This is a genomic window from Cystobacter fuscus, assembly GCF_044360685.1.
Lineage (GTDB): Bacteria > Myxococcota > Myxococcia > Myxococcales > Myxococcaceae > Cystobacter > Cystobacter fuscus_C.
In genome coordinates this window covers 11,532,263-11,588,587 of the sequence record NZ_CP043491.1, presented here as the reverse complement: position 1 = coordinate 11,588,587, position 56,325 = coordinate 11,532,263, and the positions used below count along the sequence as shown (strand labels likewise).

Annotated in this window: 50 protein-coding genes, 2 tRNA genes and 3 rRNA genes (2 of these 55 only partly in view); 36 read left to right on the top strand and 19 right to left on the bottom strand. The window is 68.5% G+C overall.

Translation table 11 applies throughout. The annotated features are described in order from the left end of the window. Positions 1-235 carry the end of an NYN domain-containing protein gene (locus tag F0U63_RS47460; RefSeq protein WP_395841890.1) on the top strand. 674 nt of this gene lie to the left of the window's left edge, so the window shows 235 of its 909 coding nt (coding positions 675-909); its start codon lies beyond the left edge, outside the window; its stop codon occupies positions 233-235. Positions 236-256: 21 nt separating this feature from the next. Here the strand turns inward: F0U63_RS47460 and F0U63_RS47455 are convergent, their stop codons facing one another. After that, a complete protein-coding gene (locus F0U63_RS47455) occupies positions 257-766 on the bottom strand; it encodes a nuclear transport factor 2 family protein (protein ID WP_395841888.1) in 510 nt (169 codons plus the stop codon). Between the two features lie 76 nt (positions 767-842). Here F0U63_RS47455 and F0U63_RS47450 point away from each other — a divergent pair, with 76 nt between their 5' ends. Continuing rightward, complete coding sequence (locus F0U63_RS47450) at positions 843-1,460, top strand: hypothetical protein (protein WP_395841886.1); 618 nt, start codon at positions 843-845, stop codon at positions 1,458-1,460. Between the two features lie 6 nt (positions 1,461-1,466). Here F0U63_RS47450 and F0U63_RS47445 read toward each other — a convergent pair whose 3' ends face one another. Beyond that, positions 1,467-3,404: a molecular chaperone DnaJ gene (locus F0U63_RS47445; protein WP_395841884.1), complete on the bottom strand. Its 1,938-nt coding sequence runs from the start codon at positions 3,402-3,404 to the stop codon at positions 1,467-1,469. A gap of 177 nt (positions 3,405-3,581) precedes the next feature. Here F0U63_RS47445 and F0U63_RS47440 point away from each other — a divergent pair, with 177 nt between their 5' ends. Continuing rightward, a complete protein-coding gene (locus F0U63_RS47440; RefSeq protein ID WP_395841883.1) occupies positions 3,582-3,800 on the top strand; it encodes a hypothetical protein in 219 nt (72 codons plus the stop codon). Between the two features lie 3 nt (positions 3,801-3,803). On the opposite strand, the gene F0U63_RS47435 is transcribed toward F0U63_RS47440, so the two are convergent. The 4 genes from F0U63_RS47435 to F0U63_RS47420 form a co-directional block, all read right to left on the bottom strand. Then, positions 3,804-4,619: an MBL fold metallo-hydrolase gene (locus tag F0U63_RS47435; RefSeq protein ID WP_395841881.1), complete on the bottom strand. Its 816-nt coding sequence runs from the start codon at positions 4,617-4,619 to the stop codon at positions 3,804-3,806. A gap of 63 nt (positions 4,620-4,682) precedes the next feature. Further along, positions 4,683-4,994, bottom strand: a complete 312-nt coding sequence (locus F0U63_RS47430; protein WP_395841879.1) for a hypothetical protein — start codon at positions 4,992-4,994, stop codon at positions 4,683-4,685. Positions 4,995-5,083: 89 nt separating this feature from the next. Further along, a complete protein-coding gene (locus tag F0U63_RS47425; RefSeq protein ID WP_395841877.1) occupies positions 5,084-6,358 on the bottom strand; it encodes an AmpG family muropeptide MFS transporter in 1,275 nt (424 codons plus the stop codon). A 141-nt stretch (positions 6,359-6,499) separates the two neighbouring features. Next, positions 6,500-7,087 carry a hypothetical protein gene (locus F0U63_RS47420; RefSeq protein WP_395841875.1) on the bottom strand — a complete coding sequence of 196 codons (588 nt, stop codon included), beginning with the start codon at positions 7,085-7,087 and terminating at the stop codon, positions 6,500-6,502. Positions 7,088-7,303: 216 nt separating this feature from the next. On the opposite strand from F0U63_RS47420, the gene F0U63_RS47415 reads away from it, so the two are divergent. Genes F0U63_RS47415 through F0U63_RS47400 form a run of 4 tightly spaced genes read left to right on the top strand, consistent with a single transcriptional unit; the run spans position 7,304 to position 10,434 of the window. Then, a complete protein-coding gene (locus tag F0U63_RS47415; protein WP_395841873.1) occupies positions 7,304-8,569 on the top strand; it encodes a LamB/YcsF family protein in 1,266 nt (421 codons plus the stop codon). Further along, positions 8,570-9,466 carry a biotin-dependent carboxyltransferase family protein gene (locus tag F0U63_RS47410; RefSeq protein WP_395841871.1) on the top strand — a complete coding sequence of 299 codons (897 nt, stop codon included), beginning with the start codon at positions 8,570-8,572 and terminating at the stop codon, positions 9,464-9,466. It abuts the gene before it with no gap. 35 nt (positions 9,467-9,501) lie between these two features. Next, entirely contained in the window at positions 9,502-10,209 is a 708-nt protein-coding gene (locus F0U63_RS47405) for a YcnI family protein (protein ID WP_395841869.1), read from the top strand. A gap of 12 nt (positions 10,210-10,221) precedes the next feature. Next, a complete protein-coding gene (locus F0U63_RS47400; RefSeq protein WP_395841867.1) occupies positions 10,222-10,434 on the top strand; it encodes a hypothetical protein in 213 nt (70 codons plus the stop codon). Between the two features lie 74 nt (positions 10,435-10,508). Here the strand turns inward: F0U63_RS47400 and F0U63_RS47395 are convergent, their stop codons facing one another. Continuing rightward, positions 10,509-10,904, bottom strand: a complete 396-nt coding sequence (locus tag F0U63_RS47395) for a hypothetical protein (RefSeq protein WP_395841865.1) — start codon at positions 10,902-10,904, stop codon at positions 10,509-10,511. 201 nt (positions 10,905-11,105) lie between these two features. Then, positions 11,106-11,513 carry a plasmid stabilization protein gene (locus F0U63_RS47390; RefSeq protein WP_395841863.1) on the bottom strand — a complete coding sequence of 136 codons (408 nt, stop codon included), beginning with the start codon at positions 11,511-11,513 and terminating at the stop codon, positions 11,106-11,108. A 91-nt stretch (positions 11,514-11,604) separates the two neighbouring features. Here F0U63_RS47390 and F0U63_RS47385 point away from each other — a divergent pair, with 91 nt between their 5' ends. Next, positions 11,605-12,462, top strand: a complete 858-nt coding sequence (locus tag F0U63_RS47385) for an alpha/beta fold hydrolase (protein ID WP_395841861.1) — start codon at positions 11,605-11,607, stop codon at positions 12,460-12,462. Between the two features lie 15 nt (positions 12,463-12,477). Here the strand turns inward: F0U63_RS47385 and F0U63_RS47380 are convergent, their stop codons facing one another. Both F0U63_RS47380 and tkt read right to left on the bottom strand, forming a co-directional pair. After that, positions 12,478-14,046: an ATP-binding protein gene (locus F0U63_RS47380; RefSeq protein ID WP_395841859.1), complete on the bottom strand. Its 1,569-nt coding sequence runs from the start codon at positions 14,044-14,046 to the stop codon at positions 12,478-12,480. A gap of 259 nt (positions 14,047-14,305) precedes the next feature. Beyond that, a complete protein-coding gene (tkt, locus tag F0U63_RS47375) occupies positions 14,306-16,360 on the bottom strand; it encodes a transketolase (protein WP_395841857.1) in 2,055 nt (684 codons plus the stop codon). Positions 16,361-16,513: 153 nt separating this feature from the next. Between tkt and F0U63_RS47370 the strand changes: the two genes are divergently transcribed. Beyond that, a complete protein-coding gene (locus F0U63_RS47370; protein WP_395841855.1) occupies positions 16,514-17,317 on the top strand; it encodes a cell wall protein in 804 nt (267 codons plus the stop codon). 89 nt (positions 17,318-17,406) lie between these two features. Further along, positions 17,407-17,898, top strand: a complete 492-nt coding sequence (locus tag F0U63_RS47365) for a hypothetical protein (RefSeq protein ID WP_395841853.1) — start codon at positions 17,407-17,409, stop codon at positions 17,896-17,898. Here F0U63_RS47365 and F0U63_RS47360 read toward each other — a convergent pair. Next, on the bottom strand, positions 17,856-19,667 hold the full coding sequence (locus F0U63_RS47360) for an MASE1 domain-containing protein (RefSeq protein ID WP_395841851.1): 1,812 nt from the start codon (positions 19,665-19,667) through the stop codon (positions 17,856-17,858). The two genes, F0U63_RS47365 and F0U63_RS47360, sit on opposite strands and share 43 nt — an antisense overlap. 131 nt (positions 19,668-19,798) lie before the next feature. Continuing rightward, positions 19,799-21,610 (bottom strand): sigma 54-interacting transcriptional regulator, encoded by a 1,812-nt coding sequence (locus F0U63_RS47355; RefSeq protein WP_395841849.1) that lies wholly within the window; start codon positions 21,608-21,610, stop codon positions 19,799-19,801. A gap of 330 nt (positions 21,611-21,940) precedes the next feature. On the opposite strand from F0U63_RS47355, the gene F0U63_RS47350 reads away from it, so the two are divergent. The 4 genes from F0U63_RS47350 (at position 21,941) to F0U63_RS47335 (ending at position 25,582) form a co-directional block, all read left to right on the top strand. Beyond that, positions 21,941-22,564: a TIGR02265 family protein gene (locus tag F0U63_RS47350; protein WP_395841848.1), complete on the top strand. Its 624-nt coding sequence runs from the start codon at positions 21,941-21,943 to the stop codon at positions 22,562-22,564. Positions 22,565-22,615: 51 nt separating this feature from the next. Next, positions 22,616-24,109: a bifunctional metallophosphatase/5'-nucleotidase gene (locus F0U63_RS47345; RefSeq protein ID WP_395841846.1), complete on the top strand. Its 1,494-nt coding sequence runs from the start codon at positions 22,616-22,618 to the stop codon at positions 24,107-24,109. Between the two features lie 121 nt (positions 24,110-24,230). Next, a complete protein-coding gene (gene def / locus F0U63_RS47340) occupies positions 24,231-24,746 on the top strand; it encodes a peptide deformylase (RefSeq protein WP_395841844.1) in 516 nt (171 codons plus the stop codon). A 92-nt stretch (positions 24,747-24,838) separates the two neighbouring features. Continuing rightward, positions 24,839-25,582, top strand: a complete 744-nt coding sequence (locus F0U63_RS47335; protein WP_395841842.1) for an SPFH domain-containing protein — start codon at positions 24,839-24,841, stop codon at positions 25,580-25,582. A gap of 30 nt (positions 25,583-25,612) precedes the next feature. On the opposite strand, the gene F0U63_RS47330 is transcribed toward F0U63_RS47335, so the two are convergent. After that, the gene (locus F0U63_RS47330) at positions 25,613-27,160 is read right to left on the bottom strand and encodes a sigma-54 interaction domain-containing protein (RefSeq protein ID WP_395841840.1); all 1,548 of its coding nucleotides are present in this window, start codon (positions 27,158-27,160) and stop codon (positions 25,613-25,615) included. 529 nt (positions 27,161-27,689) lie between these two features. Here F0U63_RS47330 and glnII point away from each other — a divergent pair. The 10 genes from glnII (at position 27,690) to recF (ending at position 41,565) form a co-directional block, all read left to right on the top strand. Further along, the gene (gene glnII / locus F0U63_RS47325; protein ID WP_395841838.1) at positions 27,690-28,706 is read left to right on the top strand and encodes a glutamine synthetase GlnII; all 1,017 of its coding nucleotides are present in this window, start codon (positions 27,690-27,692) and stop codon (positions 28,704-28,706) included. A gap of 205 nt (positions 28,707-28,911) precedes the next feature. Continuing rightward, positions 28,912-29,100, top strand: coding sequence for a CsbD family protein (locus tag F0U63_RS47320; RefSeq protein ID WP_002632216.1), 189 nt, complete (start codon positions 28,912-28,914; stop codon positions 29,098-29,100). Positions 29,101-29,336: 236 nt separating this feature from the next. After that, positions 29,337-32,390, top strand: coding sequence for an alpha-amylase family glycosyl hydrolase (locus F0U63_RS47315; protein WP_395841836.1), 3,054 nt, complete (start codon positions 29,337-29,339; stop codon positions 32,388-32,390). 1,128 nt (positions 32,391-33,518) lie between these two features. Further along, positions 33,519-35,054, top strand: a 16S ribosomal RNA gene (locus F0U63_RS47310). A 177-nt stretch (positions 35,055-35,231) separates the two neighbouring features. Then, positions 35,232-35,308, top strand: a tRNA-Ile gene (locus F0U63_RS47305). A 65-nt stretch (positions 35,309-35,373) separates the two neighbouring features. Beyond that, a tRNA-Ala gene (locus F0U63_RS47300) sits at positions 35,374-35,446 on the top strand. A 250-nt stretch (positions 35,447-35,696) separates the two neighbouring features. Then, positions 35,697-38,662 (top strand): 23S ribosomal RNA (locus tag F0U63_RS47295). 162 nt (positions 38,663-38,824) lie between these two features. Further along, positions 38,825-38,941 (top strand): 5S ribosomal RNA (gene rrf / locus F0U63_RS47290). The 16S, 23S and 5S rRNA genes sit together here with 2 tRNA genes alongside, the layout of an rRNA operon. A 187-nt stretch (positions 38,942-39,128) precedes the next feature. Further along, positions 39,129-40,349 (top strand): hypothetical protein, encoded by a 1,221-nt coding sequence (locus F0U63_RS47285; protein ID WP_395841834.1) that lies wholly within the window; start codon positions 39,129-39,131, stop codon positions 40,347-40,349. A gap of 46 nt (positions 40,350-40,395) precedes the next feature. Then, positions 40,396-41,565 carry a DNA replication/repair protein RecF gene (gene recF, locus F0U63_RS47280; protein ID WP_395841832.1) on the top strand — a complete coding sequence of 390 codons (1,170 nt, stop codon included), beginning with the start codon at positions 40,396-40,398 and terminating at the stop codon, positions 41,563-41,565. A gap of 12 nt (positions 41,566-41,577) precedes the next feature. Here the strand turns inward: recF and F0U63_RS47275 are convergent, their stop codons facing one another. Both F0U63_RS47275 and F0U63_RS47270 read right to left on the bottom strand, forming a co-directional pair. After that, on the bottom strand, positions 41,578-42,102 hold the full coding sequence (locus F0U63_RS47275; RefSeq protein WP_395841830.1) for a hypothetical protein: 525 nt from the start codon (positions 42,100-42,102) through the stop codon (positions 41,578-41,580). Between the two features lie 33 nt (positions 42,103-42,135). After that, positions 42,136-42,429 carry a YiaA/YiaB family inner membrane protein gene (locus F0U63_RS47270; RefSeq protein WP_395841828.1) on the bottom strand — a complete coding sequence of 98 codons (294 nt, stop codon included), beginning with the start codon at positions 42,427-42,429 and terminating at the stop codon, positions 42,136-42,138. Between the two features lie 118 nt (positions 42,430-42,547). Here F0U63_RS47270 and F0U63_RS47265 point away from each other — a divergent pair, with 118 nt between their 5' ends. Then, positions 42,548-43,426, top strand: a complete 879-nt coding sequence (locus F0U63_RS47265; RefSeq protein WP_395841826.1) for a LysR family transcriptional regulator — start codon at positions 42,548-42,550, stop codon at positions 43,424-43,426. Positions 43,427-43,526: 100 nt separating this feature from the next. Further along, the gene (locus tag F0U63_RS47260) at positions 43,527-43,889 is read left to right on the top strand and encodes a hypothetical protein (RefSeq protein ID WP_395841824.1); all 363 of its coding nucleotides are present in this window, start codon (positions 43,527-43,529) and stop codon (positions 43,887-43,889) included. Positions 43,890-43,898: 9 nt separating this feature from the next. On the opposite strand, the gene F0U63_RS47255 is transcribed toward F0U63_RS47260, so the two are convergent. Further along, on the bottom strand, positions 43,899-44,270 hold the full coding sequence (locus tag F0U63_RS47255) for a hypothetical protein (RefSeq protein ID WP_395841822.1): 372 nt from the start codon (positions 44,268-44,270) through the stop codon (positions 43,899-43,901). Positions 44,271-44,458: 188 nt separating this feature from the next. On the opposite strand from F0U63_RS47255, the gene F0U63_RS47250 reads away from it, so the two are divergent. From F0U63_RS47250 to F0U63_RS47215, 8 genes are all read left to right on the top strand, one after another. Continuing rightward, the gene (locus F0U63_RS47250; RefSeq protein WP_395841820.1) at positions 44,459-44,965 is read left to right on the top strand and encodes a hypothetical protein; all 507 of its coding nucleotides are present in this window, start codon (positions 44,459-44,461) and stop codon (positions 44,963-44,965) included. Then, positions 44,962-45,789 carry an MlaE family ABC transporter permease gene (locus F0U63_RS47245; RefSeq protein ID WP_395841818.1) on the top strand — a complete coding sequence of 276 codons (828 nt, stop codon included), beginning with the start codon at positions 44,962-44,964 and terminating at the stop codon, positions 45,787-45,789. The genes F0U63_RS47250 and F0U63_RS47245 overlap by 4 nt, the downstream gene beginning before the upstream one ends. A 15-nt stretch (positions 45,790-45,804) precedes the next feature. Continuing rightward, entirely contained in the window at positions 45,805-46,614 is an 810-nt protein-coding gene (locus tag F0U63_RS47240; RefSeq protein ID WP_395841816.1) for an ABC transporter ATP-binding protein, read from the top strand. Next, positions 46,611-47,852 carry an MlaD family protein gene (locus tag F0U63_RS47235; RefSeq protein ID WP_395841814.1) on the top strand — a complete coding sequence of 414 codons (1,242 nt, stop codon included), beginning with the start codon at positions 46,611-46,613 and terminating at the stop codon, positions 47,850-47,852. The genes F0U63_RS47240 and F0U63_RS47235 overlap by 4 nt, the downstream gene beginning before the upstream one ends. A gap of 79 nt (positions 47,853-47,931) precedes the next feature. After that, positions 47,932-48,546: a peptidylprolyl isomerase gene (locus tag F0U63_RS47230; protein ID WP_395841812.1), complete on the top strand. Its 615-nt coding sequence runs from the start codon at positions 47,932-47,934 to the stop codon at positions 48,544-48,546. Positions 48,547-48,588: 42 nt separating this feature from the next. Next, positions 48,589-49,359: an SDR family NAD(P)-dependent oxidoreductase gene (locus F0U63_RS47225; RefSeq protein WP_395841810.1), complete on the top strand. Its 771-nt coding sequence runs from the start codon at positions 48,589-48,591 to the stop codon at positions 49,357-49,359. A gap of 20 nt (positions 49,360-49,379) precedes the next feature. Continuing rightward, positions 49,380-49,829, top strand: coding sequence for a DUF6640 family protein (locus tag F0U63_RS47220; protein ID WP_395841808.1), 450 nt, complete (start codon positions 49,380-49,382; stop codon positions 49,827-49,829). Between the two features lie 9 nt (positions 49,830-49,838). Beyond that, positions 49,839-50,369 carry a hypothetical protein gene (locus F0U63_RS47215; protein ID WP_395841806.1) on the top strand — a complete coding sequence of 177 codons (531 nt, stop codon included), beginning with the start codon at positions 49,839-49,841 and terminating at the stop codon, positions 50,367-50,369. Positions 50,370-50,378: 9 nt separating this feature from the next. Here F0U63_RS47215 and F0U63_RS47210 read toward each other — a convergent pair whose 3' ends face one another. Further along, entirely contained in the window at positions 50,379-52,214 is a 1,836-nt protein-coding gene (locus tag F0U63_RS47210; RefSeq protein WP_395841804.1) for a glycoside hydrolase family 15 protein, read from the bottom strand. A 175-nt stretch (positions 52,215-52,389) separates the two neighbouring features. Between F0U63_RS47210 and gnd the strand changes: the two genes are divergently transcribed. Both gnd and zwf read left to right on the top strand, forming a co-directional pair. Then, entirely contained in the window at positions 52,390-53,409 is a 1,020-nt protein-coding gene (gene gnd / locus F0U63_RS47205; RefSeq protein WP_395841802.1) for a phosphogluconate dehydrogenase (NAD(+)-dependent, decarboxylating), read from the top strand. A gap of 3 nt (positions 53,410-53,412) precedes the next feature. Beyond that, positions 53,413-54,888 (top strand): glucose-6-phosphate dehydrogenase, encoded by a 1,476-nt coding sequence (gene zwf, locus F0U63_RS47200; RefSeq protein ID WP_395841800.1) that lies wholly within the window; start codon positions 53,413-53,415, stop codon positions 54,886-54,888. Positions 54,889-54,895: 7 nt separating this feature from the next. On the opposite strand, the gene F0U63_RS47195 is transcribed toward zwf, so the two are convergent. Both F0U63_RS47195 and F0U63_RS47190 read right to left on the bottom strand, forming a co-directional pair. Further along, complete coding sequence (locus tag F0U63_RS47195; RefSeq protein WP_395841798.1) at positions 54,896-55,354, bottom strand: SitI3 family protein; 459 nt, start codon at positions 55,352-55,354, stop codon at positions 54,896-54,898. 32 nt (positions 55,355-55,386) lie between these two features. Further along, on the bottom strand, positions 55,387-56,325 hold the 3' portion of the coding sequence (locus tag F0U63_RS47190; protein ID WP_395841796.1) for a hypothetical protein. Its footprint extends 414 nt past the window's final position; only the last 939 of its 1,353 coding nucleotides appear in the window; its start codon lies beyond the right edge, outside the window; its stop codon occupies positions 55,387-55,389.

Below are 56,325 nucleotides of genomic sequence, written 5' to 3'. Positions count from 1 at the left end.
CGTGCGCAAGGAGCCGGACTTCGACGAGCGCGACCACGGCTTCTCCACCTTCGCCAAGCTGCTCGCGTCCATGGAGCACGACGGCCTGCTCAAGCGCGTGCAGCAGGGCCGGCAGTGGTACGTGGTGGCGCCCGACTCGGCCCCCGAGTCTCCCGCGCCCGCTCATCGTGGTGGCAAGCACGCGCGCCACGAGGAGGACGAGGAAGAGGTCTACCCGGATCCCGTCGACGACTGAGCGGGCCGGGCCGGGGCGAGGCTACTTGCCCGGCTTCGCCTTGTTCTTCTCGTGCGCCTCGATGCGCGCCTTGACGTCATCGAGCACGTCGTTGGGGATGGGGATGGAGAGGTTGTACTGGGCGATCTTCCACGTCCCGCCCTCCTTCACCAGCACCCCCGAGCCGCGCGAGGGCCCCAGGTTGGGCGTCGCGAGCACCTCGTCGAACCACGCCACCGTGCCGTCCTTGGACAGGCTCACGTGCCGCGACGAGGGCGTGAAGTCCCACGCCTTGCCCTTGGCGAAGTAGGGGTGGGCCCAGGCGCGGAACTCGTCCCGGGTCCAGCGCTCGGTGGCGTCCGTGCCCAGGTAGACCGCGTCCTGGGTGAAGTGGGCGAAGTAGCGCGCCTCGTCCGCCTGGGCCGCCGCCCGGTGCCAGTCGTCCAGCACCGCGTTCACCGCGGCCGTGGCAGGGGGCGCCGCCGAGGGCTTTGCTCCCGTGTTCGGGGGGGCGCTCAATAGCGTGAGGCACAACAGTGTCAGGGTGGGCATGGTGGGGTCGGACTCCTTGCTCAGGTACGCTATAGAGGGGTTCCATGTGTTTGGACCCTCAGGGGGGCATTACCATATGAACACCGCGCTTCAGACCCGTCCGAGCAGTGAGCTGGCCGCGGGCCGCTTCAGCCAGAGCCGCTACGTCATCCGCCGCAAGTTCTTCAAGCTCTTCGGCGACGCCTTCCACATCTACGATGAGGCGGGCCAGGTCCTCTTCTACTCGAAGCTCAAGGCCTTCAAGTTGAAGGAGGACATCCGCGTCTTCACCGGCGAGGACATGAACGAGGAGGTGCTCACCATCAAGGCGCGCAGCATCCTCGACATCGGCGCCACGTACGACGTCACCGACGCGAAGACGGGCGAGAAGCTGGGCGCGCTGCGCCGCAAGGGGCTCAAGTCCATCCTGCGCGACGAGTGGGTCATCCTCGACGCGCAGGAGCAGGAGGTGGGCCTCATCCAGGAGGACAGCATGCTGCTGGCCCTGGTGCGCCGCTTCCTCTCCAACCTCGTGCCGCAGACCTTCACGGCCACGGTGAGCAACGAGCCCGTGTTCTCCTTCCGCCAGCACTTCAACCCCTTCATCCAGCGCATCTCGCTCGACTTCGGGGTGGATCGCTCGGGGCGGTTGGATCGCCGCCTGGGCATCGCGACGGCCGTGCTCCTGTGCGCCATCGAGGGCCGGCAGCAGTAGCGCGCGCTACCGCGCCGTGTCGGGCCGGAAGCGCCGCTCGATGCGCGAGCGCAACAGCTCCAACAGTTGCGCCTCGCCCTGGCCCGCCTCGGGAGCGAGCTTCAGGGTGACGGCGCCCCGGTCCACGCGCGCCTCGCCCTCGAGCACCTGCCCCGCCTGCACCAGCCGCACGTGCTCGGGGGCCAGCTCCACGCCGTAGGGTTGCAGGTACAGGTCCACGAAGCGCTGGCGCAACTGGGCCGCCGTGAGCGCCTCGCGCTCCTCGGGCAGCATCTGGAAGCTCACGCTCGTGCGCGCCAGCCGCACCGCCTGCTCCACCACCGTGCCCAGCCTCAGCGCGTGCGGCAGCAGGGCCTCCTGGCCCTCGGTGCGGCTGTAGAGCCAGTAGCTCTTCTGCGGATGGGCGCACAGCGGGCAGAGCTGGCCATGGCGCTCGTCGAGCCCGCGCGTGCGCATCAGGTGCTGCAAGAGCACCTCCTCGCCACAGCGCTTGCACTGCTCCTGCGGGCCGATCACCGCCAGCACCGAGCGGCCCCGCTCGGCCACGTCCGCGCGCTGGAGCGCGAGCGGCACGGCGGCGAGCAGCTCGGACTCGCGCAGTTGCAGGCCGAAGTGCACCTCTTTCTTCTTCTTCATCACCCGAAGCCCTGGCTCCAGGTGGCGCGGCAGCCGCGTGAGGGCCTCGTCGTACGGGGGCGCCTCCGGCATGTCGAGCTCGCGCAGGAGTTCGTAGCGCTCGGCCCAGGCATCGCTGGTGTCGAGTCCCGGAGGGGCGCGGCCCGCCGACTCGGCGAAGAAGGCCATGAGGGTGAGGGCCACTTGCCAGGGCTCCTGGGTGACGGCGTCCTCCAGCCAGCGGGCGAGCTCCCTCGCGGCGGGGGTGGCCCGCTGCCGCTCCAGGCGCAGCACACCCTGGCGGACCAGGGGGCTCTCCAGCACCGGATCGAAGACGCGCAGCTTGCGGCCCTTGCCGCTCTTGATGAGCGTGGTCATGCGCTTGTTCCTCAGGGAGGTCAGGGCGCGCGCGGCGCGCTCGAGCTGACGCATTCGGGCGCGGGCATCCCGCGCGAGCTCCTGGACTTCCTCCTCCATCTCGGCGCGCGTCTCCGCGAGGTAGTCCCGGCCCTCGGCCTCGCGGCGCAGGGCCTCCTCGTACAGGCGCGCGGTAGCGGTGGAGCGCAGGCGCTCGCGCTGCTCGCGCAGGGACTGCGCCGCCGTGGAGAGCACCTGGATGCGCCGCTCGAGGTGCGCCAGCCGCGCGTCCTCGGTGAGCGTGTCCTCGGGCTCGCCCGCTCCCACGCGCGCGGCGATCATCTCCAGCGTGGTGCGATCTCCCTCCGAGTACGCCGCGTTGACGCGCGCCATGAGCCCGTCCAGCCGCGCGCGCTCCTCGTCCGTCTGCGCGAGGTCCGGGTGCAGCAGCCGCGCTAGGCGCCGCCGCAGCCGCTTGAGATCCACCGCCTCTTCCTCGGCCTCTCCGTCCGAGCCGGCGGAGCGCTCACCCTCGGGGAGGGCGTCGTCCTCGTCCTCGTCGTCGAAGTCCTCGGTGTCCTCGTCCTCGTCCTCGAGTGGGGGAGGGGTGGACACGCGCGGAGAGGTGGGCGCGGGGGCGTGCCGCGCGTCCGCGGAGGTGGGAGGTTGTGGGGGCTGCTCCAGCAGGCGGATGAGGGCGCTGGTGGCGTCCTGGAGGTGGCGCAGCCGGCGCAGGAGCCGCTCGGAGCGGCTCACCGTCTCGGAGGCGGCGGAGAGGGTGTCCTCGTAGGCCCGGGCGAAGCGCTGCAGTTCTCCCTCGAGCGCGTCGATCTCCGCGTCCAGGGCGTCGATCTCCGCGAGGAGTTCTTGCAGGCGCAGCTCCGCGCGGCGCAGGGGCGTCTCCTCGGGAGGAGGAGGGACGTGGAGCAGAGCCGTCTCGGGGGCGAGCGGTGCGGTCGACGAGGAAGACATGGGGGAGGGGTAACCCATGCAGGGTAATCCGATGGCCGGGTGATCGCTCGGAAACATCCCGAGGGCAAGGGGATGCCCGCCCGGACGGCGGGCGAGGGGAAAACAGGTGGGTGCGCGGTGCAAGGGGTGGGAAGTCCGGCTTATGCTCTCCGGAAACCCCTTACCTGGAGGTCTTCCATGGCGGGCAGGGATCCCAATCGGCGCATCTATGGCTCTCGGCCGCTGGGCCGGGTGAACAGCGGCCAGGATCAGTTCGACAAGGAGGCCCAGGAGGGCGCTCCCGAGTCCCCCATCCAGCAGGTGCGCGAGCAGCGGGCGATGAACGCCTCGCTCAACCCGAATCGCAAGAGCTTCGCGGCCAGCCTGGAGCGCTTCGCGCCGCCGAAGAAGAAGTAGCGCCTACCCGGCCAGGGCGCGCCACTCCTTCTCGTCGTGGGCGCAGAACACCCGCACCCGGTCGGATTGGGTGCGCACCAACTCGCGCAGCCGCTCGCGGTTGTGCAGCCGCTCCGGGCCCTTCATGTGGAGGGCGCTCTGCATCAGGCGCAGCCCGAGCGGGCAGCGATCCTCGGGCTCCATCTCCCCGTGGAAGAAATAGGCGTCACCGGCGTGCAAGAGCCACCGCTCCCCCGTGTCCACCGCCACCGCGCAGTGGCCGCGCGTGTGGCCCACCAGGGGCACCAGGAGGATCTCCGGCGGCAGGCCCTCCAGTTGGCGCACGCACTCGAAGCCGAACCAGGGTTCGCCCCGGATCGTCTCGTAGAGCTTCCAGTCCGGACCATGGGCCCACTGCACACTCTGGTAGCGCTGGCGCTCCCGGAGGGCGCGCTTTTCCTGGGCCGCCGCGTGCTCCGTCGCGTACACGTGCACGCGCGCCTTGGGAAAGTCCGGCAGCCCTCCGGCATGGTCCAGGTCCAGGTGGGTGAGCACGATGTGGCGCACGTCCTCGCGCCGGAAGCCGAGCTTCTCCACCTGCCGCGCCATGGACTGCTCGGGATCCCACTTCGGGCCCATGGGGGCCATGCCCTGGCGCACGCTCTTGTGAGAGGGCGCGGCGAGGTGGTCGTCCAGCCCCAGGGCCGTATCCACCAGCACCAGCCCCGCATTCGTCTCGATGAGCAGGCAGTGGCACACCAGGCGCCCGTTCGGGTCGCCCAGGAGCAGTCCACGGCCCATCGGACACAGCGTCGAGCCATTCAAATGATGAACGCGCATGAGCGGCGAGGATGGCCCGTCATGCGCGTGTGTCAATCCACTTCCCGCGGAGGGCAGGCGGACTCAGTCCGTCTCGGGCTTCTGATCCGCATAGGCCGCCCAGTAGCTCGAGGGGAGCGGATTGGTCCCCTGGTCACTGCGCACCCCATCCCCATCGGGGAGCTCGCCCACGCCGCCGCAGGCCCGCTCCCGCTCGGCTTCCTCCTCTTCCTCCTCCATGCCGGGCCGGGCCTTGCGCTCCTTCTCGGGCAGTTGGTGGGCCCCTTGCGCCTCACGCCCGGCGTCGGGCTTGCCTTCGTCCTTGGCGCTCATGGGGCGCCCGAACATGTCCTCGGGGGGCTGTTGAGGGGGGGCCTGCGTCTCGCGTTTCGCCATGATGGTCGTGCCTCCGTCCCCCTAACCTCGGCAGGCTTCTCCCCTTCAGCAACCAGGCGGCCGTGCCCGCTGGGAGGGCAGGCGGGGCGTCAGGCGGCGGTGGCGGGCGCGGGGGGCGCGGCGGGGGGCTGCTCCGGGGCGGGCTGGGCGATGCCCTCGGGGAGGAAGGCGAGCAGCACGAGCGCGGGCAGGGCGAGCACCACGGTGAGGCCGAAGAAGCCAGCCCAGCCGATGCCCTCGGCGAGGAAGCCCGAGGTGGCCGAGAGCATGCGTCCGCCGAAGTTGGCCAGCGCCGAGAGCAGGGCGAACTGGGTGGCGCTGAAGCGCTTGTTGCACAGCGACATGGTGAAGGCGCCGAACGCCGTGGTGGCCATGCCGCCGCAGATGTTGTCCGAGCAGATGGCGAGCGCGAGCACCGCGTGGTTCTTGCCCACCAGCGCGAGCGCGAGGAAGGTGAGGTTGGTGACGGCCTGCAGGGCGCCGAAGATGAAGAGGCTGCGGCGCAGGCCCAGGCGCGCCAGCAGCACGCCGCCCACGAGCGCCCCGACGATGGTGGCCACCATGCCCACGCCCTTGCTGATGGTGCCCACCTCCAGGTTGGAGAAGCCCATCTTGAGGAAGAAGGGCGTGGTCATGCCCCCGGCGATGGCGTCGCCGAGCTTGTAGAGCAAGAGGAAGAGCAGCGCGAGCAGCGCCCCGTCCCGGCGGAAGTAGTCGACGAAGGGGACGACGGCGGCCTCGGCGAGGGTGCGGGGGGGGCGCTGGCCCTCGGGCTCGACGGCGACGAGCGTGGCGATGACGCCCACGAGCATGAGCGCCGCCATGATCCAGTAGGTGCGCGGCCAGCCGATGAACTGCGAGAGGCTGAGCGCCACCGCCCCCGAGGCGATCATCCCGAAGCGGTAGCCCATGACGAAGGTGGCCACGCCGAAGCCGCGCTCGGCCTCGGAGAGGGTGTCGGTGCGCCACGCGTCCGACACGACGTCCTGGCTGGAGGAGAGGAACGCCACGAGCAGCGCCAGGCTCGCCATGGCCACGGGCGAGTCCTTGGGGTTCACCATGCCCATGGCGGCGATGGCGGCCATGAGCCCCAGTTGGGTGACCAGCATCCATCCGCGCCGGCGCCCGAGGAAGGGCAGCGCGTAGCGGTCCATGAAGGGCGCCCAGATGAACTTGAAGGTGTAGGGCGTGGCCACCAGGGTGAAGACGCCAATCGTCTTCAGGTTGATGCCCTCGTTCGTCATCCAGGCCGACAGCGTGCCGCCCACGAGCAGCAGCGGGAGCCCGGAGGCGAAGCCGAGCGCGACGAGGAGCCACGCGCGGGGACTGGCGAGGATCTGGAGCAGGGAAGTCTTTTGGGCCATGGGCGAGGGCTCCACCATACCGGTCCTGGCGGAGAATCCCTCCTGTCTGGCGATGCCGGGGCCGGAAGCGTCGCCCGCCTGTCAGCCCGGGAGCGGGCCCGGGGGGCGTTCTGTCGGGTCTTCCCCCCTCACACCGGGGCTTCAGTAGCGGCGGCGGTCATCGCGCCAATCGCGGCGGTCTTCCTGCCGCTCGCGCTTGTCCTCGCGCATCTCCTGCTTGTTGTCGCGGATCTCCTGGCGCCCCATCTGGATGAGCTGGGTGATGAGGGTGCGCGTGCGGTGCAGGTCGGCCGGCCGGCGGCTGCCCACCAGCGAGGACAGCTCCCGGGCAATGGCCGAGCGGGCCGACATCGAGGCCGCCTCCGTCCGGGCATCCCGGACGTCATCGCGCCGGTCGCGGCGATCATCCCACCCACCCCGGTCATCGTGGCGGATCTCCCGCCGGTCCGCGGCCAGCTCCTGGCGGCCCTCGGCCAGCTCGGCCCGCATCAGGTCGCGCAGCCGCGTCTCCACGTCGCGCATCGCGCCCTCGTCGCGGCGGGCCTGGGCGCTGTCGAAGCGCCGCAGCACGTCCTCCAGCTCGCGCACGTCATAGCGGTCATCGCGCATCTCCTGCTTGTTCTGCCGGTCCTCCTGGCGGTTCTGCGCACGCTCGTGGCGGGGCTGGGCGGAGGCGGCCCCCGCGGAAAAGAGGACGGCGGCGAGCACTGCGGAGCCAAGGCGCTTCATGATGGAATCTCCTGGGGGTAGGCGAGGGAAGTCAGTGGGATGCCGGTTCGCGGCAACGCGGACTCGGACGGCGGCTCTGTCTTTTTATTCGAGCCCTCGCGCCCGCCCGGATGTTCACCCGTGAGAGATTCTCGGGATGGCCTGGCCGTGGAGCGAGGCGGGAGCGGGCTAGGCTAGGCCCGGTTCGGGGGTGTCATGGTGGAGTGTCTTCTGAACATGGACCTGGGCGAGCTGCCGGACGAGGACGAGCGGCTCTATACCCACGCGCAAGTGGCCCACATCGCCTGCGGAGGGCACGCGGGCGACACGGCCTCCATGCGTCGGGCGCTCGAGGCGTGCGCGCGCCACGGCACGCGCGCCGGAGCGCACCCCTCCTTCGAGGACCGGGAGCACTTCGGCCGCCGGGAGCTCTCCGTGGCTCCCGAGCTGCTGCGCTCCCAGGTGGCCGCCCAGTGTGCCCGGCTGGCGGCCCTGGCCGCGGAGGTGGGAGTGCCCGTGTACTCGGCCAAGCCCCACGGCGCCCTGTACCACGCGGCCAACCGCGACCCCGCGCTCGCCCGCGCCGTGGTGCACGGGGTGGTGGAGGCGCTGGGTCCGGGGCTCGTCTTCGTGGGGCCGGCCACGGGCGCGCTGCGCGAGGCGGCCCAGGAGGCGGGGCTCGCCTACGCGCGCGAGGGCTTCGCGGACCGGGGCACGCGGCCGGATGGGTCGCTCATCCCCCGGGGCCAGCCGGGCGCGGTGCTGACGGATCCCGCGGTGGCGCGCGACAACGCGCTGCGGCTGACGCTGGGCGGCGCGGTGGACACGCTGTGTGTGCACGGGGACTCGCCGGGCGCGGTGGAGATGGCGCGCGAGGTGCGCGCGGTGCTGGACGTGCTGGCCATGCGCACCGAGCCCCTGGGGGACGGGGCGCTGCGGCTCGTGCTGCCCGAGCGGCTGGAGCGGCGCGGGGTGCTGGAGGCGCTCCAGGCCACGCCCGGCGTGCTGGACGTGGTGGTGGGCGAGGCGCATGCCTGCGTGTACTTCGATCCGGCGGCGCCCCCGGAGGATCCCCGGCGCGTGCTGGGCCGGAGCGCGGGCCGGCTCCTGTCGCCCGAGGAGCGGCCGCTCGTCATCGTCCGGGTGCGCTACGACGGGCCGGACCTCGAGGCGGTGGCGGATCGCGTGGGGCTGGCGGTGGACGACGTGGCGCTGCTGCACGCCTCGTGCGAGTACACGGTGCGCGCGGTGGGCTTCATGCCCGGCTTCGCCTACCTGGGCGAGGTGGATGCGCGCATCGAGGTACCCCGGCTGGCCATGCCGAGGCCCGGGGTGCCGCAGAACGCGGTGGGCATCGCCGGGCGGCGCACCGGCATCTATCCCTTCGCCTCGCCTGGGGGGTGGAACCTCATCGCCACCGCCGTGGACTTTTCTCCCTTCCATCCCGGCAGCGGGGCGCGCCTGCGTCTCGGGGACCGGGTGCTCTTCGAGCGGGTGGACTGAATGGACGCGCGATTGGAGGTGCTCGACGTTCGGGGGCCGGTGGGCGTGCAGGACGGAGGACGTCCCGGCCGCATGCACCAGGGCGTGCCCCCGGGAGGCGCGCTCGTGCCGGAGTGGCTCGCCGCGGCCAACCGCGCGGTGGGCAACGCGTGGAGCGCGGCGGCGCTCGAGTGTTACGGCCGGCTGGAGCTGCGGGTGACGGGCCGGAGTGCGTGGGTGTCGCTGGGGGACGAGGCCTTCCAGGTGGCGGACGGGGAGTCCTTCCGCGTGCCCGCGCCCGAGCGGGGCGTGGTGCGCTACGTGGCCGTGGAGGGAGGGCTCGCCGTGCCCGAGGTGCTCGGAGGGCGGGGCCTGTTGCCGGTGGTGCGGCTCGGTGGGTGGGAGGGCCGGATGCTCGAGCCCGGGGACGTGCTGCCCCTGGGGGTGGGCGGGGGCGCGCGGCTCGCGCCGGAGCGCGCCGAGCCACCCGGGGAGGTGATTCGCGTGATGTGGGGGCCGGAGCCGGGCCGCTTCGATCCGGGCGCCCAGGAGGCGTTGCTCTCGGGGAGCTTCACGGTCTCGCCCACGAGCGACCGGGTGGGGATCCGGCTGCGCGGGCCCCACCTGGCCCACGCGGACACGGGCTCGGGCCTCTCGGGCCCCATGGTGCGCGGCGCCCTCCAGGTGCCCGCCTCCGGTGAGCCCATCGTGCTCGGGCCGGACCACCCCACCCTGGGGGGGTACCCGGTGCTCGCGGTGGTCATCCGCGCGGATTGGGGCCGCCTGGCCTCGCGCCGGCCCGGCGAGACGGTGCGCTTTGGCGCGGTGGGCGTGGAGGAGGCCCGCGCGGCCTGGAAACGTCTGGCGCTGGAGGGTGCGACAACGTGTCTCATTCCAGGGCAGGGGGCGGGCTCCTAGAAGGCTCTCCCCGCTCGTAGCCTGGAGGAGTTCAGATGAAGGATTCATCGCGGACGCTGTCGGCCATCGCGGCCTTCCTGCTGTGCCACACCGCCGAGGCCCATATCGGCCTGTCCACCCCGGCGCAGCCCATCGCGGCCACCACCCAGGAGCTGTCCTTCCTGGTGGGCCATGGCTGCGAGGGCCTGGACACCTACCGCATCGAGGTGCAGATCCCGGAGGGCGTGGGCGGCGTACGTCCGCTGGACTCGGCGTTCGGCCGGGCCGTGGTGACCAAGGACGACACGGGCCGGGTGAAGGTGGTGACGTGGACGAAGCCCGAGGGCAACGTGCTGCCCGAGGACTCCCAGTTCTACAAGCTGACCTTGCGCGCCAGCCTGCCCAATACCCCCTTCAGCGCGCTGTACTTCCCGACGATCCAGACCTGCCGCGCGCCAGACGGCACCGAGAAGGTCGCGGCGTGGGTGAGCACCTCCGGCGGGCACGGCCACCTGGCCGAGGACTCCACCGAGCTGCCGGCGCCCTCCCTCGTCGTGCTGCCGCCGCGCACGCCCGGGTGGAACAAGTACACGGTGACGCAGCACGTGCATGACCTGAGCGTCTTCAAGGACGCTCAAATCGTCTGGGCGGGCAACGCCGCCTACAGCCCCAGCGACTACATCTCCGGCCTCATCTCGAAGGAGCCCAACACCCAGGTGCTCCAGCAGATCCACCCCGGGACCGAGATCTGGGTCCGGTACTGAGCGAGGCCGCCCGTGCGACGTCCCTGGTTCGTGTTGATCGCGCTGTCGTCGTTGTCGCTGGCCTGCCCTGGGGGCAATGGGGAACCCGGTCCGGGTGACGCGGGAGTGCCACCGGGCTCCGCGTCCGGGTTGCCCTCGGAGCTGAGGCCGCCCACCGCGGGCTCCAGCATGGAGCGTCCCCCCGAGGGGCCGGGCCTGCCCGAGCACCTCAAGCCGCCTCGCTGAGCGCGGCCCCCGTCAGACACGACGGGCCCCCGGGCGTGCTGCCCGGAGGCCCGTCGAGCCCTCGCGTCCCGTGCCTACTGCTTGGGCAGGGGCTGGGTGTCCTCGGTCATGGTGTCGTCGTCGTCCATGGACGAGTCGATGGGCGGAGTGGTCCGCATCGGCTCGTCGATGGGCTCGTTGCCGATGGCGTCCGGAGGAGGCGTCATGCCGTTGGGCTCCAGGCCGGAGCCGCCCGTGCCGGGCTCGTCGATGGGCGTGTTGTGCACGTCCGGCTCGCGCTCGCGGATGCCGTCATCGGGCAGCGGAGCGGGCTGGGGCGTGTCGAAGCCCGTGCCGCCCGTGCCGGCGTCCTCGGTCGTGGCGGGCGTCATCGGCTCCGGGCTCGTGGTGGCCGTGTCCGTCTTGCACGCCGTCCCGAACGCCACCGCCCCCGTGAGAAGCCCCGCCAGCAGAAGTTTCGTCTTCGTCATGTGTCTTCCCTCCCTGTTGTCGTGCTGGGCGGAAGGTGCGGTTCGCGCGAGTCACCTGCAGCGTGCGGCTGCCCGCCAGGCCGCCCTGTTCAGCGGGGTGGGGCAGGGTCGCCGGCCACGGCCTCTCCCGGACTTCGGGACGGAGGAGGGGTTGATGCGCGGGGGCACTTCTTCATCGAGGGGCGGCGCGAGGAGCGCGGCTCACGAACGCTTGCGCGGGCTGCTCGAGCGCTTCGTCGTGGCGCGCTTGGCGGTGGTGGTGCGCTTGGCGGTGGTGCGCTTGGCGGCGCCCCGCTTCGCGGCCGCGGTGCGCTTGACGGCCTTGCTCTTGCGCGTGGCCGCGGCCTTCTTCGCGGCGGCGGAGCGCTGGGCGGTGGTGCGCTTGGACATGCTGCGCTGGCCGCCGCGCTTGGAGGACTGGTGGGTTTCGGGCTTGCCGTAGCCGGAGCCACCGGGCTTTTCTCCGCCGTGGGACTCGGCGTTCACCGTGGCCCAGGCCCGGCGCACGGCCTCCTTCTTGTCCGTTCCGTGCTTCTCGTAGCTCTCCTCGATGTGCTGGGCACGGCGCTTCTGCTTGTCGGTGTATTTGCTCTTGTCTCCACGGGGCATGAGGGCACCCTCCTTGACACTCAATTTGAGGAGGCTCGTCCCAAATGCAACCGACCAGACCGTCTATGAGTCACCCAGGAGATGAATCTTGATGCGTGATGATCCAGGAGTCGTTGCCGGGACTGGCCTCTTGTCGCTGGAGCACCAGGGCTGCCGCCTCTCGTACGGCGTGGAGGGCACGGGCAGTGCGGTGGTGCTCATCCAGGGCGTGGCCGTGCAGGGCGAGGCCTGGCGTCCCCAGCTCGATGGGCTCACGGCGCACCACCGCTGTCTGTGGTTCGACAACCGGGGACTCGGCCGCAGCCAGCCCCTGGGCTGTGCGCTCACCGTCGCCCAGATGGCCGAGGACGTCCGCGCCCTCATGGACGCGCAGGGCTGGGACTCGGCGCACGTCATCGGGCACTCGTTGGGAGGGCTCATCGCCCAGCACCTCGCGCTGACCGAGCGTGCGCGCGTGCGCAGTCTGTCCCTGCTGTGCACCTTCGCCCGGGGCCGCCATGTGACGGTGCCCTCGGCGCGGATGATGTGGCTCGGGTTGCGCTCGCGCGTGGGCCCGCGCGCCTGGCGCCGCCGCGCCTTCCTGCGCATGGTGATGCCGCCCGAGGCCCTCCTCCAGGAGGACCCCGACGCGCTCGCCGGCCGCCTCGCGCACCTCTTCGGCCATGACCTGGCGGACTCGCCCCCGGTGGCAATGCGGCAGATGGCCGCCATGGGGGCCTATGACTCCACTCCCCGGCTCGGGGAGCTCGCGGGCCTGCCCACCCTGGTGGTGAGCGCCACGGAGGATCCCATCGCCCCGCCGCGCCTGGGCCGCGTGCTAGGCGAGGGCATTCCCGGGGCGCGCTACGTGGAAATCCCCGCCGCCTCCCACGGAGTGACCATTCAGCACGCCGGACGCATCAACACGCTGCTGCTCGAACACCTCGCGCGGGCCGACGCGCCGCGTTGACGCCCCCCCTCGTGCTCAGCTCCGCACGGCGCCGAAGCGGCCCGACAGCGAGGCGAGCACCACGAGCAACTCCACGGGCTCCACGGGCTTGGGCACATGGCTGTGGAAGCCCGCGAGCAGCACCCGGGTGCGATCCTCCACGCGCGCGTAGGCGGTGAGCGCGACGGCGGGGGTGCGGCCGCCCTCCTTGGGCGGGAGCGCGCGGACGCGGGAGATGAGGGAGAAGCCATCCTCGCCCGGCATGCCGATGTCGGAGATGAGCACGTCGGGCCTCTCCTGCTTGAGCCGCTCGAGGCCCTCGGCCACGGACGCGGCGGTGCTCACCTGGGCGTGGCATTCCTCCAGCAGGGTGCGCAGCAGCTCGCGGGTGTCGTGCTCGTCATCCACGACGAGCACGCGCAGGCCCGTGAGCTCCGGCGGACAGGAAATCTCCGGGTAGGCACGTTGCAGCGAGGGGGGGAGGGTGGCCTCGCGGCGCATGGCCACGGACAGGGGCAGGCGCACGGTGAAGGTGGCGCCCCTGCCCACGCCCTCGCTGAAGGCGGCCACGGTGCCGCCGTGCATCTCCACGAGCTGCTTGACGATGGTCAGGCCCAGGCCGAGTCCCCCGGCCCTCCGGGTGAGAGGACCCTCGGCCTGGCGGAAGCGCTCGAAGACGTGGGGGAGGAACTCCGGGGCGATGCCCGGGCCCGTGTCCGCCACGGTGATTTCCACCGCCGAGTCCCGCCGCTCGACGAAGACCTGGACGCGCCCGCCCTTGGGGGTGAACTTCACCGCGTTGGACAAGAGGTTCCACACCACCTGCTGCAACCGGTGCGCATCCCCCATGACGTGGCCGGTGGAGTCCAGGGCCGTCTGCAACCGCAGGCCCTTGGCGTCCGCGGCGGGGCGCACCGACTCGAGCGCCTGCTCCACCACGTCGCTCACCTCCACGGGCCCCACGTCCAGCTTGAGCTTGCCGGACATGATGCGGCTCACGTCGAGCAGATCCTCGATGAGCTGGCCCTGGGCCCGGGCGTTGCGCTCCACCGTCTCCAGGGCCCGCTCGCGTTTTTCCGGCGGCAGGTTGCCATTGCGCAGCACCTGCACCCAGCCGAGCATCGCCGTGAGGGGGGTGCGCAACTCGTGGCTCACCGTGGCGAGGAACTCGTCCTTGAGGCGGTTGGCCTCCTCGGCTTCCTGGCGCGCGGCCTTCTCGCTCGCGAGCAGCCGCTGCCACTCACGCGGCGCCACGGCGGCCGAGATGCCCGAGGTGATGAAGCGGGTGAGGACGCGCCCCTCGCCCGGAGTGAGCACGCCGCCTTCCTCCTGGAGAAGGCTGGTCACCACCTCGCCCAGCGACTCATACACGGCGAGCGCGAGCGGGGCGTCTCCCCGGGACAGCCAGGCGGGCGGAGCTTGAGCGCCCGCGGAGGCCGGGTGTTCGCCCAGCGCGTGAGTCAGTCCGTGGAACAACTCGGACAGCTCGGAGGGCGAGGGCAGCGCCCCGGGGGGGGGATGCGGCGGGCTCCGGTGCAGGGCCTCGCTCCAGCGGCGCAGCAACTCCTCGCGCCGCTCCTCGAGCAGTGTCGCCAGCTCACCCATGGGCGGCGTCCGCGAGCGAATCGGGTGGGGGGAGGCCCCGGGGGCTGAGCGCGTCTGTCTTGTCTTCAGACCACAATGTCAGTCTCCTCCCGACACAACATCCTCACGACCTACATCGATGGCACCTGGGGACAGGTTGCCAGGACGGGTCAAGCCGGGTGGGAGGTGGTCGCTCCCCTGGCGTCCGCTCGGGCTGAGCCCGGGGTTGCCTGGGATTGGGGCGGGGCCGCGGGGGAGGACTCCCGCGGCCCCGGGGGGACTAGCGCTTCGCGGACTTCATCACCTCACGGGCGGCCTCGAGGACCTTCTCCGTGCTGAAGCCAAACTTCTGCAGCAGGTTCTTCAGCGGGGCGGACGCGCCGAAGGTGCGCATGCCAATGACCTTGCCGCTCAGGCCCACCCAGCGCTCCCAGCCGAACGCCGAGCCCTGCTCCACGGCCACGCGCGCGGTGACGGCGCGGGGCAGCACCTTCTCCCGGTACGCCTCGTCCTGCTGCTCGAACAGCTCCCACGAGGGCATGCTCACCACGCGCGCCTTGACGCCCTCGCTCTTGAGCTTCTCGTACGCCTCCACGCACAGCTGCACCTCGCTGCCCGTGCCGATGAGGATGACGTCCGGCGTGCCCTCGCTGTCGGCGAGGATGTAGGCGCCCTTGGCGAGGCCCGAGGCCGGGGCGTACTTCGTGCGATCCAACGTGGGCAGCGCCTGGCGCGTGAGCACGAGCACCACGGGCTGGTGCTTGAGCGGGGCGATGACGCGCCACGCCTCGGTCACCTCGTTGGCGTCGCCGGGGCGCAGCACGATGAGGCCCGGAATGGCGCGCAGGCTGGCGAGCTGCTCGACGGGCTGGTGCGTGGGGCCGTCCTCGCCCACGCCGATGGAGTCGTGGGTGAAGATGTGGATGGAGGGAATCTCCATGATGGACGACAGGCGGATGGCGGGCCGCTCGTAGTCGCTGAAGATGAAGAAGGTGGCGCTGTAGGCGCGCAGCCGGCTGAGGGCGAGGCCATTGGTGATGGCGCCCATGGCGTGCTCGCGCACCCCGTAGTGGATGTTGCGCCCGGACAGGTCCCCCGGACGCATGGGGCCGGAGAACGTCAGGTACGTCTTGGTGGAGGGGTTCAGGTCCGCCGAGCCACCCACGAGCCACGGGTAGTTCTTCGCCAGGGCGTTGAGCACCTTGCCGCTGGACTCGCGCGAGGCCACGCCCTTGGGGTCCGCGGGGAAGGTGGGCAGCTCCTTGTCCCAGCCCTCGGGCAGCTCGCGCCGCTGCATGCGCTGCAGCTGCTCGGCCTGCTCCGGGTGCTGCTTCTTGTACTCGGCGAGCTTCGCCTCCCACTCGGTGCGCAGCTTGTGGCCGCGCGCGCCCACGCCCTGGGCGAAGCGCTCGCGCACGCCGTCGGGCACGAGGAACTTCGCGTCCTCGGGCCAGCCGTAGTTCTTCTTGGCGCCCTTGATTTCCGCCTCGCCCAGGGCCTCGCCGTGGGCGCTCGCGGTGCCCTGCTTCTTGGGCGCGCCAAAGCCAATCAGCGAGTGCACGATGATGAGCGTGGGCTGGCCGCGCTCCTGCTTGAAGGCGCGGAAGGCGCTGGAGAGCGCTTCCAGGTCATTGGCGTCCGCCACGCGCAGCACGCGCCAGCCGTAGGCCTCGAAGCGCCGGCCCACGTCCTCGGTGAAGGCCAGCTCCGTGCTGCCGTCGATGCTGATGTGGTTGCTGTCGTAGATCCAGCACAGGTTGGACAGCTTCAGGTGGCCGGCGACGGAGGCGGCCTCGCTGGCCACGCCCTCCATCAGGTCGCCGTCGCCGCAGATGGCCCACACGTCGTAGTCGAACAGCTCGAAGCCCGGGCGGTTGAAGTGGTTGGCGAGCCACTGGCTGGCCATGGCCATGCCCACCGAGTTGGAGACGCCCTGGCCCAGGGGGCCGGTGGTGGTCTCCACGCCGCTGGTCCAGCGGTATTCCGGGTGGCCGGGAGTGGAGCTGTCGAGCTGGCGGAACTTCTTGATGTCCTCGAGCGAGACGGCCACTTCCTGCGACACCTCGTCCTCGCCGGTGATGCGGCGCACGCCCGTGAGGTGCAGGAGCGCGTAGAGGAGCATGGAGGCGTGCCCGTTGGAGAGCACGAACCGGTCGCGGTTGGGCCAGACGGGCTGGGTGGGATCGTAGCGCAGCTCCTGCTGCCAGAGCTGGTAGGCCACGGGGGCGAGCGCCATGGGGGCGCCCGGGTGGCCGGAGTGGGCCTGTTCCACCGCGTCCATGGCGAGGGTGCGGATGGTATTGATGCAAAGCCAATCGGTGGGATCGTGTGGCATGTCTTGAGACTCCTGAATTTGGGCCAGGACCATGCCCCAAGCGGACGCGGAGTGCCGCAGGATTCGCCCGGGGGGCGTGGCCGGGTCGACAGAGTGACTCGATAAGACGGGTCGGACTGGCGGTGGGGCCGCCGGGGTGGCATATGGGCGTGTATGTCGATCGAGAAACCGTTGCGGGAAATGGTGCAGGCGGAGCTGAAGACCCGTCTGGCACCCATGCACAAGGCCATCGCGCGGATGGATGAGCGCCTGGGCGTCATCGCCGAGATCGTGGATATCATCCACCGGCTGGCGCCCATGGCCACGCGGATGCAGACGCTGCAGATGGCGCTGCCGGGCATTGGACTTCCCATCCAGGGCCGGGGAAAGCAGCCCGTGGCGCCTCCGCCCGCGCCCGCTCCGGCGCCCGCGCCCCGGCAGCAGGCCGCGCCCGCGCCCCGGCAGCAGGCCGCGCCTCCGCCTCCGCCCGCGGCTCCGGCGTCGCCCGCCCGGCCTCCCCTGTCCTACCCCACGAGCCGCTATGCGCTGCCGACGACCGCGGCGCCCGTCTACAAGCCCGAGAAGTCCGAGCCCGCTCCGAGTCCCGTGCCGGCGCCCCGGGGGCGTCCTCCGGCGAGGGCCGCCGCCGAGGCTCCGAGCGCGCGCGTGAGCGAGGGAGGCCGCCGCTGCGCCGTCATCGGGTGCAAGCGTCCGGCGCGCTCCAAGGGCTACTGCTCGGCGCACTACCAGAAGCTGCGGCTGCTGGTGAAGAGCGGCCGGCGCCCGGCGAGCTGGGTGGACGATGCCGCGTCCCAGTCCGTGGCGGAGGTGGTGCTGCCCCGGGGCCGCGCGGCCTCGAAGGCGCGCGAGGAGCAGGCGCCCGCTCCGGCTCCCACGCCCGTGCGTCCCGAGCCGCCCAAGCCCAAGGTGTGGGTGCGCAAGAAGGGCGCCAAGGACGCGGTCGCGCCGCTGCACTGAGCGCGTGGATGCCCGGCGGTGGGGGTGGCGAGGGTGTCACCCCCTGGCGAGTCATTGACACCTCGGTCCAGGGGTGATTTCCGGCGGGCATGAGCGATCAGTTTCCGGTGACGGTGGCAGTGCGGCGCCCGGATGGGCGAGTGGAACAGGTGCGCGTGGGGACGGCGGTCCGCAACGGTGAGGGTTTCTCGTTGAAGCTGGGGGAGCTGAGCATCGGCTCGTCTCCCGACGCGGCTCCAGCGGCGGCGCCCCGGCGCGCCTATTCCTCGGGCGGTGGCGGAGGCGGTGGTGGCGGCGGCGGGGACATATCGGTGTTCCCCAACTATGGCCGCAGCAAGGGGGCGCCCATCCAGGGCGCGACCATGCAGGACCTGGAGTACTACGCCAATGGCGCCCGGCGCTCGCTGGGTGACCCGAGCAAGTCGCGTTGGCACGACCGCGAGCGCGCGCTGCTGGCCTCCATCGAGGCGGAGATCGCCCGGCAGCGGGGCGGCGACGGTGGTGGCGGGCACGAGCCGCCCCCGCACGGGGACGATGACTACGGCGGCGGCGGGAACGACGACGAGAACATTCCCTTCTGAGGAGGGGCCTCGGCTCCCGGCGGGGGAGGGACTTCGCTTCCCTTCCGAGTGGGGAGCTCGGTCGTCGTGAAGCCGCGCGAGGTGGAGGACAGCGGCAGACGCAGGGTGAGGGTAGTGCCTTGCCCCAGGGTGCTGTTCACCTCCACCTGCCCGCGGTGCGCCTCCACGATGGCGCGCACGATGGGCAGCCCCAGGCCGGTGCCCAGGGCCTTGGTGGTGAAGAAGGGATCGAAGAGGCGCTGCATCACCTCGGGGGCGATGCCCGGGCCGGTGTCGGTGATGGTGACGAGGGCATGGGGCGGGCCCGGTGGCTTCACCGAGTGGGTGATCTCCACGTGGAGCGAGCCCCCCTTGGGCATGGCCTGCAGGGCGTTGAGGAAGAGGTTGTGGAGCGCCCGGTGCAGCAGCTGGGCATCCAGGGGGATGTCGGGCAGCGAGGGATCCACCGCGCGCGACACCTGGAGGGTGCTGGGCCGGGGCTCGGTGCTCATCGCGGACTCCAGCGCCCCTTCCACCACGGGGCCGAGCGGCTGGGTCATCAGCTGCGGCTCCAGGGGCCGGGCGAAGTCCACCAGGCCGGTGATGAGGAGATCCAACCGCCCGACCTCCTCGCCCATGGCGCCGAGCAGCTCCCAGGTGGTGCTGTTGGCGTCGGGCTGGGCGTTGCGGGTGAGGGCGGCCACGGCGTTGGCGATGACGCCCAGGGGGTTGCGCACCTCGTGGGCCACGCTGGCGGACAGCTCGCCCACCGCGGCCATGCGCTCGCGGTGCACGAGCTCGCGCTGGGCGGCGGCCAGCTCCGCGAGTGACGCGCGCAGCTCCTCGTTGAGCCGCTCGCTCTTCTCGCGCGCGCGCCGCAGCTCGCTCACCGCCGCGGCGAGCAGGAGCCCCGAGGCGCCGATCACCGCGAGGAAGGACTGGAGGTAGATGAGGCTCGCGCGGGGCGAGGCGGTGCCGTGGGCTTCCAGGACGAAGGGGCCGCTGCCGGTGATGGTGTGCAGGATGGACACCGCGGCGAGCGCGAGCAGGGCGAGGCTGGTGCCCCGGGCCTCGAAGCGCAGCGCCGCCCAGAGGATGAAGGGGAAGGCCGTGTAGGTGATGGGGTGGTGGGGGCTGATTCCATGGGGAATCCAGTGGAAGCCCAGGTGCAGGGTGGAGACGAGCCCCAGGAGCAGCACGGCGAACTCCCGCGCGCGCGGGCGGGGCCAGCACACCTGGTCGAGCATGCCCCAGGTGAGCAGCAGGGGCGTCACCAGCAGCAGGCCCATGGCGTCGCCCACCCAGAACACCCGCCACTGCGGCCACCACTGCTCCCAGTCAATCTTCCCGTGGAGGGCGAGCAGGGTGACGCCGGGGGTGGCGTTGAGCACGGGGCTGACGAGCGCCACGGCCAGCAGCGCGAGCACGTCGCGCACCCGCCCGAGCGAGGGGTTGAGGCCCGCGTAGCGGCGCAGGAGGAAGGCGCCCACGAAGACCTCCAGCCCGTTGCAGGCGGACATCAGGAGGGTGCGGGTGTTGGGCCAGTGTCCGGGCATGCTGGTGAACGGCCCCACGACCACGGCCAGCAGCAGCAGCACGGGCCAGTCGCGCCAGCGCGCCAGCAAGAGCGCCGTGAGCAGCACGCCCGAGGGAGGCCAGATGGCCGAGAGCTGCTCGTGCTGGGGGGACAGCCCCATGCCCAGCCAGGTGCCGAGCCCATACAGCAGCGCGAACGCCGCCCCGGCGTGGAGGGGACTCCAGGTCTGGACGATGTGCTTGGGCTTGGGCACGAGAGCGGTGGGGGGTTCACGCTGTCATGAAGCGAAGACGCATGCAAAGCCAGGGGACGGGAAGACCCAGGGGGTTGTCGGTGGCATGACGTCTGGTCATGGAGCGCATGAGAGCCCGCGAGCGTGGGGCCTCACGGCTCCTTGGCCTGCAGTCCATGGCGCCGCACCCGGCGGCCGAGCGTCACGGGATCCATCTCCAGCGCCGCGGCGGCGCGCCGCACCACGCCGCCGTGGCTCTCGAGCGCCTCGCGGATGATTTCCTTCTCGAGCTGTTCCAGGCGCTCGCGCAGGGAGCTGGCGCCGCCGCTGCGCACCTGGCGCCGCGCGCTCTCGAGGCCCGCGGAGAGCGAGGGGGGAAGGTGGCGCGCGCACACCGGCTCGTCGTCGTTGCACAGCAGCACGGCGCGCTCGATGCAGTTGCGCAGCTCGCGCACGTTGCCGGGCCACGGCGCGAAGCGCAGCACCTGCTGGGCGTCCTCGGACAGGCCGGTGGCCGAGCGGCGCAGGGTGCGGTTGAAGTGGGCGATGAAGTAGTGCGCCAGGTCCAGCACGTCCTCGGGCCGCTCGCGCAAGGGGGGCAGGTCCACGATGAAGCTGTTGAGGCGGTAGAAGAGGTCGCTGCGGAAGCGCTTGGCGCGCACCTCCTCGGCGAGATCGCGGTTGCTCGCGGCGATGATGCGCACGTCCACGCGGCGCACCTGGGTGCCGCCCACCGGCCGCACGTCGCCACTCTCGAGCACCCGCAGGAGCTTGGACTGGAGCGTGGGGGTGGTGTTCTCGATTTCATCGAGGAAGATGGTGCCCCCGTCGGCGAGCACGAACAGGCCGGGGTGGTCCGCCACGGCGCCGGTGAAGGCGCCCTTCACGTGGCCGAACAGCTCGCTCTCCAGGAGCGTCTCGGTGAGGGTGCCGCAGTCCTGCACCACGAGCGGCTGGCTGGAGCGTCCGCTGAGCCGGTGGATGACGCGCGCGAGCACCTCCTTGCCGGTGCCCGTCTCGCCCTGCAGCAGCACCGCCACCCGGTGGGGAGCGGCCACGCGCACCATCTCCAGCACCTGGCGCATGGCGGGGCTGCGGAAGCCGGGCTCGTTGGCCACGCCCGTGTTGGTGGCGAGCCGGGGGGCTTCGCGCGCGCGCTCGCGCAGGAGGTTGCGCTCGAGCTCCAGCGCCGCCCGCCGCTGCTCGGTGCGCAGGCCCAGCTCGCGGCTGGCCTGGAGCACCGCCTGGCGCAGCGCCACGGGCTCGCACGGGGGGGTGAGGGCGCGGAAGATCTTCCCCTGGTTGAACAGCTCCACCAGGCGCGTGGGCATGGCCGGAGCGCAGTAGAGGATGCGGGGGGACAGGTCGCTCGCGGGCCCGGCGCCGGTGGGGTCCGCCTCCGCGCGCCGCATCGCCAGCCGCTCCACGAGCGCCACCGCGCGCGCCTCGTCCCGTCCGCACACGAGCAGCGCGCTGATGTCTCCCCGGCCCAGCAGCGTGTCCACCTCCTCGGCCGAGTACGCGAAGCGCAGCCGCACGTGGCTCTCCAGCGCCGCGCGCAGCCCCCGCAGCTCCGCTTCCTCCGCGTACACCACCGCCACGTAGAGCTGATGATCCAGCAGGTAGCGCTTGAGCTTCACCCCATCGGCGCCCTCGAAGCCGTGGAAGCTCACCCCCAGGGCCGTCACCCCGCCCTCGTCCCGCTCCACCGGATCATGCCGCCAGCGCACCACGCCGCGCACCTGCACGCGCGCGCGCGAGTCGGGCAGCGTGAAGGCCATCTCCACGTCCTCGCCCTCGCGCGGCCCCTCCTCGGGCCCCGAGGGGGTGGCGATGAGCCCGATTCCCGTCTCGCTGATGTTGACCGCCCAGCACCCCTGGAGTGCGGGCTGGGTGACCACCTGGACGTGGAGGGGTTTGCGTTCGCTGGGCGGGGGGGCGGAAGGGTCGCTCGGAGACGTCATCGGTGGGGCTCCGTCGCGTCAAACGTGAAACCCGGGTGGTGATTCCAGAAAAATCAAGAAAGACCAACATTGTCCAGGGACGTACGGTCGAGGCGGGCAGGGGTCTGGCTGGCCGGGCGGTCACCTCCGGAGGCCCGTCTGGAGCGGGTGGGCCTGGCGCGAAGTGTAGCGTGGTGGGCGCTGGAGGTGGGCGAGGGTCCAGGGAAGATGGGGTGTGAGGGAAAAAGCGTGGAGGAGCGAGGGGGGCCCCCTGTCGGTTCGGAGGGACGTGGTTAGGGTGGGGTGTCGAAGGCGTGCGGCCTGGCGTCCTTTGGCGGGAGGGGTGGTGTCATGCAGACGAGTGCCTGTGCGGTGGATGTGGGCCCGGTGCGAGTGGAGGCGGCCGAGGACCTGGCACGGCGCCTGGCGCTGTCGATCCCCGCGGACACGGTGAGGGGCTCGCTCTTCCTGGGGACGCTGGACGCGGTGCGCACGTGGGCGGGGGAGGCGGCGATGCTGCGCTGCGTGGACGCGGGGGGCGAGCCGCGCTTCATGGAGTTCTTCAACTATCCGTTGAGCGCCTTCATGCGGGTGAACGCGGCGGCGGCGTGGGAGCTGGCGCCGGGGTGTGGGGGTTGGGACGCGGCCCAGCGGCTGTTGGGGCAGCGGGCGGCGGCGGATCTGCTCGCGTCGGCGGCGGGCAAGGCGCTGCTGTTGCTGTCGCGGTGCGAGACGCGGCGGCTGGTGGGCAACCTGCCCTCGGCGTACCGGTCGGCGGTGAATCACGGGGAGCGCTCGGTGTCGTGGGAGGGCTTCAGCCGGGGCCGCCTCACCATGCAGCGCGACTTCATGCCGTGCGCCTTCCACGAGGGCCTGCTGCGGGCCGTGCTGGAGTCCACGAAGGCGCGCGGGGTGGAGGTGGTGGGCTCGCGCGTGGACGTGCTGGACAGCGAGTACCTGTTATCCTGGGAGTAGGCGGCCCGGGCCTCCTTGACGTCCGAGGGGAGGGGGTGTGAAGGGGCGCGCATGGACAAGCGCCGCGCCCTGCTCTCGAGTCTCCTGCTGCTACCCGCCTGCCAGACGACACACACGGTGACGCTGGTGGGGATGACGGACTACCACTCGCACGCGGAGCGCTTCTATTCGGAGGGGGAGCCGGGCCAGGGAGGGGTGGCGCGGGCGCTGGCGTACTTCCGGGAGGCGAAGGCGAGGCCGGACACGCTGGGGGTGTCCGGGGGCGACTGGGTGAACAGGGGCGTGCCCGTGTGGAGTGACGAGTACGGGTGCGTGGAGTGGCCCTGGTTCAACGGGCTCTTGGACATGATGGCGCTGGGCAACCACGACCTGGACTACGGGGCGGAGGCCTTCGCGCGTTGCCGGGCGGCGGTGGACTACCCGGTGTTGTGCGCGAACCTGGTGGGAGCGGACGGCTCGCCCCACTTCCAGGTGGAGGGGCGGCCCTACCTCGTGCGCGAGGTGGGGGGCGTGCGGCTGGGCTTCTTCGCGGTGGCGGGGCCGGACATGCGGCGGCTGGTGAAGGCGGAGAATCTGCCCCCGGGGACGCGGTGGACGGACGCGACCCAGACGGCACGGGCGGTGGTGGAGGCCCTGCGCGAGCGCGAGCACGTGGACGCGGTGGTGCTCATCGGCCATCAGCTGCGCGAGGACGACGAGGCGCTCGCGCGGGCGGTGCCGGGCATCGATCTCATCCTCGGCTCGCACTCGCATGCCCGGGAGGAGCTGCGGGTGGTGCCGGGGACGAGGACGTACACGGTGTCCTCCTACCAATACCTGGCGTACGTCTCCGAGGTGCGGTTGCGCTTCCAGGGCCGGCGGCTGGTGGGGGTGGAGGGGGGGCTGGTGAAGATGGACGGGGCGCGGCCGGAGGACGCGGAGACGGCGGCGAGGGTGGAGGAGTTGGGGCGCGCGCTGCGGGAGAAGCGGCCGGAGCGCTTCGCGGGGGTGGGCCGGCTGCCGAGGCCCTTGAGGGACGAGGGGCTCACGGAGGGGGAGGCGGAGGTGGGCACCTGGGCGACGGAGGTGTGGCGCCGGGCGGCGGGGGCGCGGGCGTTCTTCGCGACGGCGGCGGGGTTTCGGGCGGGGCTGCCCGCGGGGGAGGTGACGCGGGAGGCGTTCGAGGGGGCGTTTCCGTACCGCAACGTGCTGGTGACGGCGGAGATGACGGGGGAGCAGCTGGCGGAGTGGGTGGAGTTGAGCGAGTCGAAGCGGGGGACGGACGGCTACAGCCAGCGCAGTGGGGTGAGCTACCGGGTGCGAGGGGGGCGGGTGGAGGACTTGAGGGTGCTCAGGGACGCGGCGGATCCGGGGGCGGGCGAGGAGCCGGTGCGGCCCGAGGGGCGCTACCGGGTGGCGACCACGGACTTCCAGGCCTTCGTGGCGGGGGGGTACAAGGAGGCCTTCGCGCGGGCGAGCGAGGTGCGGCGCACGGAGCTGGACACCCAGGTGCTGCTCCAGGAGGCGCTGCGGGAGGGGGAGCCGCCGGCCGCCCCGGGGCGCTGAGGGCCCGGCCGGGGCGGTCGGCGGATGGGAAACAAGGCGTGTCACTCGGGGCTGGCGGGGAGGCGGGCGCGGTGTACAAGGACGTTTCCACGCGCGACCCTCTCAGGGAGAGACACACCACATGGCTCGGGACATCGTCATCTGGCCGAACAAGGTTCTCAGCACGCCGACCAAACCCGTGACGGACTTCGGGGAGAGCCTCACGAAGCTGCTGGACGAGATGTTCGAGGCCATGAAGGAGGCGGAGGGGATTGGCATCGCGGCCAACCAGATTGGGGTGCCCCTGCGCCTGTCCTGGGTGGGCCGGGAGGACGGGACGTTCTTCGAGATCATCAACCCGCAGATTCTGGAGAAGTCGGGGCAGGTGACGCTGGAGGAGGGGTGCCTGTCGGTGCCGGACCTCTTCGAGAAGACGCCGCGCTTCCACAAGGTGAAGGTGAAGTACCAGGACCGGACGGGGGCGTGGCACGAGCTGGAAGCGGAGGGGAAGCTCGCGCACGTGCTGCAGCATGAGATTGGGCACCTGGATGGCTTTGTCTTCGTGGACCTGCTGTCGGGGCTCAAGCGGGGCCTGGCGATGGAGAAGATGAAGAAGCTGCAGAAGGCGCTCAAGCGCCGGAAGAACGAGGACGAGTAGGCGAGCGAGGCTGGGAGGACCCCCCTCTGGCGCGGGGAGGGGGAGACGTGATGGATTGGGCTTCGGCCTGCCTACCCAGGAGTGGCTTCACCGTGGAAACCGTCGTCCTGTGCGCTGTTCTCGGCATGGCGGGCGTGTGCGCGCTGGTGCTGGGGTGCTACCGCAGGGCGCGGGAGGGTGAGGCCCTGGTGCTGGTGCGCGGAGGCGAGCCCACGCGGGTGCGCTTCGGGGGCACGTGGGTGTGGCCGGTGGTGGAGCGCACGGAGGTGTTGGACCTGTCGGTGCGCAAGGTGGTGGTGGAGCGCCGGGGAGGGCAGGGCTTGTCGTGCCGGGACGGCATCCGGGTGGACCTGCGGGCCACGTTCCTGGTGAAGGTGCCGCGCGACGAGGCGGGCGTGCTGCGGGTGGCGCGGGAGGTGGGGTGCGCGAGGGCGAACCAGCCTGGCCAGGTGCAGGCGCTCTTGGAGGAGCGCTTCGCGTGCGCGCTGGCGCAGTCGGTGAGCACGTTCAACTTCGATGAGCTGGTGGCGGACCGCGGCCTCTTCATCGACCATGTGGGCATCGAGGTGGGTACGGAGCTCCTGGGCTTCTGGCTGGAGCGGCTGTCGCTGGGGCGGCTGGAGCAGACGCCATTGGATCAACTGGATCCAACGAACGTGCTGGATGCGCAGGGCATCCAGAAGCTGACCGAGCGGGCCTCGCAGCTCGCGGTGGACTCGGTGGGGCCGTGGTCGTCGGACCCGGGGGCGGCGGCGGTGCGTCCGAGGGGGGGCGGCGAGGAGGAGCTGATGCGCGAGGTGGAGCGGGCGCTGGCGGACCCGAGGCGGCGCAACTGAGCGCCCCCCGAGGGGCCCTCGAGAGAGGGCTCAGGTGTGGAAGCGCGAGCAGTCGATGTCGTACTTGGACACCTTGTAATTGACGATGCGCTCGGTGGTGCGCAGCAGGCGGGCGGCCTTGGCGCGGTTGCCGCGGGTCGTCTTGAGCGCGTCGAGGATGAGGTCCTTCTCGAACTGCTGGACGGCGTCGGCGAGCGAGGTGTTGTTGGTCGTCTCGGAGGCCTCGGCGGTCTGGAGGGTGGGCGGCAGGTGATGGCCGTGGATGGCGTTGCCGTCGCAGACGAGCACGGAGCGCTCGATGATGTTCTCCAGCTCGCGCACGTTGCCGGGCCAGTGGTAGCTCACGAGCATGTCGATGGCGGGGGTGGAGATGCGGCGGATGTTCTTGCCGTGCTCGTGGGCGTACTTGGCGACGAAGTGGTCGGCGAGCAGCAGCAAGTCGCTCTTGCGCTCGCGCAGGGGCGGGATGAAGAGGGTGAAGACGTTGAGGCGGTAGTAGAGGTCCTCGCGGAATGTTTTCTCGGCGATGGCCGTCTCCAGGTCCTTGTTGGTGGCGGCGATGAGGCGCACGTTGGTCTTGATGGTCTCGGTGCCGCCGACGCGCTCGAACTCGCGCTCCTGGAGCACGCGCAGGAGCTTCACCTGGGTGGCGAGGTTGATTTCGCCAATCTCGTCGAGGAAGAGGGTGCCGCCCTCGGCGAGCTCGAAGCGGCCGCGCTTGCGCGTCTGTGCGCCGGTGAAGGCGCCCTTCTCGTAGCCGAAGAGCTCGGACTCGATGAGGGTTTCGGGCAGGGCGGCGCAGTTGACCTTGATGAAGGGCTTCTTGGCGCGGGTGGAGTTGTAGTGCAGGGCGTGGGCGATGAGCTCCTTGCCGGTGCCGGACTCGCCGCGGATGAGCACGGTGGTGTTGGTGCGAGCGACCTGGTGGATCTGCTCGTACACCTGGCGCATGGGGCCGCTCGTCCCGATGATGTTGGAGAAGTCGTAGCGCTCGCGCAGCTCCTGGCGCAGGGTGGTGTTCTCCTCGAGCAGCTTCCTGCGCTCGTCCTCCAGGAGCTGGTGCGCGGCGAGCGCCTGGCCAATCATGGAGGCGATGACGCTGAACAGGCGCGTCTCCTCGGTGAAGTCGCGCTCCTTGTCGTAGTGCAGGTCCACGCCGAAGGCGCCCACGGGCTTGCGGTTGAGGAGGATGGGCACGCAGATGAAGGAGTACTCCTGGGCGCCGCTCTTGCGGCCACCGAACGCCCGGTGGAGGAAGAGCGGCTCGCGGCTGACCTCGGGAACCACCACGGGCTTGCCGCTCTGCACCACGCGGCCGGTGATGCCCTCGCCCAGCTTGTAGCGCGCGTCGCGGCCCTCGGCGCTCAAACCAATGGACGCCTCGATGTAGAGCTCCTGGGTGTCCGGGTCCATCAACGTCACGGTGCCGCGCACCACCCCGTGGTAGCGCTCGATGCGCTCGAGCACCCGGTGCAGGGCGGCCCTCAGGTCATGCGCCCCCGCCAGCGCCTGGCTCACCTCCAACAGGCTCGCCAGGGCCGCGTGTTCTCCCGTCTGTTCGTCCACTCGCTTCGCCATCCACGTGCCTCTTCCGGAAAAAACCGCCTCTCCAGGGAGCCCCTCGGGTTGACCCAAGAGTCAAAAGACTCTTTCCTACAATTTTGTCGGCTCCAAAGCCAGGAGCTACGAAATTGTAGGTAGGGGAAGGGGGCTCCTGGAGGGAGGAGGCCCACATCTCTGTCCGTCAGCGGGCGTCAGCACGACCGAGGGCGTCGGATTCTAATCAAGCGAAGAAGCATGGACCGACCGAGCGGTAGGTGGAGGCTCAAAGATGTGGAAAGAGGAGGGGCGTGGACGGGCGTGGGGCTTCTTGGGGGTCGAGAGTTCCGACAATTTTGTAGGAAGGAGCCGGAGAGCCGACAAAAACGTAGGAATCCTGGGGGGAGGGGAGGGGTTGAAGGGGTTCGTTCCCAAGGATTCAGCGGACTTGCCTCGATTCAGGGGCGGGAAAACCGGCTGGCATCGCATCTGCAATGAAGCTCCGGCATCAGGGCCCTCGCGGGTCCAGGAGCAAGAGGCCCCCCGACAGGGCCGGAGGAAGTCCGACATGCGCAAGGTGATGGCGGAGTACATCTGGATCGACGGTCAGAAGCCCACGGCGAAGCTGCGCTCCAAGATGAAGGTGGTGGAGGTTCCGGAGATCAAGAGCCTCTCGGACTTGCCGGACTGGGGCTTTGACGGCTCGAGCACCTACCAGGCCGAGGGCAAGAAGAGCGACCTCTTGCTCAAGCCGGTGCGCTACATCCCCAACCCGCTGCGCCCGGGCACGACGGACGTGCTGGTGATGTGCGAGGTGATGAACCAGGATGGCTCTCCCCATCCGAGCAACACGCGTGCGCCCCTGCGCGCGGTGTCCGAGAAGTACGCCTCGCACGAGACGTGGTTTGGCCTGGAGCAGGAGTACACGCTCTTCGAGGGCAACCGTCCGCTGGGCTGGCCGGAGAAGGGTTTCCCGGCGCCGCAGGGCGGCTACTACTGTGGCGTGGGCAGTGACGAGGTGTTCGGCCGCAAGCTGGTGGAGGCGCACGCCGAGGCGTGTCTTCGCGCGGGCCTGCACCTCAACGGCACGAACGCCGAGGTGATGCCCGCGCAGTGGGAGTTCCAGATCGGCCCGATCTCGGCGCTGGAGATGGGCGACGAGCTGTGGTTCGCGCGCTGGCTGCTCTACCGGATGGGCGAGGACTACGGCATCAGCGCCACGCTGCACCCCAAGCCGGTGAAGGGTGACTGGAACGGCGCGGGCTGCCACACCAACGTGAGCACCAAGGCGATGCGCGAGCCGGGTGGCCTGAAGGTCATCGAGGCGGCGTGCGAGAAGCTGCGCGCGCGGCACGAGGCGCACATCGCGGTGTACGGCGCGCACAACGTGGAGCGCCTGACGGGCCTGCACGAGACGGCGCCCATCAATGTCTTCCGTTACGGCAACAGTGACCGTGGCTCGTCCATCCGCATCCCGATGGGGACGGTGAACGAGGGCAAGGGTTACTTCGAGGATCGTCGTCCGGCCGCGAACTGCGACCCGTACGAGGTCTGCCGCATCATGCTCGAGACGATCTGCAGCTGAGATCGGCTCCAAAGGACTCCTTGGGGTAAGGAGGCGCTGGCTTGGCGGACGGGAGGTGTCGGGCTTCCCGTCCGTCAGGCCCTGCGTTAGCCCCCGTGGCGGCCGAGCGAACGAGCCCCCGACGGTTGTCCCCCATGTCCGTGGGTACCTAGCTTCTTCGTGTCGAGGCGAAGTCAGTCCTGTACGCGAACACGAGGAGGCAGCCATGGGTGAGTGGACGGACAAGACGAAGGGGAAGGTGAAGGAGACCGTCGGCGTGGCCACGGGAGACCGTGAGCTGGAAGCCGAGGGCAAGAAGGACACCTTCAAGGGCCACGTGAAGGAGAAGATCGAGGACGCCAAGCGCGTCATCAAGGACGCGGTGGACGGCGAGCCGCGGCGCAACGAGCCGTAGCGGTTGGACGGCATCCGACAACCAGGGCTTCGGGGAGCAGGCTCCTCGGAGCCCTTGGCTTTTGCGGGCTCGAGCACCCGGACGCCCTCCGTCCCGGACACCCTGTGACGATTCATCTCACCTGGGGTTGAAAAAGGCGCTGGGGTGCGCTTGGGGGAAACTCTTGGTTACAGCCTCCGACAATCGGGTACATCGGCGCATGTAGCACGCGTCCTTCACCCGAGAGGCAGGACCCCATGAGCACGTCGAAGATCAATCCCTCGCTGAGGAATGGGACTTCCGGCCTCAAGGACGCAGGGGGGAGCGCCGGGGGTGCTCGTCCGGCGAACACGGTGCTGCCCGGGGTGAAGACGGAGGGCAAGGCGCGGGCGGCGGGGGGCCGGGACACGTCTTCGTTCGAGGCGCTCTCCAGGAAGGGGGCGAGCGGGGCGGCGGCGGCCGTGGCGGTGAACAAGGCGCCGCGGAGCGTGCCGGTGAAGCGCACGGTGACGCTGGTCTACGACGCGGGGCCGCACAGCAAGCTCACGAACCTGCAGGTGAAGGGCAGCTGGGACGCGAGTGGGAAGTACAGCGCGCAGTGGAACGAGCGTCCCCTCGCGATGAAGCCGTTGGGGGAGGGCAAGTGGGGCGTGACGGTGGAGCTGAGCGACGACGGCCTGCCCCACGATTGGGAGTGGGGGGTGATGGCGGATGGACCCTCGGGCAAGGGCCAGTGGGCGGTGATGGGGGAGGACAACCTGAAGCTGGACGTGACGAAGCCCACGGCCAGCTACGCGCCGACGACGTACCACCGCATGGGGGCGCGGCGTTCGGGGGAGGACGCGGCGTTCACGTTCTACGCGGGCAGCGCGAGGAGCGTGCAGGTGAAGGTGACGGACCGGCAGGGGCGGGTGGAGCGCTTCCCGATGACGCGGGACGAGGAGGGCAACTGGTCGGCGCAGGTGCCGGGCCGGTGGAAGGAGCTGCTGGGCAAGTCCTACGTCTACGAGGTGGTGGACTCGGCGGGCGCCACGAGTGAGCGGCCGGATCCCTACGCGCGGGAGATGATGGGGGAGCAGCGGGGGTTGGACCGGATGTACCTGGATGCGAAGACGGGCCAGGAGGTGAACCGCTACGCGTCGGGAGCGCGGGAGCTGATGCGCTTCGACATCGACGAGCATGGAGACGCGGAGCGGGCGTACCTGGTGTTGAAGGACGCGAATGGCAGGACGTTGAAGAAGGACGAGCTTCTGGCGCGGCTGGGCGACTTCGACACCACGCTGGTGGACAAGCTGCGGGCCGGGGGGGCCAACGACTTCTGGTCGAAGAACATCGAGGCGGACGGGCGCATCCGCATGACGCACCAGGGGGGCGCGTGGACGACGCTGGTGAACGACCCGGCGAAGCTGGTGGGCCTGCGCTACGAGTTCCAGGTCTACGAGAAGGACGCCCAGGGGCGGTTGAAGCTGCGGCATGACGGCAACGGGGATGGGCGGCTGAGCGACGCGGAGCGAGTGGGCGCGCCCATCAACGATCCCTGGAGCGACCGAATCACCGAGGGAAGTGGGGTGACGTTCCGGGGCTCGGTCATCACGGACCCGGCGAGCTTCGAGTGGAAGAACGACGGCGTGCCGCGGGAGAAGGACCAGGCGAAGTGGGTGGTGTACCAGCTGCACGCGGGCAGCTTCCTGGGGAAGGCGGGCAACGCGAACCGCTCGACGCTGGAGGACCTGACGGCGAAGCTGGACTACTTCAAGCAGCTGGGGGTGAACACGCTCGAGCTCTTGCCGGTGAACGAGGTGGAGGGGGCGCGCAACTGGGGCTACCTCGGGGTGAACAGCCTGGCGACGGAGAGCGCGTTGGGCTTCGAGGACGAGAATGGCAGGTGGGTGAGCGGGCCGGAGGCGATGAAGCGCTTCATCGACGAGGCGCACAAGAAGGGGCTGAACGTCATTTCGGACGTGGTCTACAACCACGTGTTCGGCGACTACAACGGCCTGTGGAACGTGGGGGGCGAGGACAACCCGTACTTCAACTGGGAGCAGGACTCGGGTGGGTACGAGCAGCGGGAGACGCCGTGGGGGGCGGTGCCGGCGTATTCCAATCCGAAGGTGAAGCAGTTCTTCGTGGACCACGCGGTGGCGCAGATGGAGGAGCTGCATTTTGACGGGCTGCGCTTCGACTTCACCGAGCCCATCAAGGGCACGGGGGGCCAGGACGGCTGGGAGCTGCTGCGGGAGATCAACCGGCAGGTGCACTTCCACAACCCGGACGCGTGGACGGTGGCGGAGCAGTTCGACTACGACCCGAGCATCACGCAGCCGGCGCGGGGGGACGGCACGGGAGGGGGCTTCGACGCGCAGTGGTACACGGAGTTCCAGCACCGGCTGGTGAGGGACAACGACAAACCGGGAATCATCCAGGCGGCGGCGCGGGGGATGAAGACGGACATGGACGCGTTCATGTCGATGCTGACGAACCCGCGGGGGCTGGACGGGTGGAAGAGCGCGCTGTCCATCATCTCGAACCATGACGAGGTGGGGAACGCGGAGCGGACGATGAACACGGCCGAGGGGGCCACGCCCACGGAGTTCCCGGACCAGTGGTCGCGAGGCGCGGCGAGGTTCGCGGCGGGGATTGGGATGGCGGGACCCGGCATCCCGATGTTCTTCCAGGGGGACGAGTTCGGAGCGCAGAACGACTTCCGTTGGGGCAATCCGTCCACGTGGGACAGTGATTGGGATTGGGAGTCGTTGGGGAAGGACTGGAACTGGGAGAAGGTGACGTTCAACGACGCGCGCAAGAAGGACTACGAGCGGCTGTTCATGCTGCCGCCGGAGACGCGAGCGAAGGACGCGGCGTACCAGGGGTTGTCGGCGGAGGACCGGAAGGTCTTCGAGAGCCTGGCGGCGCTGCCGGCGCCTCAGCGGACGGAGGCGATGTTGGACATCACGAGGAAGCAGAGCTTCCACTTCTATCGGGACGCGATCGCGTTGCGGCAGTCGAGTCCGGCCTTCCGCGCGGATGCGGAAGTGAAGCGGGTGTACACGCACAACGACGATTCGGTGATGGCGTTCACGCGCAAGTCGGGTGGGGAGGAGTACCTGGTGGTGGGGAGCATGAACCGCGAGAACCTCAAGGGCTACGCGCTGCCGCTGCCTCCGGGGAACTGGAAGGAAGTGCTGAACAGCGACGCCGCGGCATACGGCGGGGGGAACTTCGGCAACGGCGGAGGCACCCTGGGGGGCGGGAACGCGAAGGTGAACCTCCCTGCGGCGGGGTACGTGGTGCTCAAGCGAGTGGAGGCTTGAGCAAGGACCTGACGGCCTGGCGGGCCTCGCGAGATCTTCTGAACGGGGGTTGGCACGGAGCTGGGGGCTGCATTAGCTCTCTGTCGTGAGGGACGGAGCCTCCTCTTTGGGCGAGACCCCAAGAGCGGCCGGTGCCCCCAGCCCCGCGCGGCCAGGCAGGAAGAAGAAAAGCGGCGGAGCTTGTTGACTCAAGACGCGGTGGTGGTAGAAGCCGCGCCCCCTCGGTCGGGAAAGCGAAGCCGCATTGGCGGTGGGACGCCTGGACGAGAAAGACGAAATACCGAGTCGACGAAGGGTTGTTGACTCAAGACGCGGCGGTGGTAGAAGCCGCGCCCCCACGAACCGGCGAGGTCGCGCGAGCGACCGAAGCGGTGAAGGGGGGAAGAAAGAGTCGACGAAGGGATGTTGACTCAAGACGCGGTGGTGGTAGAAGCCGCGCCCCCACGAACCGGTGAAGTCGCGCAGGCGACAGCAGCGGCGAACGGGAAAGAGGAAGTGGATGAAGGCGGTTGACTTCATCCGGGGCGAAGCGATAGAAGCCGCGCCCCCTCGGAAAGAAAGGCGAAGCCGCACTGGCGGTGGGAGCCTCTGGCCGAGCGAAGCACAACAGAGCGAAATAAGAAGTCGACGAAGCGGTGTTGACTCGAAACGCGGTGGTGGTAGAAGCCGCCTCCCCCAAGCCGAAGAAGTCACGCAGGTGACGAAAGCGGCGGGCGGGAAAAAACGAGTCGACGAAGCGAGTTGACACGAAGGGCGGAACGGCAGTAGGTTCCGCGCCCCCGAGAAAGAGAAAAGCAGCTCTCCTTCGCGGTGAACCGAAAAAGCGAAGCGGCAACGGCCGCTTGACAGCAGAAACGGTTCAGAATACAACAGCCGCCCCGCTGGTTGAAAGCGGTGAAGCTGAGAAACACGGTAGCACAGCAGGACAGCCGGAAGCAAGCGGCTCGGTCTTTGAAAACCAGATAGCAAACCCAAAGAAGACAGATTGCGGAAACCGCAGTCAATTCTTGAGACGGGTTCCGCAGCGAGTCGGCGTGAGTCGATTGGCAGGAGCCCTGATGAACACAGCGAAGTCAGGTAACCCCTTAGCCGGGACCTGGCCTAGCCGGTTCAACCCTTCAAAAAATTCAATTGGAGAGTTTGATCCTGGCTCAGAACGAACGCTGGCGGCGTGCCTAACACATGCAAGTCGAGCGCGAATGGAGCAATCCTAGTAGAGCGGCGCACGGGTGCGTAACACGTGGATAATCTGCCTGGGTGTCTGGGATAACCAGTCGAAAGATTGGCTAATACCGGATAAGCCCCCGGGAGCTTCGGCTCTTGAGGGAAAAGGTGGCCTCTGTATACAAGCTATCACATCCAGATGAGTCCGCGGCCCATCAGCTAGTTGGCGGGGTAATGGCCCACCAAGGCGACGACGGGTAGCTGGTCTGAGAGGACGATCAGCCACACTGGAACTGAGACACGGTCCAGACTCCTACGGGAGGCAGCAGTGGGGAATTTTGCGCAATGGGCGAAAGCCTGACGCAGCAACGCCGCGTGTGTGATGAAGGTCTTTGGATTGTAAAGCACTTTCGACCGGGACGAAAACCCGTTGGCTAACATCCAACGGCTTGACGGTACCGGGAGAAGAAGCACCGGCTAACTCTGTGCCAGCAGCCGCGGTAATACAGAGGGTGCAAGCGTTGTTCGGAATTATTGGGCGTAAAGCGCGTGTAGGCGGCTTTGCAAGTCGGATGTGAAAGCCCTCGGCTCAACCGAGGAAGTGCGTTCGAAACTGCAGAGCTTGAGTACCGGAGAGGGTGGCGGAATTCCCCAAGTAGAGGTGAAATTCGTAGATATGGGGAGGAACACCGGTGGCGAAGGCGGCCACCTGGACGGTCACTGACGCTGAGACGCGAAAGCGTGGGTAGCAAACAGGATTAGATACCCTGGTAGTCCACGCCGTAAACGATGAGAACTAGGTGTCGTGGGTGTTGACCCCCGCGGTGCCGTAGCTAACGCATTAAGTTCTCCGCCTGGGAAGTACGGTCGCAAGACTAAAACTCAAAGGAATTGACGGGGGCCCGCACAAGCGGTGGAGCATGTGGTTTAATTCGACGCAACGCGCAGAACCTTACCTGGTCTTGACATCCTCGGAATGCCTCAGAGATGAGGCGGTGCCCGCAAGGGAACCGAGAGACAGGTGCTGCATGGCTGTCGTCAGCTCGTGTCGTGAGATGTTGGGTTAAGTCCCGCAACGAGCGCAACCCTCGCCTTTAGTTGCCGCGCAAGCGGATCTCTAGAGGGACTGCCGGTGTTAAACCGGAGGAAGGTGGGGATGACGTCAAGTCCTCATGGCCTTTATGACCAGGGCTACACACGTGCTACAATGGCCGGTACAAAGCGTTGCCAACTCGCGAGAGGGAGCTAATCGCATAAAACCGGTCTCAGTTCAGATTGGAGTCTGCAACTCGACTCCATGAAGGCGGAATCGCTAGTAATCGCAGATCAGCACGCTGCGGTGAATACGTTCCCGGGCCTTGTACACACCGCCCGTCACACCATGGGAGTCGATTGCTCCAGAAGTCATCTCACCAAGAGGTGCCCAAGGAGTGGTCGGTAACTGGGGTGAAGTCGTAACAAGGTAGCCGTAGGGGAACCTGCGGCTGGATCACCTCCTTTCTAAGGAGACCGGGTGCACGGTCGACGCTTCGGCGCGACAGGGTGCACCAGCGGTGCAAGCCGCCTTAGGTCAACCAGGTCAACGTTTCTGCAACTGTCGAGGGTTTGCTGTCTGGTTTTGAGAGGCCGAGCGAAGAGGCTCGGTTCTTTGAAAGAGACGGTAGCTGGAAATCCACTGGGCCTATAGCTCAGCTGGCTAGAGCGCGCGCCTGATAAGCGCGAGGTCGGTGGTTCAAGTCCACCTAGGCCCACCAGTTTCCCACCGGGGAGATTGGGGACGCGACGACAGCCGGCAGGTGGAGGGACAGCGACACATTCAGGGGCTGTAGCTCAGTTGGGAGAGCGCCAGCTTTGCAAGCTGGATGTCGTCGGTTCGATCCCGTCCAGCTCCACAAGTTACCGACACACGCAACACGTCGGAGACGTTCTTTGACAAGTCCATACGAAGGGTAGAAATCAATTTCTGCTGAGAAGTTCTCAGCGTCGATTGAGGTGACAGCTCGGCTGCGATAGCGGCCTGGCGGTGACACGACGACGCATCAAGTGAATTCTTTCGGGTCCGCGGCGAAGAGCCGGGGCCTGGACCTTGGTCTCGAGTTTCAATGCAACCCGCCGGGAGGCGGGCTGATGAGGGATTAAGGTAAGTAAGCTACTAAGGGCGTGCGGTGGATGCCTAGGTGCCAAGAGGCGATGAAGGACGTGGGTGGCTGCGAAAAGCTCCGGGGAGTTGCCAACCGAACGTTGAGCCGGAGATGTCCGAATGGGGAAACCCAGCGCGGTGAAAGCCGCGTTACCTCAGCCTGAATCCATAGGGCTGAAGGAGCGAACCAGGGGAAGTGAAACATCTCAGTACCCTGAGGAGAAGAAAACAACGAGTGATTCCCAGAGTAGCGGCGAGCGAAATGGGAGGAGCCTAAACCGGTGTCATGAAAATGGCATCGGGGTTGCGGGTCCGCGGTAGGACTCTGGTTTGTTAGCGGAACCATCTGGAAAGGTGGACCAAAGGGCGTGACAGTCGCGTACGCGAAAACGAACTGGAGCCGAGCGGGGTACCCAAGTAGGGCGGGACACGTGCAATCCTGCCTGAATCCGCCGGGACCATCCGGTAAGGCTAAATACTCCTTGGCGACCGATAGTGAACTAGTACCGCGAGGGAAAGGTGAAAAGAACCCCAGTGAGGGGAGTCCAAAGAACCTGAAACCGCATGTCTACAAGCAGTCCGAGCACTACGGGGCAACCCAGTGCGAGGGCGTACCTTTTGCATCATGATTCGGCGACTTAATGTACGTAGCGAGGCTAAGCCGATAGGTGGAGCCGGAGCGAAAGCGAGTCCGAAACGGGCGACTGAGTTGCGTGCATTATAACCCGAAGCGGGGTGATCTACACATGGCCAGGTTGAAGTGAGGGTAACACCTCATGGAGGACCGAACTCATGAAAGTTGAAAATTTCTGGGATGAGCTGTGTGTAGGGGTGAAAGGCCAATCAAACTCCGTGATAGCTGGTTCTCCCCGAAAGATATTTAGGTATCGTCTCGAGTAATTCAATGCTGGAGGTAGAGCACTGGAACGGCTAGGGGTCTCACCAGATTACCAAACCGTACCAAACTCCGAATGCCAGCAATTGTTAGCTCGGGAAGCAGTCAGTGGGTGATAACGTCCATTGGCAAGAGGGGAATAACCCAGACCGACAGCTAAGGCCCCCAAGTCTAGTCTAAGTGAACACTAGAAAGGATGTGGCAAGTCATTGACAACCAGGAGGTTGGCTTAGAAGCAGCCATCCTTTAAAGAAAGCGTAATAGCTCACTGGTCGAGACAGGCCGCGCCGAAAATGTAACGGGGCTCAAGACTAGCGCCGAAGCTTCGGATTGCATGCACCCGGTGCATGCAGTGGTAGGGGAGCGTTGCAACAGCTGAGAAGCTAGACCGCAAGGGCTGGTGGAGCGGTTGCGAGTGCTGATGCCGAAATGAGTAGCGATAAAGGGGGTGGGAAACCCCCTCGCCGTAAACCCAAGGTTTCCTGGGTCAAGTTAATCTTCCCAGGGTTAGCCGGGACCTAAGCCGAGGCCGAAAGGCGTAGGTGATGGCAAGCAGGTTAATATTCCTGCGCCATCTTGTAGACGTTGAACCGAGGAAGGACGGAGAAAGCTAGGCGAGCTGACCGGTGGTTGTGTCAGTCCAAAGGCGTAGGGGTGTCGCGTACGAATAAAGGCGCGGCAGCTATCCCCGAGACCCCATGGCCCCCCTCACGGGGCAAGTCGCTGATGCTCGGCTTCCAAGAAAAGTTCCGCGGGGAGTCTACAGGGTGTCCGTACCGCAAACCGACACAGGTGGGTGAGGAGAAAATCCTAAGGCGCTTGAGAGAACTCTCCTCCAAGGAACTAGGCAAATTTCCACCGTAACTTCGGAAGAAGGTGGGCCTCTGACAGGTGTAGGCGTACAGCCGAAGCCGAGAGAGGTTGCAGAGAAATGGCGGTAGCGACTGTTTACCAAAAACACAGGACTCTGCGAAGGCAAGAAGCCGACGTATAGGGTCTGACTCCTGCCCGGTGCTGGAAGGTTAAGGGGATTCGTCAGCCGCAAGGTGAAGCGATGATCCGAAGCCCCAGTAAACGGCGGCCGTAACTATAACGGTCCTAAGGTAGCGAAATTCCTTGTCGGGTAAGTTCCGACCTGCACGAATGGAGTAACGACTTCCGCGCTGTCTCGGAGAGGGACTCAGCGAAATTGAAATAGCTGTGCCGATGCAGTTTACCCGCAGCAAGACGGAAAGACCCCGTGAACCTTTACTACAACTTGACAGTGACACTAGGGTTCGACTGTGTAGGATAGGTGGGAGCCTTTGAAGCCGGGCCGCTAGGTTCGGTGGAGGCAACGGTGAAATACCACCCTGTCGGATTCTGGTGTCTAACCATGCTCCCTCACCGGGAGTTGGAACACTGTCTGGTGGGTAGTTTGACTGGGGCGGTCGCCTCCCAAAACGTAACGGAGGCGCGCGATGGTTCCCTCAGCCCGATTGGAAACCGGGCGGCGAGTGCAATGGCATAAGGGAGCTTGACTGCGAGACGGACACGTCGAGCAGGTGCGAAAGCAGGTCATAGTGATCCGGTGGTCCTGAATGGAAGGGCCATCGCTCAACGGATAAAAGGTACTCCGGGGATAACAGGCTTATCTCCCCCAAGAGTTCACATCGACGGGGAGGTTTGGCACCTCGATGTCGGCTCATCGCATCCTGGGGCTGGAGCAGGTCCCAAGGGTTTGGCTGTTCGCCAATTAAAGCGGTACGCGAGCTGGGTTCAAAACGTCGTGAGACAGTTTGGTCCCTATCTGCTGTGGGCGTAGGATACTTGAGAGGCTCTGACCTTAGTACGAGAGGACCGGGTTGGAGACACCGCTGGTGTACCAGTTGTCTCGCCAGAGGCATCGCTGGGTAGCCATGTGTCGATTGGATAACCGCTGAAAGCATCTAAGCGGGAAACCGACCTCAAGAACAGGTATCCCGGGCGCAAGCCCCGAAGACCCGTCGAAGACGACGACGTTGATAGGCCGGGTGTGTAAGCGTGGTAACACGTTGAGCTAACCGGTACTAATAGGTCGAGAGGCTTACTTTACCTCAATCTCTCAGCAGCCCCACCTCAGGGGGGTGCAGGAGACACGAGGCCAAGGTCGAGGCCCGAGCGAGCGCGAGAGCGCGGCGCCGGGCCCGGAAGAAGGCACGAGAGCTTCGCAGTGGAAGTTGATTTCCCTACCCTTCGTATGAACTGTCCTGTTTTTCCGGTGGCAATGTCGGAGGGGTCCCACCCGTTCCCATCCCGAACACGGAAGTTAAGCCCTCCAGAGCCGATGGTACTCCGCGGGAAACCGCGCGGGAGAGTAGGTCGCTGCCGGATTTTTTTTGAAGGCCCCGAGTCCACACCGCAAGGTGTCGACTCGGGGCCTTCGCCTTTGCGGGCTTCGCCGTGGCGGGCCGGGTGTTCTCTTTCGTTCAGGGCTCGTCCGGGCGATCGTTGATTCCTCGGCCCCCGGCCCCAAGGCCACCTGCCATTGCTCCCGGCTGGGCCTATAGTCGTCCTGACCGTGGCCACTTCTCCCGACATCCTACGGGCGCGGCTCGAGGACCGCGCGGATCTGCTCGAGGCTGCCCGCCTTCGTTACCGGGCGCTGCGGCTGATGCTCCGGGGATTCTTCTGGCGGGACACGCTTCGCTCCAACCTCGAGCTGCTCCGAGAGGTGGTCCGCGATCAGCCTGAAGTGGACCTCACGCTGGCCTCCGTCAGCAGGCGGGCGGCGGCGGAGGACTGGCCCGAGAACTCCGCTTCCATGGTGCTGCTGGCCGACGTGTCCCAGTTGCGCGAGGCGCTCGTTGCGTTGGTGGCCAAGCGGCTTCGTACTTCCACCAAGCCCACTGTCCTCGCGGAGGCCCTGCTGCTCCTGGAAGAAGAGCTGCTCGCCGAGGGCCCTTTGTTGGGCCGGCGCTCGTGGGCTCAGGCGGTGGATCTGCTTCCGCGCAACCTGCCGGAACTCCGCGCCGTCTGTGCGGCCGCGGAAATCTTCGAGCGCGTCTTCAAGCGTCCCTCCCCCGAGGGGGCCTTGCCCTTCAGCGCGGCGGAAGCCGATGAAGTCCGACGCGCCCTGCCCCTGGCTGACACGGCGATGGAGGCCTTGTGGAGCCGTGTGAATCGCTTCGATCCCTCGGGACGTCTGACGGACTTCCTGGAGAAGCGAGCCAGGCGTGTGCCCGTGCGCACCCCGCGCAGTGGTCCCGAGTTGTTCCTCCATGCCGTCTTCTGGACCGACCTGGCCAACTCCCGGCTGCGCACCCTCCTCGATGCCCGGTTCTCTCCCGTCCGTCCCCCCGAGAGAGAATGGCCCGAACTGCTGGGCTGGCTGGTGGAGCGCGAGGGGTCGCCCGACGCCCGGTTGAGCGCCTCGGCCGTGCTGAGTGAGGGGCGGGCTGGATTGCTCGAGGTCGCGGCGGAACTGGCCTCCTTGTCCCACTCCCGCCCGGTGGGCGCCTGGAACGAGGAGGTCGCCTGGGCCCGCCTGGAGCGCGCCGCCCACCGCGCGAAGAGCGAGCAGGGGCCCGACATGGACCTCCTGTGCGACGCGCTGCACCTCTTCATCCGCCTGCGGGGTCAGCGTGAGACGCCCGCGCGCTTCTTCTCCGTTGGCCGCGAGCGCTCCCTCTCCGGTTTCACGCCTCCCTCACTCGCCGAGGATCTGGCGGATCTCCCCGGCCTGGTCCTCCTGGCCCGCACCGCGGCCGGACGCCCTGCCGCCGAACGTCGCCGGAGATAGGCTTTCACCTGGACGCTCACCTGAACGGATGGGAGAAAGGTCTCCCGTGCGCCTGTTGGCACTCCATGTCCAGGACTTCCGTAACCTCGGCCAGGTCTCCCTGTCGCCAAGCCCCCACGCGACCATCGCCGTGGGGCAGAACGGCCAGGGCAAGACCAACCTGTTGGAAGCCCTCTACTTCCTCGCGACACTCAAGCCCCTGCGCGCGGGCCGGTTGTCGGAGCTCGTCCGGTGGGGCGCTCCGGCCGCTCGGGTGACGGGCCGCTTCCTCCTCAAGGGCGCCGAACGCGAAATCTCCGTGGAGGTGTCCGGCGGCGTCCGGCAGTCCTTCGTGGATGGCAAGAAGGCCCCCAGTCTCGAGGAGTACTTCGGCGGCGTCTCGGTGGTGGCCTTCACGCCGGATGATCTGGAGGTCGTCAAGGGCGGCCCGGATTCGCGCCGGGGCTTCCTGGATCGCGCCGTCTTCAACCGCTTCCCCGCCTTCTTGCGCGAGAGCCGTGAGTACGCTCGGGCCCTGAAGAATCGCAATCGTCTGCTGCGCACCGGCCCGGTGGACTCCGTCTACCTCGAAGCCTACGACGAGACCCTCGCCAAGGCGGGCGCCCGCGTCTATGCCCGGCGTCGGGCCCTCATGGCCGAGCTCGCGCCCCGTGCCCAGGCCACCTTCGCCTCCATCGGACGCACCCCCGACCCCGCCTCCTACGGGTACCGCCCCGCTCATCTGGGCGACCTCGACTTCGCCCAGGCCGATGAGGCGGCCCTCGCCCACGCGCTCCGCGAAGCACTCGCGTCCCGCTCCCGAAGAGACCTCGATCGGGGCTTCACCTCCGTGGGCCCCCACGCGGATGATGTCTCCGTCACCCTGGGCTCGCGCAGCGCTCGCGCCTACGCCAGTCAGGGCCAACAGCGCGCGCTCGTGCTGGGATGGAAGATCGCCGAGATCGAGAACCTCGAGGCGTCCACGGGCTTCCTGCCCCTGCTCCTGCTCGATGATGTCTCGAGCGAGCTGGATCCCGAACGCAATGCCTACCTGATGCGCTACCTCGCCGAGAGCGGCGCCCAGGTCTTCCTCACCACCACCGACGCCAGCCTCGTGCGCGCCGCCGCCGCCCAGGACACCCTGTGGATGGGCGTTCGCTCGGGCGAGGTCTCCTTCTCTCCTCCCGGCGACTCCCCCTCCGGGCTTTCCTCTCCACCGGACGGCGAGCCCGGGTGACGCGCTCGGGGGCTACTCGTCGCGCCTCCTCCTCATCCAGAACGCACTGGGCACGAAGCTCGCCGCCACGAAGACCCCCAGGTACATGCCGAGCACCCAGAGCGGCCCGTGCCCATGCCCCGCTCGCGTGAGCAGCAACGGCAGCCCCACCGCTCCCCCCACGCTCAGCCACCTCGCAGTGGGATTTTCGATGCGCCGCAAGAGCCCCATGGCCAGCGAGGGCTCGAACACGGGGGGAATTCCCTCCTCCTCGGTGGGCCACGTGGGACGCTCGGCCGGCATCGTCTGGCGCACCCTCATCTCCTCCCGCTCCCGCTCCACCGCCTGCTCGCGCTCGCGCCCGCGCTTCTCGTCCTCCGCCCGCTGCTCCGGGGCTCGCAGATCCGCTCCGCACGTCGTGCACACGACGGCGAACCGGCCATTCTCCGTCTCACAGCGAATGCAGCGCGAGAAGTGCTGTCCGCTCGTGGGCCCGTCATCCATCTCCAGCGGCGTCTGACCCTGCTGCTTGAAGCGCTCCAAGTGGGCCTCTGTCACGGTCGGGAAGGCGCTCCAGCCTACCAGCCCCCTCTACTTCAGGACCACCGGGTCCACCTCGGCCAGCAGCTTCGTCACCCGCGCCTCGTCGATGCGCGCCGTCAGCCGCTGCTGCTCGTGCTGGTCGCGCACCGTCTTGGACAGCGTGAACGTGGAGCCCACCGTGAAGAGCAACCCCATGCCCAGGAAAGCCTTCTGCCAGCCGTCCACCGGCAGGTGGTAGATGCCCAGCGACGTCACCGCCACCGACAGGATGAACGACGCCCACGTCTGGACGATCCAGGCTCCACTGTGATCCTGCGAGGCATTGGTTGATTGGCGGGACATGGTTCGCTCCGTTCGCTCGGGGGCGCCCGTGTTTGGTGCGCCCGATGAACGACACCCTACCGGTCTCCATCGCAAACCGCATGGAACGAAGAGCCCGGCCATCGATAAGCTGCCGTGTATGATTCAGCTCCAGCGCCTCGAGGGCTTCTACTGGGTCGCGCGATGTGAAGGGTACGCCCGCGCCGCCCGCGCCTTTCCCTACCCCATCACCCAACCCGGCGTGCACCAGCAGGTGCGACGGCTGGAAGCCGAGCTCGGCGTGCGCCTCTTCGAGCGCATCGGCAAGGACCGCGTCGTCCTCACCCCCCAGGGCCGCATCCTCTACGACGCCATCGCCCCCTTCTACGAAGGACTGCCCGCCCTGGAGCGCTCCCTGCGCTCGGGCGAAATCGGGGGACGCTTGCGCATCCATGCCTCGGGACACCTGCTGCGCCACCTCCTCCCCCCCTGGTTGCGCCGCCTGCGTGGACAGCGGCCCGACATCGAGGTCGCCCTCTTCGAGGCCAAGACTCCCGCGGTGGGCCCCCTGCGCTCCGGGGAGGCCGACCTCCTCGTGGATCACCTCCCCGAGGTCCCCCCCGACCTGGAGGCACGGCAGGTGGGCCAGACCCATGTCTTCCTCGTCGTCCCCTCCAGCCCCCGGCCCTCCCTCAAGGGCCCCGCGACCCCCGTGCCCTGGCGCGACGAGCCCTTCATCACCTACAGCGCCGACACCTACCTGCGCGAACTGCAGCTCGCCGCGCTCGCCCACTTCGGCGTCGTCCCCCGGCGCATCTACGCGGCCGACTCCGCCGAGACCATCCTCGGCTTCGTGGCCGCTGGGCTCGGCTACTCCCTCCTGGCCTCCGTGGAGCCCCGCGGTCCCCGCGTTCCCGGCGTCACCTCGCTCCCCCTCACCGAGCCCGCTCGCCAATTCCCCCTCTACGTCGCCTGGCGCCGCACCCCCCAACCCAATCCCCTCATCAACGCCCTCCTCGCGCTCGCCCCCTCTTCCTGAACCCAGACGCCTCCCCCACGATGACGCGCCATGTCAGACGCGTGTGTCACGTTGGGTCCACAGCAGGGGACCACCGCGTCCCATCGCCTGGAGGTACGCCGTGAAGATGAGGTCGTCGCCGCTCGCCCTGCTCTGTGTGCTGGGGGCCACCCACGCCGCCGCCGCGGACTACAAGTGCACGGGCAACCGCGTGGAGAAGGCGGGAGTCACCGAATACACCGTGCGCAGGTCCGGCATGGACGTGGCCATCGACAAGGGGGGCAATCCCCGGGGCCGCGCCGTGCGCCGGGGCAACGGCTACGACATCGAGGTCAATGGCTCGCGGGTGGCCACCCTGGAAAACGGGGTCATCTACCGCGGTGCCTCCCGCTGGGCCTCCGTGGCCGAGGCCCAGCGGCTCTCCGACTGCCCGGATCCCATCGCCGTCACCCTCTGGGTGCTCGGGCAGACCGGCGGGTTGTAGCCTCACCCCTCACGGCCGACGCGAGCCGAGGTGCCTCGAGTCGTGGTTCGCCCGCCCTCCGGCTTCCTGGGGCAGGTGCTGGAAGAAGGCGAAGCGGAACTCCGCCCACAACACCATGTAGGCCACGCCAAACAGCGCCGTGGCCACCACCCACCACCACGACACCGCGAAGGCCAGGCTCACCAGCGCCGCCACCAGGCACGCCACTCCCACACCCAACGCCACGTCCCGCCGCCGCGGGCTCTCCGACATGGCGAAGCCCATCGAGATGAGCGACAGCCCCAGGAGCGGCCACGCCAGCCCGAACGCCTCCCGGGCATAGAGCAGGGCGATCGATAACAGGAACAATCCCAGTCCAAACAGTCCCAATCCAAGGTCCATCGGGGGCCTCCCGCGTCGTGCTCGGGGTCGAGGGTTCGTCTCTCAACATCGGCACGCCCATCCCCAGCGGAACACCCGCCTCGGCATGCCCCCGCTATGCCCGCTCGCCCCCCACCTCTGCTCAGGAATGAACAGCTCCCCCTCCCGTGCAACTCACCGGGTTCGAGGGGGGTGCCTACCCTGGCGACGTGAGGTCGAATCGAGTCATCCTGTCATCACTGTTGCTGCTGGCGCTCGGGTGCCACCGCGGTGTGCGCTTCGAGGAGCAGGTGCTCTCCAAGCCCGGAGTGCGCTACCGCGTCGGGGCGCTCCCCTCCGTCTGGTCCCAGGTCAAGCTCTCCGAGAATGATCTCGCCTGGTTCACCGAGGACACCGGCCACGCCCTGTCCGTGAACTCCACCTGCCGCGAGCACGATGATGCCTCGCTCGAGGTGCTCACGCGCCACCTGCTCGAGGGCTTCACCGAGCGCGTCCCCTTGATGCAGCGCGCCGAGGTCGTCGACGAGCGCGAGGCCCTGCGCTCGCACTTCCAGGCCAAGCTCGATGGGGTGCCCGTGGAGCTCCTCCTGGTCGTGCTCAAGAAGGACCGCTGCGTCTACGACTTCACCTATGTCGCCCCCCTGGGCCGCATGCAGGACCGGGTCGAGGATCTGGATGCGCTCGTGGGCGGCTTCCACGTGGAGAACCCCTCATGAGCATCGACGTGGACCTGGCGCCCGCCGCTCCTCCCGCGCCCGAGGCCTCCTCCGGTGAGGACGACTCGCTCCGGGGCCGCCTGCTCGTGCGGCTCGAGCGTCTGGGCTCGCTTGCGGTGATGACCGGCCAGGTGTTCACCCGCGCCTTCAGCCCGCCCTTCTCGCCCTCCGCCTTCATCTACCAGCTCGAGGCGCTGGGCGTGCGCTCGCTGCCCATCGCCCTGCTCACCGCCACCTTCGCCGGACTCGTCATCTCGCTCCAGTTCGGCTTCTTCCTCGCGCGCTTCGGCGTGCAGTACACCGTGGGCCGCGTCGTCGTGCTCACGCTCTTTCGCGAGCTGTCCCCCGTGCTCATCGCCCTCACCGTGGGCGCGCGCGTGGGCTCGGGCATCGCCGCGGAGCTGGGCTCCATGACCGTCACCGAGCAGGTGGACGCCATCCGCGCGCTCGGTGCCGACCCGCTGCGCAAGCTCGTGGTGCCGCGCGTGCTTGCCTGCTTCGTGCTCGGCCCCGCGCTCACCATCCTCGCCGACGTCGTCGGCATGCTCGCCGGCGCGCTCGTGGTGAACGCCCAATACGGCATTGGCTTCAATCTGTTCTTCAAGGGCGCGCTCGACGTCATCCTCATGAGCGACTTCCTATCCGGCGTCTTCAAGGGCTTCGTCTTCGGCGGCATCATCGGCATCGTCGGCTGCTTCAAGGGGCTCACCGTGCAGAACGGCACCGAGGGCGTGGGCCGCGCCACCACCGAGACCGTCGCCATCACCTCCGTCACCGTGTGTCTGGCCGACTTCTTCATCACCAAGCTCACGCTCTCCCTCTGACGCGCTCCACCTCCCATGTTCTCCCGCCCCTCCCCCCGACTGCGCTTCCAACCGCCCCAGGCCGGCGAGGAACTCATCCGCTTCGAGCACCTGCGCAAGGCCTTCGGCCCCAAGCGCATCTATGACGACCTGATGCTCTCCGTGTACGCGGGAGAGACCCTCACCGTCATTGGCGGCTCGGGCACCGGCAAGAGCGTGCTGCTCAAGTGCCTCATCGGGTTGCTGCGCCAGGACTCCGGCCGCATCTTCTTCCAGGGGCAGGATCTCACCGAGCTGGGTGAGGAGGACTTCATCCACCTGCGCCGCCACGTGGCCATGGTGTTCCAGGGCGCGGCCCTGTTCGACTCGCTGAGCGTGGGGGAGAACATCGCCTACCCGCTGCACGAGCACTTCCCGGAGATGACGCCCGCCCAGGTGCGCGAGCGCGTGGCCGAGAAGCTCGCGCTCGTGGGGCTGCCGGGCATCGAGAACATGCGGCCCGCGGACCTGTCCGGTGGCATGCGCAAGCGCGTGGGCCTGGCGCGCGCCATCGCCACCAACCCGGAGGTCATCCTCTGGGACGAGCCCACCACGGGGTTGGATCCCGTCACCACGGAGACGATCGATCAGATGATCCGCTCCATGCAGAAGCAGCTCGGGTGCACGTCCATCGTGGTCACGCATGACATGGTGAGTGCCCTCTCGGTGTCCGACCGGATCGCCATGCTGGCCAACCGGCGCATCGTCCAGGTGGGCACCACGGAAGAAATCCGGCGTTCCAAGGTGCCCGAGGTGCGGGCCTTCCTGGACGCCCGGGGGCAGGAATTGGGGAGGGCGGCGTCGTGAGCATCTTCACACAGACATCCAAGGATCAACGGCTCGCCCTCCGGGTGGGCGCTTTCGTGGCGATGGCCTTCGTGCTGGCGGGCATCGTCGTCTTCTTCATCGGCCAGAAGACCCACCTGTTCGAGAAGCAGGTCAGCTACCGCGCCTACTTCGCGAGCGTGGAGGGGCTCTCCAGTCACTCGCCCGTGTGGCTCAACGGCCTGGAGGTCGGCCGCGTGGAGGCCGTGGGTTTCCCCTCCAAGCCCGGCGAGAAGCGCATGGAGGTGCGCCTGCGCCTGAGCACCGAGTACGCCCAGCGCGTGCGCGCCGACTCCGTCGCCCGCCTGTCGAGCCTCGGCGTGCTCGGGGACAAGGCCGTGGACATCTCGCTCGGCTCCCTGGATCAGCCCGAGTTGCCCGAGGGCGGCGAGATTCCCTCCGAGACCAGCGGCGACGTGAGCGCGATGATGCGCAGCGCGAGCAAGGTGCTCGATGACGCCGTGGCCGTGAGCGGCGAGCTGCGCAAGGCGGTGACCGCGTACGCCGACCCCAAGATGGCCCAGGACGTGGCCGCCGGCGTGCGCAGCCTGCGCCTGATGCTCGAGGAGATCGAGAAGGGCAATGGCACCCTGCACGCCCTCATCTATGACGAGCAGACCGGCCGCGACGTGCGCGCGCTCGTGGCCAATGCCTCCCAGACCGCTGTGCGCATGGACAAGGCCGTGGCCCACGTCGAGTCCCTGCTCGGCGAGGTGGAGCACGGCAACGGCACCGCCCACGCCCTCATCTATGGTCAGGACGGTGCCAACGCCCTCAAGGAGCTGGGCTCCGCCGCGGGGCAGCTCGCCGGGTTGCTCGAGGACGCGAAGAAGAACCCCGATGGCGCCGTGCACCAGCTCGTGTACGGCAGCGCGGGCGGCATGCTCGCCGACCTGGGCAGTGCCGCCGCCGACATCAAGCAGATCACCTCCATGGTCGCTCGCGGCGAGGGCTCGTTGGGCGGCATCATCACCGACCCCACCGTGTACGAGGACCTGCGGCAGGTGGTGGGCAACGTGAAGCGCAACCGCGTGCTGCGCGCGCTCGTGCGCTTCGCCATCGACAACAACGACAACGTCCAATACGTGGGCGTGCCCCTCCAGCAGCCCAAGGACGAGGGCTCCCAGCGGGCCATCGGCGGCGCGGGTCCGGACTCGCCGCCTGCCGACGACGCTCCCCCGGTGCCGGTGGTTGCGCCGCTGCCGGGCAAGGCGCCTTGAGCGCAAGCGCGGCCCTTCCCTCCCGAGGGGCCGCCGCGCTTCACTGCCCTCCAGGTCCCCTCGTGACTTGGAGCTGCCGATGAAGTCGATTGTGTCCTCGTGCTGTGCCGTCCTGGTGTTGCTTGCCTCCGCTTCCCTCGCCGACCCGGCGAATAAGGAGAAGGCGCCTGCCTCGGGCAAGGTGAACGTGGTGCTGCGCACGGAGAAGGGGGAGATCGAGCTGGAGCTCGACGAGGCCCATGCCCCCCTCTCGGTGCGCAACTTCCTTGGCTACGTGGACGCGGGGCTGTTCAAGAACGGCGTGTTCCACCGCACCGTGACGACCGGCAATCAGCCGAACAACCCGGTGAAGATCGAGGTCATCCAGGGCGGCGCCGATCCTTCCCGCAAGGCCGAGCTGCGCGCCCCCATCGCCCTGGAGCGCACGAGCGTCACCGGCCTGCGGCACAAGGACGGCACGGTCTCCATGGCCCGGGACACGCCCGACTCGGCGGTGTCCGACTTCTTCATCTGCATCGGCGATCAGCCCGAGCTGGACTTCGGCGGCAAGCGCAACCCGGATGGGCAGGGGTTCGGGGCCTTCGGCCGGGTGGTGCGGGGCATGGACGTGGTGCGCGCCATCCAGCAGGCCCCCGCCCGGGGTCAGCAGCTCACCCCGCCCGTGAAGATCCTCGAGGCCACACGCAAGAAGTGAAAGCGCATCCCCCGAGCCCGCGCCGGAGTAGAACGCGCCTCCATGGATCTGGAACTCAAGGGCAAGAGCGCGCTCGTCACGGGCAGCAGTCGGGGAATCGGACGGGCCATCGCCCTGTCCCTGGCACGAGAGGGCGTGCGTGTCTGTCTGAGCGCCCGGGGTGCCCCGGGGCTGGAAGCAGTGGCGGCGGAGCTGCGTGCCTCCGGCGCCGAGGTGGCCTCCATCGCGGGCGACGTGGCCACCCCCGAGGGAGCCCAGGCGGCGGTGGACGCGGCGGTGCGGGCGTTCGGCTCGCTCGACATCCTCGTGAACAACGTGGGCGGCAGCGGGGGCGCGGGCTCCTTCGACGTGGCCACCGCCGGGCAGTGGACGGCCGTGCTGGACAGCAACCTGCTCGCCACCGTGTGGTGCAGCCAGCACGCCGTGGCCCAGATGAAGACCCAGGGCGGTGGCTGCATCGTGCACATCAACTCCATCTTCGGCCGCGAGTACGCCACCAGCGCCCCCTACACCGCGGCCAAGGCGGCCGTCACCGCGCTCACCAAGGAGATGGCCGTGGACCTGGCGCGCCACCGCATCCGCGTCAATGGCGTGGCCCCGGGCGCCATCCTCTTCCCCGGCGGGAGCTGGGATCGCCGCCGTCAGGCCAACCCGGAGAAGGTGGAGAAGATGGTGCGCGAGGAGCTGCCCTGGGGCCGCTTCGGCACCCCCGAGGAGGTGGCCGACGTGGTCGTCTTCCTGTGTTCCTCGGGCGCACGCTGGGTGACGGGCGCCACCCTCCCCGTCGATGGCGCACAGGGCCGCGCCTTCTGATGGGCTAGGCTGCCGCGCCCATGAGTCTTCCCATCGGACGCGTCCTGCTCTCCGCCTCCGCGCTCTCCGCGGCCATTGGCGCCTACGTGGCGGACTGGAACGAGACCCACATCTTCAACCCGCGCTGGCCTCCCCACGCCAAGTTCCACAACGCCCACACCATGTTGCTGGGCACGGCGCTGGGCGTGTTCACCCTCTACTTCCTCTGGTCCAAGCGCTGGCGCGGCGCCAGGGGACTCGAGGTCGGGACGATCCTCTCGGCGGTCTACTGGGTGACCCAGGCCGGCTCGCTGCTCTTCCCCGGCACCGCCCTGACAGATCCCGAGTTCGCCTACCGCACCCAGTACATCGGTGGCGTCCTGCCCATCAATCAGCTCACCATCATCACCGTCTTCCTGGTGCTCGTGACCGTGGGCTTCCTCCTCGAGCGCCGTGCCCTCCGGGCCGCGCCGGCCGCGCAAGGCGTGTAGAGTGCCCCCGTGCTGAGGCTCTACAAGAAGGAAGGCGACACCCTGCGCTACTGGGAAGCCTGGGTGCATGAAGATTCCATCACCGTGCACTGGGGTATCGTCGGACAGACGGGCGAGGAGAAGGTGCTGCCCCTGCCCGCCGACGAGGACCCGGACATGGTTGTCGCCCAGCAGGCCGAGCCGCTCGTGGACGCGGGCTACGACGAGCCCGAGCTCGATGCCATGGCGCCGCTCGTCGTCCAGTACGCCCTGCAGGGAAAGGGAAGCGGTCAGGACTTCGAGAAGCGTCACACCGTCGAGTCCGTCATCTCCGACACGCTCGGCTGGACGGGCAACGGCGAGGTCGAGGGCGCCGAGTCCCAGCCCGGACGCATGAACATCTACTTCCGCGTCATGGACGTGGACATCGCCCTGAGCACCCTGCGCGAGGCGCTCGAGAGCGAGGAGGTGCTCGAGGGCGCCACCTTCGCCACTGCCCCCGAGGAGGGCGAGCCCCGCGTGCTCTGGCCCCCCGTGCACGCCGTGCCCTTCCGGCTCTGAGCCGGGGCCTCACGGGGCGGGGGCCGCGGCCACCGGCTCCCCGATGTGATTCTCGCGCCGGTGCAGCGCGGGGCTGGTGTGGTAGTGGCGCTCGAGGTTGAACGCCGTGTTGATGAGTCCCACGTGCGAGAAGGCCTGGGGGAAGTTGCCGAGCTGGCGCCGCAGCGAGGGCTCGTACTCCTCGGCGAGCAGCCCCACGTCGTTGCGCAGCCCGAGCAGCCGCTCGAAGAGCGCCTCCGCCTCCTTCATGCGGCCCTGCAGCACGTAGTTGTCCGCGAGCCAGAAGGAGCAGGCCAGGAAGAGCCCTTCCCCCGGCGGCAGGCCGTCATTCGTCTCGTGGGTGTGGTAGCGCCGCACGAGCCCTCCGTACATGAGCTCCTGCTCGATGGCGCGCACGGTGCCCACCATGCGTGGATCCCTCGGTGACACGAAGCCCACCAGGGGCAGCAGCAGCAGGCTCGCGTCCAGGCTGTCCGAGCCGTAGGCCTGCATGAAGGCGCCCCGCTTCGAGTCATAGGCGCGCTGGCATATCTCGCGGTGGATGGCATCGCGCATCTGCCGCCAGTGCTCCACCGGCCCCTCCACGCCGTAGCGCTCCACCGTCTTCACCGCGCGATCGAACGCCACCCAGGCCATCACCTTCGAATAGGTGAAGTGCTGGGGAGGCCCCCGCACCTCCCACAGGCCCGAGTCGGGCTGTTTCCAGCCGGATTCGAGGAAGTCCATCAGCACGAGCGCTACGTCCCAGGACCGCGGGTCATCCCTCAGCTCCATGCGGTGCGACTGGTGGATCGCGTCCATCACCTCGCCATAGACATCCAACTGGAGCTGATTGACGGCGGCGTTGCCTATGCGCACCGGCCGCGAATGCCCATAGCCCGGCAGCCAGCCCAGGTTCAGCTCCGGCAGGCGCCGCTCGCCCGCCACGCCGTACATGATCTGCAGCTTGGACGCGTCGCCCGCCACCGAGCGCATGAGCCAGGAGCGCCACGCCTCGGCCTCCTCCCGGAAGCCTCCGAGTGACAGCGCGTACAAGGTGAAGGTGGCGTCGCGCAGCCAGCAGAAGCGGTAGTCCCAGTTGCGCTGGCCGCCGAGCCGCTCGGGCAGCGACGTGGTGGCCGCCGCGACGATTCCCCCCGTGGGCGCGTAGGTGAGCGCCTTGAGCGTCATCAGCGACGTGCGCACCGCCTCGCTCCAGGTGCCCCGGTAGGTGCAGTGGCTGAACCACTCCCTCCACCAGTCCTCGGTGTCCGCGAGCGCCTCCAGGCCATCCAGGGGCGGGGGCGCGGGCTCGTGCGAGGGGTGCCAGCGCAGGACGAAGGGGATGCGCTGGCCTTCGGAGACGGTGAAGTCCGCCACCGTGGTGAGGTGGTGGCCGTGCACCGCCACGGGCGTGTAGAGGCTGAGCGCGTCCGGGCCCGCCACCGCGCGCCACTCGCCCGCCTCGCGCGTCACCCAGGGCACCACCGAGCCATAGTCGAAGCGGATGACGAGTTGCATGTGCATGGGCACCCGGCCCCGCACGCCCTCCACCACGCGGACGACGTCCGGGGTGCGGTCGCGCGGCGGCATGCAGTCCACCACCCGCACCACCCCCTCGGGCGTGGTGAATTCCGTCTCCAGCACGAGGCTGTCCGGGCGGTAGCGCCGCCTCACCCGGGGGACCCGGTGGCCCACGGGCGCGATCTTCCAACGGCCATGCTCGGGATGCCCCAGCAGGGCCGCGAAGCACGCGCCCGAGTCGAACCGCGGCAGACACAGCCAGTCGATGGAGCCGTCCCGGGCCACCAGTGCCGCTGTCTGCGTATCTCCGATGAGGGCGTAATCCTCGATGGGCCAAGACATTGGCTTCAAGCTTGGGTGCCGCCGGGCCCCAGGCAACGCGGCGGACCTCGTCGCCTGTCTGCCTGGACCCGGGTCCGAGGAGCGTCCTGCCAGAGGGCCGCCGCGTGCGCAGTGTGAAGGGCAGTACCCGTCAGACGGTGAGCGTCCAGGCGGCCTGCACGCGGGGAGGACTGCGATGGAATTGGGAATGATCGGGCTGGGCCGGATGGGCTCCTCGATGGTGCGCCGGCTGCTCGGGGCGGGACACCGCTGCGTCGTGCACGACGTGCGCCGCGAGAGCGTGGAGTGGCTCCAGCGCGACGGCGCCGTGGGGGCCTCCTCCCTGAAGGACCTGGTGCGCCAGCTTCCCGCGCCGCGCTCGGTGTGGCTGATGCTGCCCTCGGGCGTAGTGGACGACACGCTGCGCGACCTGGCCGCCCTGCTCGAGCCGGGAGACACGATCATCGAGGGCGGCAATTCCCATTACCGGGATGACCTGCGCCGGGCGGCGGAGCTGCGGGCGAGGGGCCTGCAGTACGTGGACGTGGGCGTGAGCGGCGGGGTGTGGGGCCAGGAGCGGGGGTACTGCCTGATGATTGGCGGCGAGCCGGGACCCGTGCACCGGTTGCAGCCCGTCTTCTCCGCGCTGGCCCCGGGGGTCGCCTCCGCGCCCCGCACGCCGGGCCGCGAGGGCCCTCCGTCTCCCGCGGAGCAGGGCTGGCTGCACTGTGGCCCCAATGGGGCGGGCCACTTCGTGAAGATGGTGCACAACGGCATCGAGTACGGCCTGATGGCCGCCTACGCCGAGGGGCTCGCGGTGCTCCACCACGCCAACGCGGGCCGCCATCCCCCCAAGGCCGACGCGGAGACCGCTCCCCTGCGCGAGCCGAGCGCCTACCAGTACGACTTCCACCTGCCCGACGTGGTCGAGGTGTGGCGGCGCGGCAGCGTCATCGGCTCGTGGCTGCTCGATTTGACGGCCCATGCGCTGGGCAAGAATCCCGAGCTGAGTGACTTCTCCGGCCGCGTGTCCGACTCGGGGGAGGGGAGGTGGACACAGCAGGCCGCCATCGACGAGGGCGTGCCCACGCCCGTGCTCGCCAGTGCCCTCTACTCGCGCTTCACCAGCCAGGGCGAGGCGGACTTCGCCAACAAGATCCAGTCCGCCATGCGCTTCGCCTTCGGCGGCCACCTGGAGAAGAAAGGAGGCGAGTGAGTCATGAGCGCTCAGCCCGTGTCCGATGCCATCGTGTTCTTCGGCGCCACCGGAGACCTCGCCTTCAAGCAGATCTTCCCCGCGCTCCAGGCGCTGGTGGCGCGCGAGCACCTGTCCGTGCCCATCATCGGCGTGGCCAAGGCGGACTGGAACCTGGAGCGGCTGCGGCAGCGCGCCCGCGAGAGCATCAAGGCGCATGGCCAGGATGACCCGGCCTCGCTCGAGCGCCTGTGCCAGCTGCTGCGCTACGTGGATGGGGATTATCGCGATCCCAAGACCTTCGCCCTGGTGCGCGAGGCGCTCGGCAAGGCCCAGCGCCCGCTGCACTACCTGGCCATTCCCCCGAGCATGTTCGGCACGGTGGTGGAGGGGCTGACGAAGTCGGACTGTCTGAAGGAGGCGCGCGTGGTGGTGGAGAAGCCCTTCGGGAGGGACCTGGCCTCGGCGCGCGAGCTCAACGCGACGCTGCTGCGCTACCTGCCCGAGTCCTCCATCTTCCGGATCGATCACTTCCTCGGGAAGGAGCCGGTACAGAACCTGCTGTTCTTCCGTTTCGCCAACGTCTTCCTGGAGCCCATCTGGAACCGGCAGCACGTGCGCAGCGTGCAGGTGACGCTCGCGGAGAGCTTCGGCATCAAGGGCCGTGGCGCCTTCTATGACGAGGTGGGGGCCATCCGGGACGTGTTGCAGAACCACCTGTTGCAGATCGTCGCGCTGCTCGCCATGGACGCGCCCTTCTGCTCGTCCGCGGAGGCGCTGCGCGACGAGAAGGCGCGGGTCTTCAAGGCGATGCGCTCGCTGACGCCGGACAGCGTGGTGCGCGGGCAGTTCCGCGGCTACCGGCAGGTGCCCGGGGTGTCGCCCACGTCCGAGATGGAGACGTTCGCCGCGGTGCGGCTGTTCATCGACTCGTGGAGATGGGCGGACGTGCCGTTCTTCATCCGCGCCGGCAAGTGCCTGCCCACTGACGCGACCGAGGTCTTCGTCGAGCTCAACCACCCACCGCGGCCCATCTTCGAGGAGCCGAGCATGGCTTCTCCCAACTTCGTGCGCTTCCGGCTGGGACCCGATGTGCGCATCTCGCTCGGGGCGAGGGCGAAGAAGCCGGGCAGCACGATGGAGGGCGAGGACGTGGACCTGGTGGCGCGCGAGCTGCCCGAGGTGGTGGTGAAGCCCTACGAGCGGCTGCTCGGGGACGCGATGCGCGGGGACGTGTCGCTCTTCGCGCGCCAGGAGAGCGTGGAGGAGGCGTGGCGGGTGGTGGACCCCATCCTCGACGATGGCAGCCGGGTGTACGAGTACGAGCCGGGCACCTGGGGGCCGAGCGAGGCGGATGTGCTCGCGCCGCAGGGGTCGTGGCGCACGGTGTTGAGGGACTCGGGGGGTGTGAGCGTGGTTCGGGACAGCCGCGACGAACACCCGCGCAGCCGCGAGGGACACGAGGAGGGCACCCCCCGCGTCAAACCGGCCCGGCCGTGAGCGGGGTCTACAGCAGGGGCGAGGGGAGTGGACGCCGCTCGAAGGGCACGGGGACGTTCTCCTTCAACCAACGCTCGTCCTTGTAGAGGCGATAGTCCGCGTTGAAGACGAGTTGTCCTCCCATACGTTGGAGGACGATGATCTCTCCGTTGAAGAGGAGCACACCGTCTTGTCCATGCTCCAACAACAGCAAGGTCGCCTGTAGCATCGTTCGCGCGAATTTTTCGTAATCACGGTTGGATGGATAGCGGAACACCGCGTACAGATTTGGGCGGAAAGCAAATCCTTCCTCGATGATGGATCGTGATTCTTCATCCATCTCAGCTCCCGTGATGATGATGTCCGCGCTGAAAAGAGATGAGTGCTCATGACTCCATTGCAGCTCCTGCAGTTGCTTGGTGAGCAAGCCGAGCGCATGCGCCCACGTCATCTCCGTCGAGAATTTGAGGCTGTAATCGAGTCCCATTCGGTTCTCCTGAAGATGTAATCTACATGCATTCAAGGAAAAAGCATGACGACCTTGCCGTCTTTGATGACGATCAACTGCTTGAGGCCTGAGATGGGCCAGTCTTGCAGTTGCTTCCTCATGGCTTCGATAGTCACGCCGCTGTCCTCGAGATTCAGAACGATCCTGTCAGCTTGTTCCCGGTTTATCTTCTCCGCCTTAATTCGCGACGCAATGTTTCGCGCGTTCGACGTGGAGGGGGAAATGCAATCCGCGTACTCTCCGTTGATCTTGTAATCGGGTTCCTTGCCATTGGGTTTGGGAATGGGGTTTTGCTCCACATGGTAACCGTTCTCCGCGAGAACTCTTGCGGATTCATTCTCGCGCTTGATTCCCCTGTGGGTGGCCTCATCGGCCTCCGGGCCAGGTTGTGAAGGCCGTCCCGTGAGGCTTCCCTTCTTGTTGTTGGTGGGTGCTTCACTGCCTGTACCCAAGGCGGCGGTGGCTACTGCGGTGGGCGCGAGCCCCACCACTAATTCCTTCGCCCCAATCACAACCGTTTTCACCTGCCCCACCTCTGCCAGTATCACCCCGGTACGTATTGGGGAGGCCAGTGCGGCTTGTCCGAAGCCGGGCAGTCTCGGCCCCATCCCCTTGAAGCTGGCTTCGCCGCCAATGGCCGCTGTTGCCAACAGGAGGAGCACGCGCATTCCGTTGTCCCCCAACACCCGGCCGAAGCGGTGGCCCGCTTGTTTCAGTTCCCCGGTGGTGGTTGCCTGCTCGCAATCGTGCAGCATCTGCCACCCGGCTTTCACCATGGACCATACAGGCCCCAGGCCCAGGTAAGCCACCAGGATGACCGTGAGCACGGCTGACAGTCCCTTCGTCACGGGCTCGGGTATCATCAATGAGAGGAGATAGGTGCACATGGCTGTGTAGACCATGAGCTTGAAGGCCAGTGGATCGACCACCTCGCTGATGGGCACGGCGGC

Coding starts and splice junctions, on each gene's coding strand:
- F0U63_RS47455 (WP_395841888.1), bottom strand. CDS start 766: ATGCCCACCCTGACACTGTTGTGCCTCACGCTATTGAGCGCCCCCCCG.
- F0U63_RS47450 (WP_395841886.1), top strand. CDS start 843: ATGAACACCGCGCTTCAGACCCGTCCGAGCAGTGAGCTGGCCGCGGGC.
- F0U63_RS47445 (WP_395841884.1), bottom strand. CDS start 3,404: ATGTCTTCCTCGTCGACCGCACCGCTCGCCCCCGAGACGGCTCTGCTC.
- F0U63_RS47440 (WP_395841883.1), top strand. CDS start 3,582: ATGGCGGGCAGGGATCCCAATCGGCGCATCTATGGCTCTCGGCCGCTG.
- F0U63_RS47435 (WP_395841881.1), bottom strand. CDS start 4,619: ATGCGCGTTCATCATTTGAATGGCTCGACGCTGTGTCCGATGGGCCGT.
- F0U63_RS47430 (WP_395841879.1), bottom strand. CDS start 4,994: ATGGCGAAACGCGAGACGCAGGCCCCCCCTCAACAGCCCCCCGAGGAC.
- F0U63_RS47425 (WP_395841877.1), bottom strand. CDS start 6,358: ATGGCCCAAAAGACTTCCCTGCTCCAGATCCTCGCCAGTCCCCGCGCG.
- F0U63_RS47420 (WP_395841875.1), bottom strand. CDS start 7,087: ATGAAGCGCCTTGGCTCCGCAGTGCTCGCCGCCGTCCTCTTTTCCGCG.
- F0U63_RS47415 (WP_395841873.1), top strand. CDS start 7,304: ATGGACCTGGGCGAGCTGCCGGACGAGGACGAGCGGCTCTATACCCAC.
- F0U63_RS47410 (WP_395841871.1), top strand. CDS start 8,570: ATGGACGCGCGATTGGAGGTGCTCGACGTTCGGGGGCCGGTGGGCGTG.
- F0U63_RS47405 (WP_395841869.1), top strand. CDS start 9,502: ATGAAGGATTCATCGCGGACGCTGTCGGCCATCGCGGCCTTCCTGCTG.
- F0U63_RS47395 (WP_395841865.1), bottom strand. CDS start 10,904: ATGACGAAGACGAAACTTCTGCTGGCGGGGCTTCTCACGGGGGCGGTG.
- F0U63_RS47390 (WP_395841863.1), bottom strand. CDS start 11,513: ATGCCCCGTGGAGACAAGAGCAAATACACCGACAAGCAGAAGCGCCGT.
- F0U63_RS47385 (WP_395841861.1), top strand. CDS start 11,605: ATGCGTGATGATCCAGGAGTCGTTGCCGGGACTGGCCTCTTGTCGCTG.
- F0U63_RS47380 (WP_395841859.1), bottom strand. CDS start 14,046: ATGGGTGAGCTGGCGACACTGCTCGAGGAGCGGCGCGAGGAGTTGCTG.
- tkt (WP_395841857.1), bottom strand. CDS start 16,360: ATGCCACACGATCCCACCGATTGGCTTTGCATCAATACCATCCGCACC.
- F0U63_RS47370 (WP_395841855.1), top strand. CDS start 16,514: ATGTCGATCGAGAAACCGTTGCGGGAAATGGTGCAGGCGGAGCTGAAG.
- F0U63_RS47365 (WP_395841853.1), top strand. CDS start 17,407: ATGAGCGATCAGTTTCCGGTGACGGTGGCAGTGCGGCGCCCGGATGGG.
- F0U63_RS47355 (WP_395841849.1), bottom strand. CDS start 21,610: ATGACGTCTCCGAGCGACCCTTCCGCCCCCCCGCCCAGCGAACGCAAA.
- F0U63_RS47350 (WP_395841848.1), top strand. CDS start 21,941: ATGCAGACGAGTGCCTGTGCGGTGGATGTGGGCCCGGTGCGAGTGGAG.
- F0U63_RS47345 (WP_395841846.1), top strand. CDS start 22,616: ATGGACAAGCGCCGCGCCCTGCTCTCGAGTCTCCTGCTGCTACCCGCC.
- def (WP_395841844.1), top strand. CDS start 24,231: ATGGCTCGGGACATCGTCATCTGGCCGAACAAGGTTCTCAGCACGCCG.
- F0U63_RS47330 (WP_395841840.1), bottom strand. CDS start 27,160: ATGGCGAAGCGAGTGGACGAACAGACGGGAGAACACGCGGCCCTGGCG.
- glnII (WP_395841838.1), top strand. CDS start 27,690: ATGCGCAAGGTGATGGCGGAGTACATCTGGATCGACGGTCAGAAGCCC.
- F0U63_RS47320 (WP_002632216.1), top strand. CDS start 28,912: ATGGGTGAGTGGACGGACAAGACGAAGGGGAAGGTGAAGGAGACCGTC.
- F0U63_RS47315 (WP_395841836.1), top strand. CDS start 29,337: ATGAGCACGTCGAAGATCAATCCCTCGCTGAGGAATGGGACTTCCGGC.
- F0U63_RS47270 (WP_395841828.1), bottom strand. CDS start 42,429: ATGTCCCGCCAATCAACCAATGCCTCGCAGGATCACAGTGGAGCCTGG.
- F0U63_RS47265 (WP_395841826.1), top strand. CDS start 42,548: ATGATTCAGCTCCAGCGCCTCGAGGGCTTCTACTGGGTCGCGCGATGT.
- F0U63_RS47255 (WP_395841822.1), bottom strand. CDS start 44,270: ATGGACCTTGGATTGGGACTGTTTGGACTGGGATTGTTCCTGTTATCG.
- F0U63_RS47245 (WP_395841818.1), top strand. CDS start 44,962: ATGAGCATCGACGTGGACCTGGCGCCCGCCGCTCCTCCCGCGCCCGAG.
- F0U63_RS47240 (WP_395841816.1), top strand. CDS start 45,805: ATGTTCTCCCGCCCCTCCCCCCGACTGCGCTTCCAACCGCCCCAGGCC.
- F0U63_RS47230 (WP_395841812.1), top strand. CDS start 47,932: ATGAAGTCGATTGTGTCCTCGTGCTGTGCCGTCCTGGTGTTGCTTGCC.
- F0U63_RS47225 (WP_395841810.1), top strand. CDS start 48,589: ATGGATCTGGAACTCAAGGGCAAGAGCGCGCTCGTCACGGGCAGCAGT.
- F0U63_RS47220 (WP_395841808.1), top strand. CDS start 49,380: ATGAGTCTTCCCATCGGACGCGTCCTGCTCTCCGCCTCCGCGCTCTCC.
- F0U63_RS47210 (WP_395841804.1), bottom strand. CDS start 52,214: ATGTCTTGGCCCATCGAGGATTACGCCCTCATCGGAGATACGCAGACA.
- gnd (WP_395841802.1), top strand. CDS start 52,390: ATGGAATTGGGAATGATCGGGCTGGGCCGGATGGGCTCCTCGATGGTG.
- zwf (WP_395841800.1), top strand. CDS start 53,413: ATGAGCGCTCAGCCCGTGTCCGATGCCATCGTGTTCTTCGGCGCCACC.
- F0U63_RS47195 (WP_395841798.1), bottom strand. CDS start 55,354: ATGGGACTCGATTACAGCCTCAAATTCTCGACGGAGATGACGTGGGCG.